Raw genomic sequence first — 57,671 nt, forward strand, 5'->3', positions numbered from 1 at the left:
CGACATCAACGCGGGCGAGTTTTTCGTGCTGCTCGGCCCGTCGGGCTGCGGCAAGACGACATTGCTGCGCATGATCGCCGGGTTCGAACTGCCGACCGAAGGCAAGATCCTGATCGACGGACAGGATATGGCGGGCATCCCGCCCAACAAGCGGCCGGTGAACATGGTGTTCCAGAGCTACGCAGTCTTCCCGCATATGAGCGTCGCCGACAATGTCGCCTATGGCCTCAAGATCGCGGGGGTGAAGGGCGGCGAGATCAAGGACCGCGTCGCCGAGGCGCTCGAACTGGTCAAGCTCGGCGGTTTCGAAACGCGCATGCCCGATCAGATGTCGGGCGGCCAGCGCCAGCGCGTCGCTCTTGCCCGCAGCCTCGTCATGCGCCCGAAGGTGTTGCTGCTCGACGAACCACTCTCGGCGCTCGATGCCAAGCTGCGCGCGCAAATGCAGTTCGAACTGAGCGAGCTTCAGGAAAAGGTCGGCATTACCTTCGTCACCGTCACTCACGATCAGGACGAGGCGCTGTCGATGGCGTGCCGCATCGGCGTGATCAACAAGGGCGAGGTCGCGCAGCTCGCGACGCCCTCGGACCTTTACGAATATCCCGCAAACCGCTTCGTCGCCGACTTTGTCGGATCGGTGAATATCTTCGAGGGCAAGCTGACCCTCGACGAGCCCGACAAGGCCGCGGTCGATTGCCCCGGTTTGGGCAAAGTCTATCTCAACCATGGCGTCACCGGCCCGCACGGCGCCGACGTCTGGGTCGCTCTCCGGCCCGAGAAGATCTATCTTCACGTCCCCGGCGCAGGCAAGGCTGTTACTGCCGCAGCGCAGGACGCCCCCGACGGTCACAATTTCGCCCGCGGCAAGATCAAGGGCATGTCCTATCTCGGCGACATTACCCTGTTCGAGATCGAGCTGGAAACCGGCGCCCGCATCCGTGTCTCGCGCCCCAATTTGTCGCGCCACGACCAGGAGGATTTCACCTGGGACGATAAGGTCAGCATGCACTGGCGCGCCGACAGCCCGGTGGTGTTGCTGGGGTAGTCATCGTCATTGCGAGGAGCCGGAGGCGACGCGGCAATCTCTAGCTATAAAAGTTATGCAAGGTCGATGGCTGGAGATTGCTTCGCTTCGCTCGCAATGACGATGTTTTAATGTGCCTTCTTTCCGGGGAGGAAGTGCAGCACGCCGACAATCACTCCGCCGAGCAGCAGCCCGAAAATTCCAGCGCCGCCCGCGTTGATCAGCCATTCCCACACGCCAGCACCAGGCAGGCCGCCCGCGACGCCATGCGCGAAATCATGCAGCCCATGCCCGATATTCCCGATGTGATATTCATCGAGGCCGTGCAGGAAAATCTGCCCGCCGACCCACAGCATCGCCGCCGTACCGATCAGCGCCAGCGCCGCCAGCAGCTTGGGCATGAACGCCACCAGCCCGCGCCCGATCGCCCGGCGCGCGCTGTTGCCCTCCTTCGCCATATGCAGCCCGATGTCGTCCATCTTCACGATCAGCCCGACGACCCCATATACCGCGATAGTGATCGCAATCGCGACGACTGCAAGCGTCGCGGCGCGCATCGCGAAATGCTCGTCGAGCACCTCGTTTAATGCGATGACCATGATTTCGGCCGACAGGATGAAGTCGGTGCGCACCGCGCCCTTCACCATCGCCTCTTCATGGTCCTTGTCGGCGACGATCTCGGCATCCTCGGCCAGACTCGTCTTGTCCTTCTGCAAAGCGTGGATGACCTTTTCCGCGCCCTCGAAGCAGAGATAGGCGCCCCCGACCATCAACAGCGGCGTGATGGCCCATTGCGCGACCGCCGACAGCAACAGCAGCGCGGGCAGGATCAGCACCAGCTTGTTGAAGATCGACCCCTTGGTGATACGCCAGATGATCGGCAGCTCGCGGTCAGGGGTGAAACCGGTGACGTACCGCGGCGTCACCGCGGTGTCGTCGACGACCACCCCCGCCGCCTTCACCCCGGCCTTCGACGCCGCGGCGCCGATATCGTCGATGCTCGCGGCGGCGACCTTGGCGATCGTCGCAATATCGTCGAGCAGGGCAAAAAGGCCGGAGGGCATAGGGACTTGGTCTTTCCTGTTTAGAGCGCGCGGAGTTTCGGCATCACCTCATCGAGAGATTTGCGGATGATGGCAACCATCTCGTCGATCTGTTCGGTGGTGATGATCAGCGGCGGGCACATCACCAGGCTGTCGCGGATGCCGCGCACCATCAGGCCGTTCGCAATGCAGGCATCGCGCGCCATCGGCCCCGCGGTTCCTTCGGCGCCGCCGAAGCGCGCCCGGGTTTCCTTGTCGGCAACGATCTCGACCGCGCCGAGCAGGCCGACCGAGCGTGCCTCGCCGACCAGCGGATGATCGTTCAGCGTCGCCAGCGCTTTCGCCAGATGCGGTCCGGTGACGCCGCCGGTGCGCTCGACAAGCCCTTCGCGCTCGATGATCTCGATATTCTTGAGCGCGACCGCCGCGGCGACCGGATGGCCCGAGTAAGTAAAGCCATGGACGAAATCGCCGCCGGTCTTGAGCACGTCGACGACATGGCTCGCGACCGCAGTGGCAGAGATTGGCAGATAGCCCGACGACAGTCCCTTCGCCATCGGCATCAGGTCGGGGGTGAACCCCATCGTCTCATGCCCCCACATCTTGCCGGTGCGTCCGAAACCGCAGATCACCTCGTCGGCAACGACGAGCAGGCCGTATTTGCGCGCGACGGCCTCGACCTTGGGCCAATATCCCTTGGGCGGAATGATGACGCCGCCGGCGCCCTGTACCGGTTCGCCGATGAAGGCCGCGCAATTCTCAGGCCCGACCTCGAGAATCTTGTCCTCGATCGCCTGCACGCACGCGTCGCAGAACTCTTCCTCAGTCATCCCCTGCGCTTCGTTGAAGCTATAGGGCTGACGGACATGCTCGACACCCGGGATCGGCAGGTCGCCCTGCGCGTGCATCGCCTTCATACCGCCCAGCGACACGCCCGCGACCGTCGAGCCATGATAGGCGTTCCAGCGGCTAATGAAGACAGTGCGCTTCGGCTCGCCCTTCAGCTTCCAATAATGGCGCACCATGCGGAAGACGGTGTCGTTCGCTTCGCTGCCCGAAGCGTTGAAGAAGATGTGCGGCAGGCGGTTGCCGGTCAGGCTCGCGATCTTGGCCGCGAGCGTCACCGTTGGCGGCGTCGCGGTCTTGAAGAAGGTGTTATAAAAGGGCAGTTCGCGCATCTGCGCAGCGGCGGCCTCGACCAGTTCTTCGCGGCCGTAGCCAACATTGACGCACCAAAGGCCCGCCATCCCGTCGAGGATGCGGTGGCCGTCGCCGTCATGGATATAGCAACCCTCGGCATGGGTGATGATGCGGCTGCCGCCGAGCCGTTCGATCTCGGCCCAATCGGCTTGGGCGGGCAAATGATGCGCGACGTCGAGGCGGCGCAGTTCGGCGATGTCGTGATTGCGGGGCATTTCAAAACTCCTGATTGTCTGGAAACCGAAGGAAAGGGTTCCGGAAAAATCAGGGCGAAAAGCTGATCCGCGCGAGATAGCGGTCGTAACGGGTCACACGCCGGTTCACAGCGCGCCCCGCAACGCCTGTCCGAGCAGGCGGAAATAGGTCTGGCTTTCGGAATTGCCGTCAACGGCCCATTCGGGATGCCATTGCACCGCCAGCAAGGGCGCACCATTCGGCCGCGCGCTGAACGCTTCGACCAGCCCATCTGGCGCCCGCGCCTCGACCGACAAACCATCGGCAAGCCGGCCTACGCCCTGATAGTGAACCGAGTTCACGTCGAGCGACGGCGCGCCATAGGCCGACGCGAGCATCCCACCCTCGACCAGATCGACATGATGGCGATGATCGAACATCGCGTCGAACAGCGTGCCGTCGGGCGTATGATGCCGCAGCAATTCGCCGTTCGTCGCGGTGTCACGCCGCAGCGTCCCGCCAAGCGCGACATTGATATCCTGAAACCCCCGGCAGATGCCGAACAGCGGCCGCTGTGCCGCGATCACCGCCTCGACGAGGTCGCGCATCATTCGGTCGCGGTCGGGGTCGAAGGGGCCTTCGCCCTCGCTATCCTCGCCATAGCGCGCCGGTTCAACATTCGACGGCGATCCGGTGAGCAGCACGCCATCGAGGCGCCCGACGATATCGTCGGCATGCATATAATCGGGAAGCGACGGGATCAGCAGCGCGGCGCAATCGGCATGTCGCATCGCCGCCTTGGCATAACGGTTCATCACCGCCTGCGCATATTCCGCCCCGACCTGCCGGTTGCAGGCGATGATGCCAAGTACGGGACGGGCGGACACTGGCGCAAGAATCCTTCGGAAAGCGAAGTATCCTTGCTGCCGATTTTCTCCGCCCGATGCCAGCGGAAATTATGTCAGACGTGCTGACGCGCAAAAGCGGCGGCGGCGCCGAACAGGCCGGGCTGCGGATGCGTGATCAGCTTGACCGGCAGCGCCGACATGAAGCCTTCGAAACGCCCCTTTTCGATAAAGCGTTCGGGAAAGCCCGAGCGGACGAGGCTGTCGCGGATGCGCAGCCCAAGGCCGCCTGCGATGACGACGCCGCTCGCCCCCTGCGCCAGCGCAAGGTCGCCCGCGACGCTGCCCAGCGACAGGCAGAAACGGTCGACCGCCGCTGCGGCGAGGCTGTCGCCGCCTTCCAGGGCGCTGGTCCAGATCGCCCTGTCGTCGAGCCGTGGGATCGCGCGCCCTTCGAGTGCGGCAAGCGTCTCGTAAATATCGACGATACCCGGCCCCGAGACGATCCGTTCGATCGATACGCGGCGGTGCCGCTTGCGCAGCCGCGCGAGGATCGCATCCTCGATGCTGTCGAGCGGCGCGAAGTCGATATGCCCGCCCTCGGTCGCCTGCACCCGGTAATTGTCGCCGTCGCGCCAGATATGCGCGACGCCAAGGCCCGTACCGGGGCCGATGATGGTGATCGTGCCGGTCGCTGGCAGCGGCTCGTCGGGGCCGGTCAGCCGTTCGAAATAGTTTTCGTCGGCCTGTGCCACCGCATGGCCGACCGCCTCGAAATCATTGACGAGGACATAACGGTCGACGTTCATCTTCTCGTTGATCAACGCCGGACGAATGATCCACGGATTATTGGTGAAGCGGATGATCTCGCCGCGCGTCGGTCCAGCGATCGCGATCGCTACGCCGCGCGGCAGCGTACCGCCCTGCTGGCGCTCGAAATCCTGCCACGCGGTCTGAAAGCTCGCATGGTCCTTCGTATGCAGCGTCGTCGCCTCGCCGAGCGAGAGCACGCGCCCGCCTTCGACTTCGGCGATCGCAAAGCGTGCGTGGGTGCCGCCGATATCGACCGTGACGATCCGTTCGCTCATGACTCTTCCTCGCCGGTCCCAACATCGCCGGTGCAGCTCGTGGAATGTCGCATGGCCGGGGGCGATGCAACAGGGCATAGCTATTCGTCGCCCCTTGCACTTTGCCGGAAACCATCCTATTTGCGAATCATTCGCAATAAAGGATCAAGCGCATGTCCGATGTCGAGACCGCCCCGACGCATGACTGGAACGGTGACAGCGGGACGCGCTGGGCGGCCAATCTGGCGCGACTGGATGTGATGCTCGAGGATTTCGGCAAGGCTGCGATCACAGCCGCCAACGTGCGCGCCGGTGAACTAGTCCTCGATATCGGCTGCGGATCGGGCACTTCGACCTTCCCGCTTGCCGAACAAGTCGGCCCCGGCGGACATGTCCTCGGCGTCGACATTTCGGAGCAACTAGTCGAGATTGCCCGCGCAGCCGCGCCCATTGGCGCGCCGGTGGAGTTTCGATGCGCCGACGCGGCGACTACCTCGTTACCGGCGGGAAGCTTCGATCTTCTCTTCTCGCGCTTTGGCGTGATGTTCTTTGACGACCCAGTGGCAGCCTTCACCCATATGCGCGGCGCGCTGAAGCCCGGCGGACGACTGGCCTTTGTCTGCTGGCGCGGCGCGCAGGAGAATGACTGGGTCCGCCTTCCGATGTCCGCGATCCGCGATATCGTCGAGCCCGTTCCCGCCGACCCGACCGCCCCCGGCCCCTTCGCTTTTGGTGACCGGCAGCGATTGGCCGACATTCTCGCGGCGGCCGGCTTCACAGCTATCGACATCGTCCCCTTCGATACGACGATTTCCTATGGCCGCGGCGCCACGCGCGCGGAGGCCGTCGACGACGCGCTCGACATGGCGTTTCAGGTCGGCCCCTTGTCGCGCGCGCTTGCCGACCAGCCCGAGGACATCCGCGCCCGCGCAGCGGACGCCGTTCGTGCAGCCTTCGCCAAACGCCCCGGCGAAACGTCGGTGCTGATCGACGGCGCGGGGTGGATCGTTACGGCCCGGAACTAACAGGTCTGGGCCTCCAAAAGGCCACCGCCCCGTTGCCATTATCTTCATCGAAGCCGCCGCGCGCGACTTCCGTACATTTTTTTCCAAGGCTGCGCCGACACCGTTCCGTCTTGTGATTGTCGCCGGGAAGACATTCCGGCCCCCGATCACAAGAGGAACCCGATGCGCAAGACTCTGCTGGCCTCCACCTGCCTGGCCACCCTTCTTTCGACCGCCGCTTATGCCGAAACGACGATCAGCACCGCCACGACGGCGCCGGTGCGAACGTCGACGATCAAGTCGGGCGCGGCCGACGACATCAAGATCGTTGCGGCCGGCTCGATCAAGCCGACGGTCACAGGCCCCGCGGTCACCATCGACAGCAACCACAAGGTGGTCAACGAAGGCACGATCGAGTTCAGCAACGTCGACGGCGCAACGGGCATTCTGGCGAACGCCGGCACATCGGGCGGCATCACCAACAGCGCGAGCGGCAAGATCACCATCGGCGAAACCTATGCACCGACCGACATCGACAATGACGGCGACCTCGACGGTGCTTTCGCGATCGGCAGCAACCGCGTCGGCATCGCCACCGCCGGAGCTTTCACCGGCAACATCGTCAACTCGGGCGCGATCTCGATCGAGGGCAATAATTCCGCCGGCATCCGGCTCGGCGGCCCGCTGACGGGGAATTTCACCAACGATGGCACCATCAACGTCATCGGCGACCGCGCACTGGGCGTCGGCCTGCAGGATGTCACCGGCAATGTCCGTCTGGCGGGCACGATCGGCGTGCAGGGCGTCGACGCGATCGGCGCACGGCTCACCGGGAACGTTACCGGATCGCTGGTCGTCCAGGGTAACCTTACCTCGACCGGCTATCGCTTCACGACGCCGCCCGCCGACCCGTCGAAGCTCGACGCCGACGACCTGCTCATCGGCGGCAACGCGCTGTCGGTCGAAGGCAATGTCACCGGCGGCATCATCCTCGCCGTCGCACCCAAGGACACCAAGCCCGACGACAAGGATGAGGACAAAGACGGCATCGACGACGACAAGGAAGGAAACGCCGTCGTGCGCTCCTTCGGTTCGGCAGCGGCAATCCGCATCGGCTCGGCCGACCGTGCCGTCACCATCGGCGCGGTACCCGGCACGGGCACGGGGCTCGGCGTCATCATCGACGGCGCGGTGCTCGGCAACGGCCTTTATGCGGGCAAGGATGGCAACGCGATCCAGATCGGTGGCCTCGGCGGCGCGGTCACGATTGCGGGCGGCATCGGCATCGGTTCTACCGGCAGCGTCACCGCGCTGTCGAAGGACACCGCCGCAACCGCGATCCGTATCGGTAGCGGCGCGACGACCCCTGAAATCCGCAACGCGGGCAAGATCGAAGCAACGACCGGCGGCAATGCCGCAGGTGCGGTCGCGACGGCCGTGCTGGTCGAAGCGGGCGGCGACGTCCCGCTGATCCGTAACAGCGGTTCGATCACGGCCAAAACCGGCGGCGACAACGGCACGGCACGCGCCATCGTCGATCTGTCGGGCAAGGTCGGCACGGTCGAAAACAGCGGCACGATCAGCGCAACCGGCGCGCTCGCCACGTCCGATCGCAACATCGCGATCGACCTGTCGGCGAACAACAATGGCGCGACAGTCAAGCAGACCGCGGTTGCCTCGGGCATCGCCGCGCCCAGCATCGTCGGCGACGTCCGCTTCGGCGGCGGCAACGACGTGTTCGACATCGCCGACGGTTCGGTGAAGGGCAACAGCTTCTTCGGCGCCGGCAACAACAAGCTCGCCCTGTCGGGCGATGCGACCTACGCAGGCAACGCCCGCTTCGGCGCCGGAAACGACACGATGACGCTCGCTGGAACCTCGAAGTTCACCGGCCTCGCCGACTTCGGCGGCGGCACGGATACGCTGAGCATCGGCGGCACGTCGATCTTCTCCGGCACGCTTGCCAATTCGCAGGGGCTGGCGGTTTCGGTCGCGGGCGGCACCTTCGACATCGGCGGCGCCGCGACGATTTCGTCGCTCGCCGTCACCGACAAAGGCACGCTCGGTGTGATGCTCGACACCGGCACGACCGGAACCAATCTTCAGGTTAGCGGCAACGCCAGCTTTGGCGCCGAATCGAAACTCGCGCTCAAGCTGTCGAGCATCGAAAAGGCCGAGGGCAAGCATATCGTGCTGACCGCCGGTTCGCTGAGCGGTGCGAGCAACCTGACCGCCTCGCAGACGCTGCTGCCCTTCCTCTACAAGGGTACGCTGACGTCGAACGCGACGCAGTTGATCGTCGACGTGTCGCGCAAGAGCACGACCGAACTCGGGCTCAACCGCTCCGAAGCCGGTGCGTTCGACGCGGTGCTCGACGCCGTGATCGCCGACCAGAAGGTCGAGAATGTCTTCCTTGGCATCACCGATGGCGATCAGTTCCGCAACCAGCTCGGCCAGATGCTCCCCGAACATGAAGGCGGCGTCTTCGAAACCGTCACCTCGGGTTCGCGCGCGCTGTCGCGCTACCTGCAAGACCCGAACGCGCCCTATCAGGACGAGGGCAAATGGGGTTATTGGGTCAACCAGGCCGTCTGGGGTACCTCGAAGGGCGTCGGCAACACCGCGAGCTATGACGTCAGCGGCTGGGGCATTTCGGCCGGCGCCGAAATCGAAAGCAACCTCGGTAACTTCGGTGGCTCGATCGCTTATCTCAGCGGCAAGGACGGCAACGGCAGCAACGCCAATGAAGTCAGCACCAGCCAGTTCGAAGGCGCGCTGCACTGGCGCCTGCGCTCCGATGGTTTCCTTGCGAACGCCCGCGTTTCGGGCGCGCCGATCAGCTTCAAGGGCACGCGTATCTTCCGCGCCGAAGCCGGCGCCGAGGACATCGAAAAGACGATGAAGGGCAAGTGGGACGGCACCTTGTGGTCGGCGTCGGGCTCGGTCGCCTATGACACGCGCGTCGGTGGCCTGAGCTTCCGCCCGATGGTGGCGGTCGACTACTTCAAGCTGAAGGAAGACGGCTATCAGGAAACCGGCGGCGGCGCCGCGCTCGACCTTAAGGTGCTGAGCCGCGACAGCGACGAACTCGCCGTGTCGGGCACGGTCGCCATCGGCCTCGATTTCGGCGGTGCCGACGAATATGACGGCTGGACGCGCTTCGAACTCGAAGGTGGCCGCCGCCAGATCGTCAGCGGCACGCTGGGCGCGACGACCGCGTCGTTCAAGGACGGCACGCCCTTCACTCTCACTCCTGATGATCGCACGAGCGGCTGGGTCGGCCGGTTCCGTGGCATCGCCGGCAATTCGGCCTTTCAGGTCGCCGGCGAAGTGTCCGCGGAAGAACAGCAAAGCCACATCGGCTGGGCGTTCCGTGCGAGTCTGCGGGTCGGCCTCTAGCCCCCCGGCCGGCCCCGCCCGCAAGGGGGAAGCGTAACCCCTACCCACGCTTCCCCCTTGCCTTGGGATAAAGAAACAAAGAAACAGATGCTTGTACAGTCCGCCCTCTCCATTCAGCGACCGCAGTTGCGCCGCAGATCGTGGGCGCTATATGACACCGTCATCAGGGGGACGTATGGCGCAAGGCAAAGTCGCGCTTACCGACAGAAGATGGCGTTCCAAAGCAAGCAATCCTTCATGACCGAGCCGCGTGACCAAAACGACGCCGTCCAGGGCATCGAAGGCGTATTGCTCGCCAACCGGGAACGGATCGTCCGCTTTCTGGAAGCACGCGGTGCCGGTGACGGCGCAGAGGATCTGTTCCAGGATCTGTGGATGCGGCTGACCGACCGAAAGACCGGTCCGATCGCCGAGCCCCTGCCCTATATCATGCGCGCGGCGAACAATCTGATGCTCGATCGGTACCGGTCGGCGCGCCAGAGCGAACTGCGTGACAAGGCGTGGGGCGAAGCCTCGGCAACGCAAAGCCCCTCGACCGAAACCTCGCTGATCTCGCGCGAACAGCTTGCGCTCGTCGAAACGGCGATCGCGGCGACCGGCGAGCGGCCCGCGCGCATCTTCCGCCGGTTCCGCGTCGACGGCCAGAACCAGCGCGATATAGCCAGCGAAATGGGGGTCAGCCTGAGCACCGTCGAAGCCGATCTGCGCAAGGTCTACGCAACGCTCGCCGCGATACGGAGGCAGTTCGATGCAAGCTGATATGGCGAACGCCGAAGCGCACGCAATCGACTGGCTGATCCGCCAGCGCGACCCCGCTTTCGACGACTGGGATGGTTTTGCCGACTGGCTGGCCGAGAATCCCGAACATAATGCGATCTATGATGCGGTTGCCAGCCTCGATCACGATCTGGACGCCCTGTCCGCTGGACCCAAGCCGTCGGTGGTGATCATAGCAGACACGCCGCGTCGCCCATCGCGGCGGGCATGGTTCGGCGGCGCGATGGCCGCAGCGCTGGTCGGCGCGATCAGCCTGTCGAGCCTCGGCCTGTTCGGAAACGACGGTCGGATCAGGACCGAGGCGGGCGAGCACCGCACGATCGCGCTCTCCGACGGTTCGAAGATCGAGATCAATGGTGCCTCGGTGATCGAGATCGACGAAGATCGCCCGCGCTTTGCCCGGCTGGAATCGGGCGAAGCGATGTTCCATGTCGTGCACCGCGACGATGCCCCGTTCGTGGTCGAGACGGGTGACGCAAAGATCGTCGACCTCGGCACCGCCTTCAACGTCGTGCGCCGCGACCGCCAGACGTCGGTTGCGGTGTCCGAAGGCATCGTCCTCTACAACCCCGATCGCGAAAAGGTTCGCCTCGTCGCCGGCAAGGGCATCGAAGTACGCGACGGCGATCGCAAACCACCGGTCGTTCAGGATGTCGACGTCGCTGGCGTCGGCGGGTGGCGCAGCGGCTTGCTCGTCTATAACGGCACCCCGCTCGCCATTGTGGCCGAAGATCTGAAACGGACAGCCGGTATGCAGGTCAGTATCGCGCCCCAGGCAAGCGATCTGTCGTTCCGCGGCGCGCTGATCATCGACAAGAACCGGAACCGCACGATCGCCGACCTCGCCGCCCTGTCGGGTACGCGCGCCGAGCGGCAGGGCGAAGGCTGGATATTGACCCGCTGACGATGCACCCGCGCCTTTCCTTTGCCACCGCAGCGATTGCGCTGTGCCTGCCCGCGCAGGCGCTGGCGGCGGAGGAACGCGCGTTCGATGTTCCCAGGGGAAGCCTGTCGACCGCCCTTCCGGTGATCAGCCGACAGGGCGGCGTCAGTATCAGCGTCGCCGATGCAAAGCTGTGGCAGGCCCGTATCAAACCGGTGCGCGGACGGATGAGCGTCGAAAAAGCGATCCAGCGCCTGCTCGACGGCTCCGACGCGCGCGCCGTCCGCGTCAGCGCAACGAGCTGGCGCATCGAACGTCGCCCGGTTCGCGTCGCTAGGGCCGCTCCCGCTCCGCGGCAAGCGCCGCAACCGCGCGCACGCGAACCTTCCCGGGACATGATCGCGGCGGCGGCGGACGAAATCATCGTCACCGCGTCGAAAGCCGACCTTCCCCTTACGCACTTCGCGGGCGTCGTCACCCAATTGGATGGCGGCGATTTGGCGTTTGGCGGCGAGCGCGGGATGGATTCGATCCTGTCGCGCACCGCGACCGTATCCTCGACTCATCTTGGGTCTGGGCGCAACAAGCTGTTCATTCGCGGTATCGCCGATTCGAGCTTCACCGGACCCACGCAATCGACCGTCGGGCAGCATCTCGGCGATATCCGGCTCAGCTATAACGCGCCCGATCCGGACCTCCGCCTCTATGATATCGACAATGTCGAAATCCTCGAAGGACCGCAGGGGACGCTTTACGGCGCCGGATCGCTCGGCGGGATCATCCGCGTCGTGCCGAAAGCCCCCGACCCGCGCGAAATGACGGTGCAGGCGATCGCCGGCCTGTCGGTCACCCAGCATGGCGACCCCGGCGGCGACATTGCCGCGATTGCGAATATCCCGGTCAGCGAGAAGGGCCATGCGCTGCGTCTCGTCGGCTATATGCTCACAGACGGCGGGTATATCGACAATCCGCTGCGCGGGCAGAACGATGTCAATCGCGTCCATGTGCGCGGGGGGCGGGGCACTTTCCGGTTCGATGCCGGCAACGACTGGACGATCGATCTGGGCGGCGTGTATCAGGCGATCACGTCCGATGACGCCCAATATGCCGACAAAAATGGTCCGCCGCTGACGCGCAATTCGATGGTCGAACAGAATGCGACCGCGCGCTACGGCATGGGCACGATTGTCGTGATGAAGGACTGGGACGACCTGCATTTCCAGTCGTCCAATGCCTATATCGACCACCGCCTGTTCGAACGCTTCGACGCCAGCCTGCCCGAAGCGCGCCAGGGAACCGATGTGTCCAATGGCGGCGTGCCCGCGCCTCCTTCGGTCGGCACGGTCGACGTCGAACGTCTGTTCGCACCGATTCAGGTTTTCCCGCTGAACAATGTTCCGCGCGTGCTCGACCAGCATAATGCGACGCGGATGTTCGTCAGCGAAAATCGTCTCTCGCGGCCCTACAACAACGGGCTGGGCTGGGTCATCGGCGCGAGCTTCATCGACAATCGGGCACGGCAGGACCGCGAATATGCCTATGGCCCGCTCCGCGCGGTCCTTCCCGGTGTCACCAACAAGGTCACCGAATTCACCGGCTATGCCGAGGCGACTATGGAAGTGCTGCCCGATCTGATCGCATCGGGCGGCGTCCGCCTGTCGCACGCCAGGCTCGGCGGCGCTGCAGAGGGTGTGTCCTTTGCGCTGGCGCAGGCGAACCGCGCGACGACCGCCTCGCGTAACGAAACCGACCTGCTGCCGTCCTTCTCGCTACTCGCGACGCCCTTGCGTAACGTCCGCCTCTATGCGCGCTATCAGGAGGGCTTCCGTCCGGGCGGCCTCGCCGTCGATGGCAATTTCGTCCGCCGCTTTCTCAACGACCAGGTTCGCACCTGGGAAGCGGGCATGCGCTTCGGCGACAAAGGCCAGAGCCTGCTCGACGCCAGCATTTCGATCTCGCACAGCCGATGGCGCAATATCCAGGCCGATTTCATCGACAGCACAGGATTTCCGACGACAGCGAATATCGGCGACGGACGCATCACCAGCCTGTCGGGCGCGGTCGCGATGCGTCCGACAAATGCACTGACCTTCGAACTCGGCGCGGTCTATAACCACAGCCGCGTCGACGATCTGTCACCACAAATACTGCCCGTATTCGATATGGCGCCCGCGCGTCTTGGCCGCATTCCCAACGTCGCGAGCCATGCGGTGCGTGGATCGGTCAATTATGCCACCGTAATCGGTGACGAGGATTTCCGCGTGAACGGCTGGGCAAATTATATCGGCCCGTCGCGGCTCGGCATCGGACCGGTATTGGGCGAAAGCCAGGGCGATTATATCGACACCGGCCTTGCGATGCGCGTCGGCAACGCACGCCGCGGCCTGTCGTTGACGCTCACCAACCTATTCGACTCTCGCGGCAACCGCTTTTCGCTCGGCACGCCCTTCGTCGAGGGGAACGAGGGCTTCCTCACGCCGCTGCGCCCCCGCACGATCCGGATCGCCGTCGACGTCGCCTATTGAGACGAGCGCCGACGGCGTTCGCGAAATCAATCGGCCAGCGCGATCCGCTCGTACCGGTCCATATGATGATCGACGCTGCCAAACTGGCCTTCGATCATCGTCGATCGCTTGAAATAATGACCGATCGCCAGTTCCTGCGTGATGCCGATGCCGCCGTGCGTCTGGATCGCATTCTGCCCGACGAAATTGGCGCCGCGCCCGACCTTTGCCTTCGCGGCCGACACCGCCGCCATGCGTTCGTTCGCAGGCAGGCCCAGCTTCAGCGTGCCCATGATCGTCATCGAGCGTGCCTGTTCGACTTCCATGAACATGTCGACCATCCGGTGCTGCAGCACCTGGAACTTCGCGATCGGCACGCCGAACTGTTTGCGCTGCTGCGTATATTCCAGCGTACCTTCGTGCAGCTTCTGCATCACGCCGGTCGCCTCGGCGCACACCGCGACGGTCGCTTCGTCGACGATCTGTTCGATCAGCGGCAGTGCAGCGCCCTCGCCTCCGAGCAGCGCATCGCCCGGAATCGCGACATTCTCGAAATAGATTTCCGATGCGCGGCTGCCGTCGACGGTCGGATAGTCGCGGCGGACGATGCCGGGCAGGTTTGCGTCGATCAGGAACAGCGACACGCCGTCGCGGTCGCGCTGGTTGCCGCCGGTCCGCGCGGTGACGAGCAGGTGCGTCGCCCACGGTGCGGCATAGACGACACCCTTGTGGCCGTTCAGAACATAGCCCGCGCCATCCTTCTTCGCGGTCGTGCGCAGGTTCGCAAGGTCGTAGCGGCCCTGCGGTTCGGCATAGGCGAAGGCGATGATCGCGTTGCCCGCGATGATCTCGGGGATCATCGCATCGGCCTGCGCGCCGCCGACGGCTTTGAGCGCACCGCCTGCAATGACGACGGTCGGAAGATAGGGCTCGATCCCGATGACCTTGCCAAGCTCTTCCATCACAATCGCATTTTCGAGCGCGCCGCCGCCGAGGCCGCCATGATCCTCGGCAAAGGCCGCGCCGAGCATGCCGAGTTCCTGCGCCAGTGCAGTCCAGATCGCCGGATCGCGGCCGCTGTCCGAATTGATGAACTTCTGGCGGGTTTCGAAATCATAGGTGTCGCCCAGAAAACGGGCGAGCGTGTCGCGGATCATGTCCTGCGTTTCGGTGTAGGTGAAATCCATTCTTCTATTCCCTAATTTCACCGTCACCCCGGCGAAGACCGGGGTCTCAAAGTCGATGCGTTGAGATTCCGGCCTGCGCTGGAATGACGTCAATTTTCAGAGGCCGAGCACCATCTTCGCGATGATGTTGCGCTGGATCTCGTTCGATCCGCCATAGATCGTCGTCTTGCGCGTGTTGAAATAGGTCGGCGCAGCGCGATGGGCGTAATCGGGCCCGATCGGATGCTCGTTGTCGCCCTCGCCGAAACCGCGGAAGTAAGGCGCGCCATAATGGCCGACGGCTTCGAGCGTCAGTTCGGTCAGCCGCTGCTGGATTTCGGACCCCTTGATCTTGAGCAGGCTCGATTCCGGCCCCGGTCCGCGTCCGGCGTTCGGACCCGCAAGGCTGCGCAGTTCGGTGAACTCCAGCGCGGTCAGGTCGATCTCGAGGTCAGCCAGCTTGCGCTTGAAGAAGGCGTTGGCGATCAGCGGCTTGTCGCCGTCGAGTTCGGTGCGCGCGATCGCCTTCACCTTCTCGATCCCGCGCTTGGACGAAGCGACCCCGGCAATGCCGGTGCGTTCGTGCGCAAGCAGGAACTTGGCGCAGGTCCAGCCCTTATTCTCTTCATAGACGCGCTGCGAGACGGGCACGCGCACATCCTCCAGCCACACTTCGTTGACCTCATGCTCGCCGCCGAGCGTGATGATCGGACGCACCGTAATACCGGGCGACTTCATATCGATGAGAAGGAAGCTGATCCCTTCCTGCTGCTTCGCATCCTTGTCGGTGCGGACGAGGAAGAAGCCCCAATCGGCATGCTGCGCCAGCGTCGTCCACGTCTTCTGGCCGTTGACGATATAATCGTCGCCATCACGGACGGCTGTGGTGCGGAGCGAAGCGAGATCCGAGCCCGAACCGGGTTCCGAATAGCCCTGACACCACCAATCCTCACCCGACAGGATGCGCGGGAGGAAATAGGCCTTCTGCTCGGGCGTACCGAAGGTGTAGATGACGGGGCCGACCATCGCGAGCCCGAAGGGCATCAGGCGGATGCAGTCGGCGCGCGCGGTCTCTTCCGACCAGATGAAACGCTGCGTCGGGGTCCAGCCGGTGCCGCCATATTCGACCGGCCATGCGGGCGCGATCCAGCCCTTTTTGTGCAGGATCTTATGCCAGACGAGGAAATCCTCCTTGGACATCTCCTCGCCCTCATCCTGCTTGTCGCGCAGCTCGGCGGGGTAATTTTCGGCGATGAAGTCGCGCACTTCCTGCTGGAAGGCGAGATCTTCGGGGCTGAATTCCATGTCCATCACGAATCTCCCATTGGGCAATGGCGCACTTATACTGAGCGCTCACCTTTACGTAAACGGCAAGTTGCTGCTTGCAACCTTCCTTGCCGATGAATGCGCGCATCGACACAGCTTGTCCAGCGGGAGTGGAAAGGGAGTGAAAGGCCGCTTCTAGCCGCTGCGGGGCGTAACGAGCACGACCGCGCCGTCGCTCGCATAGGGCCCCCGCACCTCGGCAATCGAGAGGGTGACATCGAGCGCCACGCCCTCGCGGGTCACGATCTGCGAGGCGATGCACGCCGGCTCCCCGCTGCGGAAAACCGTTTCGAGCGCATCCGAAAATGCAGCACGCTGGCTGGCGACTAGCAACGCGGTAAAGCGAACACGCCGGATCGCGGCGGCGTCGACACCGACCATCTTCGTCAGGCCGTCGTTTGCCGCTTCGATCGCCTCGCGTACCGACAGTTGGGCATGCGCTATACTACCGTGGGCGTCGATCGCGGTCGCGAGCGCCTGCTTCGTCTCGCTTGCCGCCATTTCCTCCATCATGCCGCTGACGTCGCGCAACAGGATCGCGCCGCCGACCGGCAAGGGAATGAGGTCGATATGGAGCCATTGCCGCGGGCGCAGGATGCCCGGGACATCGCCCGAAAAACGCTCGCGGTGATCGATCAGGCGGACGATCCGCGGCAAGAGGAGACTGTCGCCGAGCTGCGATACCGCCGAGATGAGATGTTCACCGATCAATCCGGCCGCGGATCGTTCGAGCATGTCGGCAGCGGCGGGGTTGACGGACAGGATGCCCCATTGCCGGTCGATGACGATGATGCCGTCCGGCACCCACTGGACGAGTTGCGCCAGCGAATGCTCCAACCTGTCCGCCGGTGCTATCGCGCTCCGTTCTCCGTCCAGGCGACGATAATCGTCGAGCGAGATCAGCACATGGGCATCCTTGCCATGATGCGTGACGAAAACGGGCTTGCGGGCCGATTGCATCCGCCAATTGGCAAAGCCGCGGATGAAATCGGCCGCCGATACGCGCTGCGGCTCCTGTGTTCTCGCCATCATCTTCCCCCGAACCGGTCAACTCCCCGTCCCTCATAGCGCGGCATCGGCCGGCTTTCGGTCTGGAAGGGACCAATCGGCGGCGGATCCTGTCCGGAACGGCGCCACTCCGCGAGCGGTCAGACCAGTCGCGCCTTCCCGCAGCGCAGCGCATTGACCCGCGTATCGGCCTGCCCGACGTGGAGCCCGAGCAGGCCCGTCAGATCCGACAGCACCGTGTCGAGGACCGGCGCGGCGAGCGCCACGGTGTCGCCGACGACCGTCGTCAGCGCTTTCAGGTTGAGGACAAGCCCGAGGACATGCGCGTCGAGTTCCATACGATCCGACAGCGATTTCGCCGCCCCCGCAACAAGCCCTGTGCTCGATACCGTCTTTACCTGCCCCGCATCGATATCGCCGCGCGAAAAGGCGACTTGCCTTTCGTTAAGGTCGGACAGGACGAGTTCGGCCTGCGCGTCGATCCCGACGAGCGGTAATTTCAGGACGCGCGCGGGCTTCGGATCGAGCCGACGCTTCATATCCTGAAAATCGCTGTCGGGGACCGTCCCGATCGCGACCATCGCGGGCGATGTGACGACGCCAAGCGACACCGCCGCCCCGCTGTGGGGCCGACAATCGATGTCGGTTATCCGGGCCGACGCGGACCCGAGTTCGGCCAGCAAGGGAATCTGTACGCTGGCAAGCGGCGTCGTCACCCGTGTATCGATTTTCAGCCGCACCTGCGCGGTACGGACAATGACGTCATTGGTATCGGTCAGCGCGATGAGAGGGGAATCCACCGGTGGTTCGCCAACCAGCAACGCGATATTGATCCCCGACCCGCCGGGCAGGCTGCTGGCGAGCGACAGATCGACCTGCCGGTTCGCATTGCCGAGCAGCAGCATCGCGCGCAGCAGGCTGAGCGCGTTGACCTTTACCGGGTTGGCGGCATCGACGCGAATGCTCGACGATCGCGGCCCAAGGTCGATAGCGCGCGACGGAAAAAGCGTCCGCGGAAGCGCGCGATCGGCGATATGGTCGAGCGCATTGGCCGCCTGCCCGTCGGACGCGGCCGCCAGCGCGGAAATCACCTGCGGCAACGTCGCCTGCGCATCGAGCGTCTGGCCAAAGGTCAGCACATCGGCGTCGAGTTCGGTTCGCAGCGCGTCCGAAAAGGCGAGCAGGTCGATATCGGTGCTGGCGAGCGCATTATAGTCCATCACCGAAAGATTGACCTGGCTGCCTGTCAGCCCCGACAGCAAGGCGTTGGGCAGGCCGCCGTTCAGCGCCGCGACGCGCGATCCGAGCGAGAAAGCGGCATAGCCGCGCCGCGCGCCGGTTGCGGTCGCCCGAATGATGCTGTCCTGCCGCCCCGTCAGAAAGCTGCCGAAGAACAAGGGCCGGTCGCGTGTCAGCGTGATGCGGACCGCATTGGGCGACGCACCGCCGCCCGCAAAGCGCTGCTCGGCCTGAACCGCCGCATCGGCCGTGTAGGTGCCGGGCGTGATCGCCGCGATATGGATATCGCAGTCGCAATTGGCGGCAATGATGCGCGCAGCCGCCGCCTGCTCCTCGCCGGGCCGCCCCGCCGCGGCGAGCGCCGCCGCATCGGCGATACCCTGCAACTTCCGGCGGTCGAGGTAGAGCGATCCGAGGTCAACCGCGAAGGCCGCCGAACCGATCAGCATCGTCATCGCGAACGCCGCCGTGATGCTGACGCCCGCACCCCGATGACGGGCCAGACGGCGAAGGGCGGACAGGATCGCCATCTTCAATCCACCGGCAATTCGAACGTCGCGCGGGCGCGGATTACGCTATCCGGCGAAGGCACGAGACTCGATTGCAGGAGACTGCCCTGCGGCGCCGTGAAGGTGACCGCAACGGTAATAGCCTCGGCCGTTTCGGACACAGCGACGCTATGCGTGCCCCGCACGGCCTGCAGGCTGCGTCCCACCGCGCGCGAAGCGACCGCGCTGCGGTCGGCGGCGTCGAGGCCGATGATCGATGCGCGGGCGCCGTCATTCGCGGCCTGCTGTACGCTGTGCGCCAGCATGAAATATTGGCCATAAACGAGAACGCCCATCAGCAACGCGAGGAGCAGCGGCAGCACCGGCGCCATTTCGACGATGGCGGCGCCGCGCTCCTCGCGCGCCAGGGTAAGTGCCAGCCCTTGCAAACGCCGCAAGAGCAGATGCCGCGAGAAATGGATGAAGCCTGTCATGCCGGCGAGGATGCCGGCCGCAAATGAAAACGGCGTCGAGAATGCCCGACGCCGTTTTTCTGTATTTTGCAGCAATTCCTTGCAGGCCCGTTATCCCGCCCGCCCGCAATCCGGTTATGATTGCGAAATCGCTAAGGCCGCGCCATCGCGCGGCTCTGCAAATTTCGTATCATTCCGCGTCCTGCAGCTTGTCCTGCGTGCGCAATTCGAAGTCCGAGGCGTCGTGCCGTTCGCGCAGCTGACTCGCCGGATCGCCGGTCACGCGGTTGACCATTCGCCCCCGCTTGACCGCGGGACGCGTCGCGATCTGGTCGGTCCAGCGCTGGACATTCTTATACTCATCGACCTGCAGGAATTCGCCGGCATCATAGACTAGTCCCTTGGCAAGCGCGCCATACCAAGGCCAGATCGCCATATCGGCGATCGTGTAATCGGCGCCGGCGATATATTCGCTCTCCGCAAGGCGACGGTCCAGAACGTCCATCTGGCGCTTCACCTCCATCGCATAGCGATTGATCGGATATTCCTGCTTCGTCGGGGCATAGGCATAGAAGTGGCCAAACCCCCCGCCGAGGAAGGGTGCGCTACCCATCTGCCACATCAGCCACGACAGCGCCTCGGCGCGCTTCGCGGTTTCGGTCGGCAGGAAGGCGCCGAATTTCTCCGCGAGATGGATCAGTATCGCCCCCGATTCGAAGATACGGATCGGCTGAGCACCGCTGCGATCGACGAGCACGGGAATCTTGCTGTTCGGATTGGCCGCGACATATCCGCTCGAAAACTGGTCGCCTTCGCCGATATTGATCAACCAGGCATCATATTCGGCGCCGCTGTGGCCCGCCGCGAGCAGTTCCTCGAGCATCACCGTGACCTTCACCCCATTGGGCGTGCCGAGCGAATAGAGCTGGAGCGGATGTTTGCCGATCGGCAGATCCTTGTCGTGCGTCGGTCCCGCGATCGGGCGGTTGATATTGGCGAAACGACCGCCGCTTTCCTTGTCCCAGGTCCAGATTTTCGGCGGCACATATTCGCTGTTGTCGGTCATGGAGAACTCCTGGGCTGATTTTTGTACTGACCGGTAATTTAATTGCCGATGGCCGTTTGTCCACCCTTCCGGGATCAAATAATATTTGCGGCGCGCAAAGCCGAAATGGCTTCGGCGTCATATCCGATCTCGGCAAGAATCGCGTCGCCATGTTCGCCGACCTGCGGGGCGCGCTGCGGGTCGACCTTGGCGCTGCCGGACAGGCGGATCGGGGCGCGGATCACAGGAACCGCAGCATTGGCGCCCGGATAATCGACCGGCTCGACCAGCCCCATCGCCGCGACTTGCGGCTGCGCCAGCGCCTCGCCGGCCGACAGCACCGGCGCGGCGGGAACGCGCGCCTCCCCCATCGCGGCGATCACCTCGGCGCTCGTCCGTTCGACACACCAGCGCTGCATGATCGCACTCAGCTCGGCGCCATTGTCGCCGCGCAAGATGTCGCTCGCGTAGAGCGGATCGTCGACGAGGTCGGGACGGCCGACGAGTTCGGCCCAGCGCGCGAAGATCCCGGACCCGACGATCTGGGTGACAATCCATCCGTCGCGCGTGCGGAACAGGTCTGTCGGTCCGGAACTGAAGCTGCGGTTGCCGATCGGCTGGCGGTCGATACCGTTCAGCGCATGATCGATCGTCAGCGCGTTCGACATGGCAAGCGCCGTGCCGAGCAGCGACCCCGACACGCATTGCCCCTTCCCCGTCGTCTCGCGCTCGCGCAGCGCGAGCATCACGCCGAAGGCGCAATGGAGTGCGGTCCCGAAATCGACATAATTGACCTGCGCACGATGCGGCTGGTCGGGCATCCCGGTCAGGTGAACCGTCCCCGACATCGCCTGCCCCACCGCATCGAATCCGACATCGCTCGCGAGCGGCCCTTCGCTGCCGAACGCCGACGCGGTCGCGAGGATGATCCGCGGGTTGATCGCGGAAAGGCTATCGTAATCGAGCCCGAGTTTGACCAGCGCGTCGTGCGGCAGGTTGGCGATCACCACATCGGCGGTCTCGACCAAACGCCGGACGATCTCGCGCCCCTCCGCGCTTCCGGGTTTCAGCGTCAGGCAGCGCTTCGCACGGTTCATCTGCATGAACATCGCACCCGAACCATCCTCGGCAACGGGCACCGTATAGCGGTCGTCATTGCCCCCGGGTGCCTCGATGCGAATGACGTCGGCGCCATAATCGGCGAGCAGGGCCGCACAATAGGGGCCGGCAATATAGCGGCCGAAGTCGAGTACCCTGATCCCTGTTAGCGGCACGCCTTGCTCTCCCTTTTATCTCTTTCGACCTGGCTAGCAGCCGCTCGTCGACGCTGCCAGTTCTTCGTCGAAACCTGTCGCTTGCATGTTCGCGTCGGCGCCATATGGTATACGAAATTGCAACAGGGGAAATTTCATGACGCGCTTCGCTCTCGCTCTCGCGGCGACTTTGGCTTGTTCGACCTCGGTTTGGGCGCAAACCGCGCCGTCGGCTCCCGCAGCCGACGCCAAGGCCGATAAATGGGACGTCAATGCCCCCCCGGGACTGACGACCCGCAAGGCCCGGATTGCGGTGGAAGAAGGCAGCTGGATGAATGTCGACGTCGCGCCCGATGGCCGTACGATCGCTTTCGACCTGCTCGGTGACATCTACACGATGCCGATCGAGGGCGGGACGCCGACGCGGATCGCCGAGGGCCTCGCCTATGAGCATCAGCCGCGCTTCTCGCCCGACGGCAAGCGCATCGCCTTTGTCTCGGACCGCGCGGGCGGCGACAATATCTGGCTGATGAACCGCGACGGCAGCGACAAGCGCCAGATCTCGAAGGAAGATTTCCGCCTGCTCAACCAGCCTAGCTGGTCGCCCGACGGGCAGTTCATCGTCGCCAAAAAGCATTTCACGACCGGTCGCTCGCTCGGCACCGGCGAAGTCTGGATGTACCATGTGTCGGGCGGCGCCGGCGTTCTGCTGGTCAAGAAGCCCAATGAACGGCATCAAAAGGAACTTGGCGAACCGACCTTCGCGCCCGACGGCAAGGGCGTCTATTACACGCGCAACGTCACGCCGGGCCCGATCTTCGAATATGCGCAGGACAGCAATACCGACCTGTTCCACATCGAACGCTATGACCTCGACAATGGCGAGGTCACGACCATCGCCGGCGGCGCGGGCGGTGCGGTGCGCCCGTCCCCCTCACCCGACGGCAAGCGCCTCGCCTTCGTCCGCCGCGAGGGCGCGCAATCGAAACTCTATGTGAAGGATCTGGCCTCGGGGGCCGAGCGCAAAATCTATGATGCGCTCGACCAGGATGTGCAGGAAACCTGGGCGGTGACCGGCGTCTATCCCAACATGGACTGGACCCCCGACAGCAAGGATGTCGTGTTCTGGGCCGGGGGCAAGCTGCGCCGCGTCAGCGCCGATGGCGGCGACGCGCGCGTGATCCCGTTCAGCATCGACGACGACCGCGTCATCGTCGATTCAGTGCATCCGACAATCGACGTCGCGCCCGACAGCTTCACGACGAAAATGCCGCGCTGGGCCGAAGTGTCGCCCGACGGCCGCACCGTCGTGTTCGAAACGCTCGGGAAACTCTGGGTGAAACCCGCGACGGGCGGCACAGCCCGCCGCCTGACGACCGCGAAGGACGACGCCTTTGAACTCTGGCCGAGCTGGTCGCGCGACGGCCGTTCGCTCACCTTCGTTCGCTGGACCGACGCCAACCTCGGCGAAGTCCATGTCATCGGCGCGGGCGGCGGCGGCTCGCGCAAGGTGACGACTACGCCCGGCCATTATGCCGAGCCGCGCTTCTCGCCCGACGGCAAGACGATCGCGTTCGAACGGCGCGCCGGCGGCGGACTGCGTTCGGAACGCTGGGGCGAAAACCCGGGCATTTACCGCGTCGCCGCGACCGGCGGGGCGCCCGAACGCGTGGCGGAGAATGGCGCAAAGCCGCAATTCGGGGTCGACAACGATCGTATCTTCATGGTCACGGCCGCCGACGGCAAGAGCCAGCTCGTCAGCACCGACCTCCACGGACAGGACAAGCGCGTTCATGCAAATGGCGAACTCGTCAGCGATTACGAGATTTCGCCCGATGGCCGCACGCTGGCGTTCCGGCAGAATTACGATGCCTATGTCACCCCGCTGATGCCCGGCGGTCAGGATGTGACGCTCGGTACGAAGAGCGGCGCGCTTCCGGTGACGCGCGCCAGCAACGGCGGCGCCGACTTCATTCATTGGTCGAATGGCGGCAGCCGCCTGCACTGGAGCCGCGGCCCGACGCTGTTCAGCGCCGATCTCGGCAGCTTCTTCGCGAACGCGCCGACCGACGACAAGGCGCCCAAATTCACGCCGCCGACCGAGGGCGTGTCGCTGGCGATGACGCAGACCGCATCGAAGCATAAGGGCATTGTCGTCCTTACCGGCGCGAAGATCGTGACGATGGCCGACAAGGACGGCGGCATCATCGAAAATGGTGCGATCGTGATCGACGGCGACCGGATCACCGCGGTTGGCCCCGCCGGAGCGATCACCGTTCCCGCTGGCGCGGTCACGGTCGATACGACGGGCAAGACCATCGTCCCCGGCTTCATCGACGGCCATGCGCACGGCCCGCACGGCGACGACGAACTGGTCCCGCAGCAGAACTGGTCCGAAATGGCCAACCTCGCGATGGGTACGACGACCAGCCACAACCCCTCGTCGCGCTCTTCCGAAATCTTCGTCTCGTCCGAAATGCAACGTGCCGGCGTGATCCTCGCGCCGCGCATATTCTCGACGGGTGAAGTCATCTATGGCGCGAAGGCCGCAGGCGTCTATGCCGAGATCAACAGTTACGAGGATGCACTCGCGCATGTCCGCCGCCTGAAGGCGCAGGGGGCGTACAGCGTCAAGAATTACAACCAGCCGCGCCGCGAACAGCGCCAGATGGTCGTAAAGGCGGCGCAGGCCGAAGGGATGGAGGTCGTGCCCGAGGGCGGCTCGCTCTTCACCCAGGACGTCACGCTGATCCAGGACGGCAATTCGACCGTCGAGCACAATGTGCCCCTGCACATCTTCTACAAGGATCTGGTCCAGCTCTGGGGCCAGACGACGGTCGATTATACCCCGACGTTGGTCGTCACTTTCGGCGGGCTTGCGGGCGACCCCTATTGGCGCGCGCATACCAATGTCTGGGAGCATCCGATCCTGTCGCGGCACGCGCCGCCGGCGGAACTGGTTGCCAACAACAAGCGCCGCGTGATCGCGCCCGAGGGCGATTATGTCGACGACGATGCTGCACGTGAGGCCGGAAAGATCGCGGCGGCCGGACGCAACGTCTCGATCGGTGCCCACGGACAGCAGGCCGGGCTCGGCGCGCATTGGGAAATATGGTCCTTCGTTCGCGGCGGCTGGAGCAATATCGACGCGCTGCGCGCCGCGACGATCATGCCCGCGCAATCGCTCGGCTATGCAAAGGATGTCGGCTCGCTCGAAGCCGGCAAGCTCGCCGATCTTTTGATCCTCGACGCCGATCCCACCGAAAACATCCGCAATACCGAGCAAATTCACCGCGTGATGCTTGGCGGCCGACTCTATGATCCGCTGACGCTCAACGAGGTCGGGACAGGCTCGCGCAAGCGCACCCCTTATTGGTGGGAAGCCGACAAGCCCTGAACCCGGGCCAAAATCCCGTGGCGGTCCGTAATTTTGTGACGAGAGGGTTGCAAGACGTGCGGACCGCCGCTAGGGGCGTCCACTCTCAGCGAGGAGAGTTGGCTGAGTGGTCGAAAGCGTCGCACTCGAAATGCGAAGTGCCGGCAACGGTACCGAGGGTTCGAATCCCTCACTCTCCTCCATTTTCTTATTTCCACACACCACGACCACCTACTGAGAGCCGAGGAAAACCCGGGCTCTCCGGGACGATTCGGATCTCAACATATCCCCACGCGTCCAGACTGATCTATTTGTCAGTGTGGCAAGGAAAGTAGGAAAAATCGGCGTGACCTGCTGCCCCGTTCGACTACGGCGCACACGAGGCCGATAGCGGTCAAGCCGCTTTCAGGAGCGGCTCCAGGAAAGCAAACCCGTTACGGCGCATCCGGAACCAAGTCTCCCGCCGCTATCGTGCGATCGGCGCCTTCGGGGATGACAAGCTCAAACTGCGTCCGATCGGCGTCGCTCAGCGTAATGCGCCAACGGCCGGGCGCTAGTCCCATTGCACCGAAACGGCCGGCCGCATTGGTAAACAGCGGCACGGGTTCGCGCTCGGGATGTGCCGCCTCGACGGCGCTGCCAGCGACAAGCGCGATCGGTTCACCGTTCGTCGCCAAAAGACGTCCAACCACGCTGACCATATAATCCGATCCAACTGTCAGGCGGTACCCGCTGCGATAGGCAGGGAGCAACCGAAACGATCCTTCGCCAAGGTCGGTACCGATCTCTGCGTCGGGCGCAGTGACCAGCAGGTTGCGCTCGCTATAACTGCTGAGGCTCGGCTGCACAGCCGTGCCTAGCGCGCCGCTGTTCGCGGTCGAGAAGCGGCCATTGGCGTCGATGAAAAGATCGGTGCCCTTGAGGGACGGGTGCGCACGAACGATCGCGAAGCTGTCCTGGATCGGCCGCCCGATCGAGAAACTGCCGTCGGCGACCGCCAGCGAGGTGCCGAAGCGCAAAGAACTTCGCTGCCCGGTCGATCCGCCAAGATCGCGATCGAAGGTACCGAAATGACTGAAGCCCAGCTCGGCCCGGTTGCTGTAGTAGATGCCGTTCGCCGTCGTCGCGACGCCTAGGTCGCTATGCTCGACATCGGCGCTGAAGTTATACGCGCCCGTGCCCGCGCCATGATAGGTCTGATAGGTCAGGCGCTTGCGGTTGTTACGGCTGTCATAATCCGAACGCAGACTCGACGCGCGGTCGAGACGGAAGACGAGTGAGACGAAGACGCCCACACGGTCCTGCCGGCCGGCACGTTCGTAACTGACGTCGCCAGTCAGGTTGAGCCGCGGCGAGATACGCCAGCCGCCGGTCGCACGCAGGCTCGCGACATTGGGCTCGTTATCGCGCCCGCGCGAGTAACGCGCGTCGAGCCCGGCATAGAGCGCATCGTTGATCGCGCCATTATAGCTCGCGCCCGCGACATAGCGGTACGGATTGGAGGGCAGCCCGACGCCGATCGGCGCGAAGTTTCGGCTGCGCGTCTCGAACGACAGCGACAGTGCGTCGGCGCCGCCGCTGCGGCGCGTGATTGTGCGTTGAAAGGTCAGGATCGACGCCCAGCCCTTTCCGACGCCGTCGACCTGCGAGGCCGAAGCGAAGCCGCCAAACGAGCCGATGGGCGTCGCGATCACCGCCTCCGCACCGCCCATCCAGCCGTTGCGATCCGCCTGCGCATTCGCACCGACGGTCAGATTGTCGCTCAATCCGCGGCGATAAAAGCCGCTGAACGCCATGTCGTCGCTATATACCGGGCCGCGCCGGCCGAGCGGCGCGAGAACGCCGGCATATAGGCCGAACTCGCTGAGCCCCGCGGCAAGCTGCGCCTGATCGAGGAAGATGTCGAAATTGAACGATTCGGTGCGCCCGGCATCGTCGGTGATCGTCAGCCTGACGTCGTTCGAACCCTGGGTGAACGGAAAATCCTTGAGGTCAAAGGTTCCGGGATCGAGTTCGAGCCGCCGTACCAGCTGGCCATTGACGCGCACCTCGACGACCGACCGGCGTTCGATGCGGAAGCTCCGGTTGCCACGCGGGCGGATGATCCGCTGCGGGTCGAGCAAGGAATAAAAGCGCGAGATCGACAGGCCGCTGATCTCGGGCGCCGCCTGAAAACCCCGCGCCAGCGTCTGCAAATCGCCGCCGGCCCAGCGGACAAGATTGTTCCGGTCGTCGTAGATGAAGCGCGTGCCGCGGCGCTGGAAATCGGCACCGCGCGCGCCTGCCTGCCAGTTCGCCTCGCTTTCGAGCACCACCCCGCCCGCCCGCACCGCACTGTCGAGGAAGGTGATCGGCGCCGCCAGCCCCTCGTCGCTGCCCTGCTGCACCCAGTCCATCGACCCACGAATATTGAGGTAGGCGCTGAAGTCGGCGGGTGCGATATAGTTGACCGCGCCGCGCGCCGCATCCTCGCCGAGCGTAACCGAACGGACGGCGCGGCTCGCAGGCGCGATCTCCATGACCAGTTGCAGCGTCAGCGGATCGTAACGGATGCCGACGCCGACGCCCTCCAGGTCGGCGCGGGCGATCGTACCACGCTCGGCAAGGCGCGCGCGCAAGCGCTCGATAAGCGGTGGCGACAGCCGCGGCGTGAGCAGCGCGAGCAGTCGCTCGGCCGAAAAGCTCGCCTGCCCGCCGGGTTCGAGCGTCAGCGTCGTGTCGCCAAGATAGGCCTGCCCGTCGAGCAGCGGCGCGGTCAGTACCACCGTGCGCCCGGTCGGGTTGATCGCCGCCCCGTCGGCGCCCGGATCGATGACCACGCGCGTGCCGGCATCCGCCGCACCTTGCGCATGGCCCGCAACCGGGATCGCCGAGGCGGCGAGCAAAAATCCTGCGACAAAGAGAGGGTTCATGCGAACCGCCGGAGCCTTCAAACGTCGGGCGTGAACTGCGCCTCGATCCGCCCGCCGGGCTGCGGAAGGCGAATGGGCAATGTCATCCGGCGCGTCTGGCCGCCCCCGATCAGGCCATAGCCGAGCGTCTGCTGCAGCTCGGGTCCGGAAATTTCCTTGCGAAAGATTTCCTTGCCGTCGGGGGCGAACTGGATGACGCGGACGCGGCCGCGCGACAGATAGCCGTGTGCTGCCGAAGCGTTCGCGACTACGATCACCGGCGCCGGATGGCCCTCGGCGTCCTTGCCGATTTCTGCCGAGGCGATCGACAGCGTGGGTTTCACGCCGTCGGGCGACACGCTGACGAGAACCTGGAAGTTATAGAGCAGTTGGACGTTCGATTGCGTGTCGTTCGTCTGCACGGGCAGTTGCGCCGCGGTAACGAAATAATGCTTGCTGCGCGCGAGCCCGGGATCGCCCACATATTGCACGCGAAAGCTCTGGCGCTGGCCGGGCTGGATCAGCGTCTGCGGCGGAAAGACCGACAGCTCGCCCGGATCCTTGCCGGTCGCATTGACACCGTCGGGGGTGAGTTCGAGCCCCTCGATGCGCATTTCGACCGGCAGCGGCTTGTCGAAGGTGTTTTCGACCGTGATGACCTGGCTCATCGTGCGACCCGAAGTCGTGAGGTCGATGACCACCGGCTGCACGACCATCGCATAGGCCGCAACCGACACAGCGGCGGCGATCGCCACGGCGACCAGTGCGCCGCCGAAACTCTTGAGCAACTGCAATGATCTACTCCTCACGCGTCACCCCACCCTTATTTGTCACGATGACCTGAAGCCCCTCACCCGCCAAGAAGAAATGCGGTAAATGGAGCATTATATATAAAGGCGACCGGCTTTTGGCCGGCCGCCTTCATTTGGGGAGAGGGACCCCCAACCAATCGGGTCGGCCGCCAAACGCGGGCACATCGGCCATTCGATCATATTCTGCTGCAAGAAAAAGCAGCTCGGCCCGTTCCTGCGGTTCGGCATCGAGCGCACGGAGGCGAAGTTCTGCCGCAAGAGCTTTGGGATTACGCATGACCATATCCTTTAAAGGCTAATCCCGGCAGGCTCGTGGACGTGAGCCTGCCGGGAACACCCCCCCAGGTGTCAGGCGGTCGGTGCGATCGTGATTTCGACCTTGCCGGCATAGGTGCCGGCGTCGAGGATCGCCGCCGAATCTGTTGTGGCGCCGCTGCCAACGGTCAGCGTGATGTTGTTCGCGGTCGCGGCCAGGCGGTCGCCGACCTGCGCCGAGGTCGCACCGCTGCTCAGCGACTGGTCGGCAACCGGCGTGGTGCCGCCCTTGGCGCCCGTCGCGACCAGCGTCGCGGTGTAGTGGACGGTGTTGGTGTAACCGTTCGGCGAGTTGGTCGCGGCGGCGTTCACCAGCGGCTTGGCTTCGACCGAGATCTTCGGGTTCGAACCGTTGCACTTCACGGTGAAGTTGCGGCTGAGGCCACCGGTGTTGCCGGTGAAAGCTGCGTCGACGGTGCCGTCGCTCTTCGCAAGTTCGCCGAGCGTGATGCTGCCGGTGATCGCGGTGACGGCCGAGCAGCGGGCGGCGACGGTGCCCGTCACATCGACCGAGCCCGCGGCGGACTGGGCGAAAGCGGGAGCAGCGGCGAAGGTCGAACCGATGATCAGGGCCGAGAGAACAAGCTTTTTCATTTCCATCTCCAATCGAAAATCCGGGGGAGCTCTTCGCTCCGATGAGTTGGAGATAGGCCGGATCAGACACCGCCAACATTTAGCGTCCGGCAAAAACGAAGCTAACTTCGGGAATCATTTCCTATACCCGACGATATAGATCCGGGGATTGGGCGACAGTTTTCCGGAGAAAAGATAGCAAAGCCCCGCCCATCGGCCTCTATCTGGTCAGAGTCGTCAACGAGGAAAACGGTCCGGGAGAATCCCGTCCTAAAGCCCCGCGCAGCTGGTCGCCGAACTCGCGGTGACGATCGGCGTAAAGGTGATGCTGATGATGTCGCTATAGTTGGTCGCGGGCGTCTTCGCCGAGCCACCTTCCTTCAGCGTCGCGCGCAGCGGCAGCACCCCGGCACTGCCGTCCATGCCCGCGCGCGCGCAGGTGCGCGTGCCGAAACCGCTGTTCGACGTGATGTCCTGTCCCAGGAAACGCGCGCTGTACCGGATCGTCTGCGCGGCGTTGGACAGGCTGCCGCCCGGATAGGTCAGCTTGAAGTCGTTCTGCGAGCGCATCCTGACCTCGAACGGACCCGAGCTGCGCACGCGGAGCGAGTTCGATGCCGAGGTCGTGTAGCGATCGGGCGCCGCGAGCACCGCCGCGGTCGTAGCCTCGCCGATCTCGCCGAAATCGAGCGGCGACCCGGCATAATAGGCCTGCAGCGCGCTCACCGTGTTGACGTTGATACGGATCGAGCCGGTGTCGCGCGTCGGGACCGACACACTCGCCATGCCATTCTCGCCCGAACAGATATAGAGGAGGTCTAGTATGATCGGTTCGCCCGCCGACAGGTCGGTCCCCGGCGGCACAGTCACGCGCAAATTGAGCGGCGTCGACGTGTCGGATGCGAGGAGGCTACCGAAATCATAGCGGATCTCACCCGCCGCGCCTGCGCCATTGTCCTTCGAATTGAGCGAACGCGGGCGGCCGGCGGTCGAACCCTCGGGATAAATGACGCGATAGCCATTGTAAGTGACATCGAGCGCGGGCGAGCCCGACGGCGAGACGATCACCAGGCTGACCTCGCGCGTGCGGCCGAGAATCAGCCCGCGGTTGCGCCGCAGGATCAGCGGGACGGTCGCTTCGGACAGGCCGCCGGGCGAAAATGGGTCATAAGTGATGCTGGCGGGCGCCGTCGCGGCGCCGGTCACGCCGCAGACCGAGGATATCTGCGATTGGGCGGCTGCGGGCTGCGCGAGCGCGAGTCCGCACGACAAACTCAGCGCTGATAAACCGGCCGTCCAAACCCTCATAGCTGAGGTGTTACGACGATCTCTAACGCGGTGCGAGTGGAGAGTGACGTTGCCTGATCGGCGGCCGCGGGCACGCGCCTGATCAACGCGCCGTCCGAATCGATCATCCGCACTTCGGTCAGCAGAACCGGACGCGCCTGATTGCAGATCGCGCGTGCGGGCATCACCTGCACCGTCGCATTGGTCGCGGTGACCTTCATCGGATGAGCAACCCAGCAGCGCGGCGCCACTTCGCCATAAATGGCGATCTGGTTCACCTCGTCCGCCATCGCCGGCGCCGCACATGTCATGCCGGCAAGAACGAACGCCGCGCGGGCGATCCGGTTCGAAATCGATATCGTAGGTGTCATCATATCGAACCCCGAAATAGGATCCGATAGTTAATAAGCGCGGATTCGAATTGTTCAACATGGCGTTAAGGACTGACACTGACGGTGATCGAGAGGGTATCGGTATAGCGACCCGCGGCAAGCGTATCGGTTCCCGCATAAGCAGGCGCGCTGACACGCAGATATGACCCGTTCGCCTTCGTCGACGCGCCGCCGAGGCGAAGCCCGGTCGCCGTGCCCGCCGTGCCGGCAAAAGTGCAACTTCCGCCCGCGGCGAGCGTCGCGGCGGCGCAGGTGGCCGAGGCATTGGTGCCGTTGTCGGCGGCAACATAGAGCGCGACATTGTATGGCGCCTTGGTCTGATATCCCGTACCGCCCGCCACCGCATTGGCCATCCCGCCGTTCGCCGAAGACACCGCGATCCGCGACGCGCCGGTGCAGTTGAGCTGGATCGCGAAGTCGCGGGTAAAACCGCTCTGGTCGAAATCGGCCTGATCGATCGTGCCCGAGGGTGCGCCGCTGGTCGCAAAGCCGCAGCGGCCGAGCACCGACGCGCGCACTTCGACCCCGACCTCGACGCTGTTCACGGCGCCCTGCCCCGCCGCATAGGCCGTGACCTGCGCGCCAGCGTGCTGGCTGGCGATCACACTGATCACCGCCAAGGCCAGCAAGAAGAGGGTGCGAAGAAGGCCCATGAATCGCCTGTCGTCGGTGACGGCCCGATGCCGCCAACTTGATCGACAGATGCGCTAACTCTCGTGCGGGCGATATTCACCGGGCGGCGACAAAGGCGCTCACCAACGGCTAAAACAGCTTATAACTTTGGATATAGTTTCAGGCGCCGCGGTCCTGCCCCAACAGGATCAATTCGGTGCGGCCGCGGATGTTAAGCTTATCAAATACCTTGTGAAGATGGACTTTCACCGTCCCTTCGGTCAGCCCCAGTTCGTCGGCAATCTCCTTGTTGCGGAGCCCGCGCTTCGCCAGCGATGCGACCGCGCGCTCGCGGCCGCTCAGCACATCGAACGGATCGCGTGGCGCGCCCGGTGACATCGCCTGATCCATCACACGCTGCATCACATCCTGATCGAGCCAGCGCCGACCCTGCACCACGCTTTCGAGACAGGTGAGCAGGTCGCGCGGTGCGGTCGCCTTGATCACAATGCCGTTGATCGACAGCTGGATCGCCTCACGCGCCAGCTCGTCGTTTAGACCGCCGGTGAGCAGCACGACGGGACGCGTGTCGCCGCGGCTGCGCAGCGTGCGCAGCACGTCGAGACCGCTGCGTTCGGGCATGCCATTGTCGAGGATGAGGAGGTCGGGCCGTGCGCTGGCCAGCGTGTCGAGCACCGCCGCGCCCGTATTCACCGTCGCCACCACATCGAAATTCGTCTGGTCGAGAAGCGCCGTAATCCCCGCCATGGTCAGCGGGTCATCGTCCGCCACGAGCACTTTCGTCATTTCAATCCACCACGATGCTGTTGCGTTTATACATTATCACCGGACGCGGGCCATGGTCCACCCTGCACCATTAATCATAACAACCGGTCAGGCGCGATTTAGCTTCGCCATCTGCGCCAGCAAATCCTGTGTCAGGCCCACAATCTTTTCACTCGAAAGACCGGCGTCGACCGCTTCCTCGACCGCCCGCGCCGCGTCGCCTATCGCGCCATAGCCGAACATTCCTGCACGGCCCGCGAGGCTGTGCCCCAGCCGTGCCAGTTCGGCCCAGTCTTCGCGATCGAGCGCGGCCGCGATCTCTGCCGCCGCCTCCCCTGCCTGCGCGGCGAAGCGTTCGGCAATCGCGGCCAGGCGCGCGTCGATCTCAGCCATCGAGCAACGCATTCACCTGCCCCGCCAAAGCCATCGCGTCGAAAGGTTTGGCGAGCACGCCGCGCGCGCCGAGCTCGCGCAGCCGCTCGACCTCGTGCGCCTGTGTCCGCGCGGTGATGAACACCACCGGGATCGCCGCGGTCGCGGCATCCTGACGAAGGATTTCGAGTACGCCCGGCCCGTCGAGTTCGGGCATCATCACGTCGAGCAGGATCAGATCGGGCGCCCATTCGCGCGCCGCAGCCAGCCCTTCGCGGCCCGATCCGCATGTACGCACGACGAACGACGGGTCGAGTTCGAGCGCCATTTCGGCGACTTCGCGAATGTCATCCTCGTCATCGATATAGAGAATCCGACTGCTCATTTGCCGCCTCCGCCACTCACCCGCTTCGCCCCGATCCGGTCGGTCACTTCACGCACCAGCGTGTCGAGGCTGGCGCGCGATTTGACGAGGACAAGGTCGATACCCTCTTTCGGCGCACCGTCGATCTCCTGCGCGGTGAACAGGACGATTGGCAGGGTGGCCGATCGCTTGCGCAGCGGGGCGACAAGATCGGTCCCGCATCCGTCGAGCATCCCGATGTCGAGGATCGCGGCATCATAGCGCGTCCGCCGGATCGCGGCGCGCGCCTCGGCCACGCTCGGGGTCGAGTGGATCGCCGCCTTGCCATCGAACGCACTTGCCACGACCGCGAGCATGTCGGGATCGTCATCGACGTGAAGCACCACCGGCAGCGCGCTATCGCCGGGCAACGGCGCCGCGATCCCGGTCGGCGCCAGCACCGCCCCTGGCAATTCAGCCGCCGGCAGGTCGACGTGAAAGATGCTGCCCGCGCCTTCGACACTCTCGAAATCGACCGATCCGCCAAGCCGGACGACGATTTCGCGCACGATGCTGAGCCCGAGCCCCGTACCGCCCTTTTGCCGCGAGTCCGACGCATCGGCCTGTGCGAATTTGCCGAAGATGCGGTCGCGGAACGATTCGGGAATCCCCTCGCCCCGATCGATGACGCTGATCCGGTAACGCCGGTCGAGCGGCGTAACCCGGACGGTCACCGCTTCGCCGCGCCGTGAAAATTTGATCGCGTTCGACAGAAGATTTGTGACGACCTGCATCAAGCGATCCTCGTCGGCAAGGACGGCGACTCCGGCCGCAACCGGCTCGATATGGACCGGCACGCCATATTCGCCGGCGAACCCCGCAGTCTGGTGCTCGGCCGCCTCGAGCAGCGGGCCGAGCGCAAGCGGGCGGAGATCGAACTGCATACGCCCCGCCTCGATCTTCTCGATATCGAGGATGTCGTTGATCAACCGCACGAGACGCGCCGCATTGCTGTGCGCGATCTCGACCAGCCGGGCCGCTTTCGGCGGAATTTCGCCCGCCGCGCCGCCGCTGATCAGCCCAAGCGACCCCGCAATCGAGGTGAGCGGCGTGCGCAATTCATGGCTGACCGTCGCGACGAATTCGCCCTTCATCTGCTCGACTTCGCGGCGGTCGCTGATGTCGCGGATCACTGCGACGAACAGCGTGCCGTCGGCAAGGTGGACCGGGCTGACCGACACTTCGAGCGGAAAGGTCGCGCCATTCTGGCGGCGGCCGACGAACTCCTGGATCTGGCCGTAATTTTCCTTCCGGTTGGCCTTCAGCCGGCGCAGGAAGGTCTCGACCTGCCCGCGATCGGGCGCGATTTCAAAGAGCGAACCGATATCGCGCCGGAGCAGCGATTCAGACCGCAAGCCGAACATTTTTGCCGCAGACGGATTAAGGCTCTCGATGCTACCGCTCGGGTTCAGGACGATCATCCCGTCCTTGGCGCTGTCGAAAATCGCCTCCTGCCGCGCGGCGAGATCGCGCGCACGGCGATGCGCTTTTTTACGTGCCCATTGGCTGCGGGCGATCAGGACCGCCGATAGTGCAAGCAACAGGATCAGCCCGATCTGCAGCGTGAAGGTGCGATCGCGCAATCGTTCGCGGGCGGCATTGACCGCGATCGTCCGCTCTTCCAGCTTTCGCCGCTCAGCCTCCGATATCTCGCTGATAAGCAAGCGGATATGGTCCATCGACCGCTTGCCCTCGCCGCCTGCGATCATATCCACCGCAGCTTCACGCTGACCGCTTTCCACGAGGCCTATCGTCCGCGCCACGAATTGGCGCTTCTGCAACGACGTCCGGCGAAGCTCGTCGATCAATTGGCCCTGCCCATCGTTCCCCGCCAGCTTTTCAAACAGGTCGAAATTGGCATCGATGCGCGCCTCGGCGGCGCGATAGGGGGTCAAGAATGTCGGATCGCCGGTGATGACATAGCCGCGCTGACCGAGTTCGATGTCCTGATGCCGGGTCAACACGCCCTGCAAGGCGGCTCTTGCATCATAAGAGTTCGATACCTGCTGGCGTAACCGGGCATTTTGTTCGAACCCGCGGTCGGTCGCGAGCGAAAGGAAGAACAATATCAAAAGGGCGCCCGCACCGGTGACGATGAGCACCCAATTGTCCCTCAGCGCCCGCTGCCAACTTGCTGCCTTCCGCATGCCAGATAATCCTCCATGACGCGCCGACACGCCGCACAGGTTGGATCGATAGCAGAAGATGGTGACACACTCACGGAAACGAGTGGTTAATCAGCGGCATCCCCGCTGAGATGGGCCTTCAAGGACGCGATAGAAAATCGCGGAAGAGATCGACGTCGGGTGCTGGCACGATTGGCCGGCAATCGTCGGATCACCTCGCCTACAGGAAAGCCTATTCGACGGGCTCCGCTTCCACGAAGCCCGGCCAGCGCCGCATATAGTGGATGAAGAGATCGCTGAGCCCTTCCTCCCGCAAATGCTGGACCGAGACCGGAAGCTCCGGCGACCGATAGGCTGGATCGCGGCTGACTCGTTCGGGAAAGTCGTGGCGCAATATGGCCGCGCGGCCGATCATCACAAAATCGCACCCGGCGTCGAGCACCCACGCCGCATCCTCGGCATCCATCACCTTCCCCGCCGCACCCAGCCGGACGTTGCCGCGAGGCAAATCGGTAAAAAGGCTCATCAGCGAGCGGCCCTTGAACCGGTCATCCTCCGGCTCCTTGCGGACATCCCACAACGACATATCAAGATAGTCGATCTTTTCCTGTCGCAGCACCTCGGCCGCGACATCGCGAATTTCACTCAGTTCGAGGCCGAAACGTTCGGGCGAGAGCCGCAGGCCGAGCTGGAAATCGGGGCGGGTCGCGGCGCGGATGCCGTCGATGATCTCGAAGATGATCCGCGCACGATTCTCGATGCTGCCGCCATAGCGGTCGGTCCGCCGATTGCTCGCCGCCGACAGGAATTCGGCGAGAATATAGCCGTGCGCACCATGGATCTCGACGCCGTCGAACCCCGCCTGTTCGGCGCGCCGCGCACCCGCGATGAAATCGTCGCGCAGCGCCTCGACCTCGGCTTCGGACAGCGCGCGCACATTGCGTTCGGGCACCTCGGAAGGCGCCACCGGTTCGCCAATCAGTTCGGGTTCGGCGCGGCTGCCCGCATGATGCAGTTGCAACGACGAGAGCGAGCCGCGCGCCTCGATTCCCTCGGCAAGCGCTGCGAGCCCTTCGACATGATCGTCGGCAAAGGCGCCGAGTTGCCCCGTAAATCCCTGCCCTACCGGCTGGACATGCGCGGCGGCGGTCATCGTCAGCGCGAATCCGCCCGCCGCGCGCATCTCCAGCCAGTTGCGCTCGGCATCCGACAGCGTGCCGTCGGCATGGCTCTGCCGGTTGGTCAGCGGCGCAAGCATCAGCCGGTTCTTCATCGGCGCACCGCGCGCAAGAGCCAACGGCTCGAACAGCTTTTCGGACGACATACCGCTCACTCCATATCGGGACGCGCGCGCCGGACCTATCGCAGCGTGAAGCCGCGATATCCATCCGCCGCCGCGTCGGAACAGATTTCGCGGTAGCGGCCAAGCCCGCCGATGTAGACCGGAAAAGTTCGCGGTTTCCCCGGCACGTTGGCGCCGGTGTACCAGGTATTGGCCGTCGGATAGAGCGACAGCGAGCCCAGCGTCGTCACCTTCTTCATCCAGCCCTCTTCGGCGTCGGCATTCGCTTCGATCGAACGCAGACCATCGGCGCGCATATGGGTGATACAATCGCACACCCAATCGACATTCTGCTCGTTCAGCAGGATGAAGTTGGCGAGCGCCGACGGACCGTTCGGCCCCGCGATGACGAAGAGGTTCGGGAAACCCTCTATCATCAGCCCGAGGTGCGAGCGACCGCCGTCGGCCCATTTGTCCTTGAGCTTGCGCCCGTCCCTGCCTTCGATATCGATCGACAGCATCGCGCCCGTCAGCGCGTCATAGCCGATGGCGGCGATGATGATATCGACCTCGACCTCACCCTCGGCGGTGCGGATGCCCTTTTCGGTGATCTCGACGATCGGATGATCGAGGCAATCCTTCAGCGTCACATTGTCGCGGTTATAGGCTTCATAATAGCCGGTATCGAGGCAGGGGCGCCGCGCGAAGATCGGATAGCCGCGCGGCGTCAACCGGCGTGCCGTGTCGGGATCTTTCACCGTCTCGGCGATCTTGCCGCGCACGAATTCGGCGACCACCTCGTTGGCGTCGCGGTTGGTGAGCAGGTCCGAAAACAGGCCGAGGAAGGACAAGCCGCTATGCGCCCACGCATCCTCCATCAGCTTTTCGCTTTCAGCCGGCGTCACGCTGAATACCGGCCGATGCGTGATCGGACGCACGCCGCCGGTCAGCGAGTGGCGCGCAGCGGCACGCAGCCCCGGATAATGCGCCTTGATGTGCGCAACATAATCCGCGTCGAGCTTGCGGTTGCGCATCGGCAGCGTGAAGCTGGGCGTGCGCTGATAGACATAGAGATGTTCGGCCTGCTCGGCGACGACGGGGACGATCTGGATGCCCGACGATCCGGTACCGATCACCGCGACGCGCTTGCCTTTGAGGTCAACGTCATGGTGCGGCCATTTGCCCGACAGATAGAGCTCGCCCTTGAACGTGTCGGCGCCGGGAATGTCGACCTGCTTCGGCACCGAGAGCGGGCCGGTCGCCATCAGGCAATAGCTCGCCTCATAGACGTCGCCGCGATCGGTCTCGATCCGCCATAGCGCGGCTTCCTCGTCATAATGAACCGCAGTCGCGCGCGTTTCGAAACTGATGTCGCGCTTCAGGTCGAGCTTGTCGGCGACGAAGCGCGCGTAGGAGAGGATTTCGGGCTGCGCCGCGAACTGCTCGCTCCACGTCCATTCCTGCTGGATTTCGTCGGAGAAGGAATAGCTGTAATCGATGCTCATCACGTCGCAGCGCGCGCCGGGATAGCGGTTCCAGTACCAGGTGCCGCCAACATCGTCGCCCGCCTCGATCAGATGGACGTCGAGCCCCATGCCGCGCGTGCGGTGGAGGGCATACATGCCGCCGAAACCGGCGCCGATGATCAGCGCGTCGAGGCGGCGGGGGGTCGTGTCGGGGAAGGAATTGGCCTGTTGCATCGGAAATCCTTGGGAGAGTCTTTGATCGGTCGTCGGGCGGCGAAGTCCCCGGCCCGCGCGTCCGCCCCGGACGCTGCGGGCCGGAGACGATCAGCCAGTGGACGTCCGGGCTGAAATTTCGGCACGCGCGAGGCCCATCCCGCTGCGATAGTCGCTCTTCCCGCTCGCATGGCGCGGCAGGACGGCGACGCGGATGATCGTGCGCGGCTGCTTGTAGGCGGCAAGGTCGAGCGACAGCGCGGCGCGCAGCGCCTCGTCGTCCGGTGCATCGCCTGCCTCGATCAGCGCGGTAACGACACTGCCCCATTTGGGATCGGGCAGGCCGAACACCATCGCATCGGCGACGCCGTCGACGCGTTTCAGCGCCTCCTCCACCTCTTCGACGAAGACCTTTTCGCCGCCGGTGTTGATGCACATGCTGCCGCGCCCGAGCAGGCGAAAGCGCCCATCGGGCAGGCGTTCGGCCATGTCGCCGGGGACGGCATAGGCCTGCCCGTCGATCGTGCGATAGACGCTCGCGGTCTTTTCGGGATCGCCATGATAGCCGGCGCCGAACGGCGGTCGGCGGGCGAGCCAGCCCGAGCCGACTTCGTCGTCGGCGAGCACCCGGCCGCTATCCTGATCGACGATAACCGTCTGCGGCCCCGGTTCGAATAGCCCGGTCGGGGTCGCACGATCCTTGTTGGTGATCGCATAGCCAAAGCCCGACGCTTCGGACGCGCCGAGGATGTCGAGCAGGGTGAGCTGCGGCAAAGCCTCAAGCAAAGCCGCCTTCACCTGCTCCGACCACATCAGCCCTGCCGACGAGATCAGCCGCAGCGCCGACAGATCCCAGCGACCCGGATTGGCGAGCAAAGTGTCGGCCATCGGCCGCGCGAACGCATCACCGACGATCAGGATACGCGTAACCTTGTGCCGCTCGGCCTCGCTCCACAATTCCTCGGCGCTGAAACGGTCCGACGGCAGCAGCACCGCCGTGCCGCCGACGAGCAGTTCGGCGAGCGAGCTGTTGAGCCCCGCACCGTGCATCAACGGACAGGCGGGCATGACGCGCCCCGCCGCGCCCTTCAACACCTGCGCGATGTGGTCGTCCATGCTCGCGGGAGTCGAAACGGCGACCGGCGATTCGAGCTGCGACCGCCGCGCATCGGCCGAGCGCCACATCACGCCCTTCGGCCGCCCCGTGGTGCCGCCCGTATAAAGAAGATAACCGTCGTCGGGCGAACGCCGGATATCCAGCGGCGACGCGTCACCCTCCAACACGATTTCATCATAGGCGCCGTCGCTGCCGATCTGCACCGCATAGGTCAGATGGTCGATCGCTCCGCCGAGCAACGACGCAACGACGGGACCGAACTCGTCCTGATAGAACAGCCCCGCCGCCTGACAGTCGCGCAGCACATATTCGATCTCGGACGTGGTGTAGCGATAGTTCAGATTGACGTGCGTCAGCCGCGCCTTGAACGCCGCTGCTGCAATCTCGATGAACTCGGGGATATTGCGAGCGAGGATCGCGATACGCGCACCGGCGGGCAACCCCGCCATGAGCATCGCGCGCGCCAGCCGGTTGGTTCGGGTGTCGAAATCCGCCCAGCTCGTGACATGATCGCCGCGAATGATCGCCGGCCGATCGCCCGGCACGTGCGCTGCGGTCGCGTCCAGCAGGTCGCCGAAATTCCAGTCCATGACGGCTTGCCCTCAGCGGCCCTGGAAAACCGGCGCGCGCTTTTCGACGAACGCCGCGACAGCTTCCTGCGCGTCATAGGACGTCGACAGCTTCGCCGTGTTCCCCTGTTCGTAGATATAGCCGTCGCGCAGCGTCATATTCTCGATCGTGCGCATGCTGTCCTTGGCATAGCGCGTCGCAAGCGGGCTCTTCGACGCGATGACTTTCGCCATGTCCATGCAGTAAGGCAGCAGTTCATCGGCAGGCAGGCAGGCCTCGATGATACCGCGACGATACATTTCGGCGGCGGGCGCGCGATAGCCGGTGAGCATCATGCGGCGCGTCAGCGAGTGCGGGACGATGCGAGAGGTGTGCTTGCCGCCGCCCATCAGACCGACGTCGATCTCGGGCAGGCCGAACACAGCATTTTCAGAGGCGACGATGATGTCGCAGCTCGCGGCAAGGCCGAAACCTGCGCCGAGCGCGGGGCCGTTTACCGCGGCGATGACGGGCTTGGCGCAATCGGCGATCGAATATGCGACTTCGCGGACGACGCGGTTGCGGTTCCAGCGCTTGCCGGGGATCGAGAGGTCGGGCCGGTTCTTGAGGTCGGCGCCGGCGCTGAAGCATTTGCCCGCACCGGTCAGCACGGCGACGCGAACATCGTCGCGGTCGTTGAAGCTGTCGAAGACGTCGGTGAGTTCCTGGAGCATGTCCAGCGCGGCGGCGTTGACCGGCGCATTATCCAATGTGACGAGCGCGACATAATTATCGATTTCGGTGCGAATGCTGCTCATTGATTTGTCTCCCATTTGCCGGGGGTCATTGCACCGCACCGGTTCGATGGGGTCGCGAAAGCCGCAAGACCCGCCAAAAATCTCATTCTGGATTGAAAGCCGTCGTGCGGAATCGCGATTGTGATTATCGGCGCCCTTCCGGCCGCACACATTGCTCTTCACGCCGCAAAGCAAGAACGGGGGCCGGTCGCCCTTCACGGGGCGGCGACACGATTTAAAGCCAGCGCACCCCCTTCGAGGCGAATCGCCACCGAAAGGAAGAACGGAAGCGCGATTCACCAGGGAGTGGACAATGAACACACACAGCAAGCGTCTTTTGGCGGGAGTCGGTTTTGCAGCCATGATGATGGCAGCGCCCGCATTCGCGCAGGACGACACCGCTCAGGACGACAGCGCGCAGGAAGAAGCGCAGTCGAACGGCGGCGGCCTCGGCGACATCATCGTGACCGCGACCAAGCGCGGATCGGCGCAGAATGTGCAGGACGTTCCCATCGCGATTACCGCGTTCGGCTCGAACGAACTCGACAGCATCCACGCGCGCTCGATCTCCAGCGTCAGCTACGCGGTTCCCAACGCCTCGCTCGAAAGCGTCGGCACGACGCCGGGCTATGCGAATTTCTCGATCCGCGGCCTCGGCATCAACAGCTCGATCCCCTCGATCGACCCGACCGTCGGCGTCTTCGTCGACGGCGTCTATCTGGGCGTCAGCGCCGGCGTGCTCTTCGACACCTTCGACCTTGAAGGCGTCGAAATCCTCCGCGGACCGCAGGGCCTGCTGTTCGGGCGTAACGTGACCGGCGGCGCTGTGCTCCTGCGCACCACCACCCCGTCGAACCGCTTCCGCCTCGATGCGAAGGCGGGCCTGTCGACCGGCCTCGAAAAGCGCGCGAGCATCTCGGTCTCGGGTCCGATCGCGGGCGACGTGCTCAGCGGCAAGGTGGCCGTCTATTACAACGACGACGATGGCTGGTTCAAAAACGATTTCGACGGGAAGAAGATCGGCGGCAGCGAAACGCTGATCATGCGCTCGGCGCTTCGCCTTCAGCCCAACGATACATTCGACCTCGTGCTGCGCTACGAACATGGCCGCATCCGCGGCGACGGTCCGGCGGTCACCAACCACGGCCTCTACCCGCGCGACAGCTTCCGTGTGAACCAGAACTACGCCGGCTTCGTCAAAACCGACTGGGATCAGGGCATCGCCGAACTCAACATCGACACCGCGTTCGGCGACGGCAAGATCACCAACATCGCCGCCGTCCGCGCGCTCAGCAATGACTCGGGCGCCGACGTCGACGGTTCGCCCGCTACAAACCTGCACTCGCGCAACAATATCCACCAGTGGCAGTTCAGCAACGAGCTGCGCTACGCGGGCACTTTCGGCGCGTTCGACGTCACCACGGGGCTCTTCTATTTCAACCAGGACATCAACTACGCCGAACAGCGCCTGTTGTCGGGCGGTGCGCTGACCGTTTCGGGCGGCGGCCGCCAGAAGCAGCGCACCGGCGGCGTCTTCGCCACTGTCGACTGGCACGCCACCGAGCAGCTGACCTTCAGCCTCGGCGCACGCTATTCGGCCGAGGAAAAGGACGTGCAGGTCCGCTCGATCGGCGTCGGCGGCTGCAACCTCGACACGCTCCGCTGCAGCTATGACTTCACCGACAAGGACAGCTGGGACGGCTTCACGCCGCGCATCGGGGTCCAGTTCAAGCCGACCGAAGACACGTTGCTCTATGCCTCGTTCGCCAAGGGCTTCCGCAGCGGCGGCTATAATTTCCGCAACCTCAACCCCAATGTCGATCCCGGTCCGTTCGATCAGGAAAAGCAGGATGCCTATGAAATCGGCCTGAAGCAGGATTTCGGCGGTTTTGCGCGCGTCAATATCGCGGGCTTCTACAGCCGCATCAACGGCACGCAGCGCGAATTCCAGGCGCCCTTCGCGCCCTTCGGCAACTTCCAGATCATTACCAACGCCGCCGATGTGTCAATCAAGGGGATCGAAGGCGAAGTTCTGTTCAAGCCCGCGCGCGGCCTGACGATCGCCGGCCAGTTCGGCTACACCAAGGGCAAATATGAAGACATCCTGTTCGACCTCAACGCCGACGGGGTGATCAACGACACCGACTATGCGCTGAAGCTGCCGCGCCTGTCGCCGTGGAGCTATGGCGGCTCGATCACCTATGCGACGAACGTCGGCGGCGATTTCGATGTCGAGGGCCGCGTTGGCGCCAACTACCGCGATGCCGCTTTCTACAACGACCAGAACACCGGCCTGCTCCGCGCCGCGACGATGGTCGATGCCAGCCTGGCGGTCACGCACGGCCGGGTGAAGGTGTCGGTTTACGGCAACAACCTCCTGAACGAAGCGACGTTCGGGACCGAGGCGCCCCTGCCCTTCTTTGCTGGTTCGACCTTCTCCCCGCTCAACAAGGGCCGGGTCTACGGCGTCGAAGTCGGATATAAATTCTAACCCTCTCTCCCCTTGGAGCCCGCCAAAAGCGGGCTCCTTTTTTATGGGCACGATCAAAATGACGAAATCACTCGAAGGGCGCGTCGCGCTCGTCACCGGCGCGTCGCGCGGCCTGGGCCGCGACATCGCGCTGAAACTCGCCGGAAACGGCGCATCGATCGCTTTGCTCGACCGCAAGGCACATTGGGCCGACGATCTGGTCGAGCAGATCGCAGCCGGTGGCGGCAAGGCGATCGCACTCGGCTGCGACGTGTCCGATGGCGCCGCGCTGCATGAAGCGTTCGATACCGCGGCCGCCGAACTCGGCGGGATAGATATCGTCGTCAATAACGCGATGTGGACCAAATATTCGCCGATCGAAGGCATCGACGCGGAAAGCCTCGATCGCATGCTCGGCGTCGGCATCGCCGGTATCATATGGGGCACACAGGCGGCAGCGAAGCATATGCGCGCGCGCGGCGCCGGATCGATCGTCAACATCGCTTCGGTGTCGGCGCACCTCGGACTGCCGAACGCGATGGTCTATTGCGGGATCAAGGCAGCGGTCGAGGGCATGACGCGCTCGTCGGCGATCGAACTCGCGCCCTCGGCGATCCGTGTCAACGCCGTCGCCCCGTCGACCGTCGCGACCGAGGGTGTCCGCGCGATGCTCGACGATGCCACATTCGAAGCCCGCGTCGCGAGCACCCCGCTCGGCCGGCTCGGCGAGACGTCGGATATTGCGGAGGCGGTGCTCTTCTTCGCCGACGGCGACCGTTCGGGCTTCGTCACCGGCCAGTCGCTCCTCGTCGACGGCGGCATCTCGATCGCGCTCCGCTAAGCGCGGTCAGCGATAGACACCTTCCGCGATTCCGGGGACGTCGAGTCCCCGGATCGCGGTGATCCGGCCGGCCTTGGGATGATCGGCGACCAGCCGGTGCCCCGAATTGGCGATGCTCGTCAGATAGAGAATGTCGAGATTCGGTCCGCCAAAGGCGGGGCAGGACGGATAAGGCAGCGGCACCGGGATCGACCGCAACAATTTGCCTTCGGACGAATAGCAACCGACAGCTTGCGCCAGCACCAGCGCGACCCAGATCCGTCCTCCCGCATCGACTGTCGCGCCATCCGCGCCCGACCCGCCATGCACCTGGCAGTCGACCAGATCCTGCCGCTTGCCGACCCCGCCGGTCGCCTGGTCATAGGCATAGCGGCGCAGCTTGCCGTCGAGGCTGTCGGCGAAATAGAGTGTGTCGCCGTCGGGCGAGAAACAGATGGCATTGCCGATCCCGATCCCGCTCTCGATCTGCTCGGTGGCGCCGTCGGCGTCGAGCCGGAACAGCGCCCCGGCGCCCAAGGCATCGCCCGTCCGCATCGACGCACAAAGAAAGCGCCCCGCGCGGTCCGCCTTGCCGTCGTTGAGCCGCGTCCCCGCCGCCATCGCGGGACGCGCGACCGGCGACAATTCGCCGTTGCCCGTATCGAACCGGTAAAATCCGTCGGACAGCGCGACAATCAATCCGCCTTCGGCCAGCCCGATGCTGCCGACCGGCTGGTCCAGCGTCCATTCGGACTGCTCGCGGCCTTCGGCATCGCTCGAGTGGAGGCGCCCCGCCGTGGAATCGACCCACCAAAGCCGTTCGCTGCGATGGTCCCACAGCGGACTTTCGCCGAGACCGGCAACACCGGCGTCCAGCAAATCGATATCGACGGGCATAAAATCTCCTCTTCGCCGCGACGATAGGGCTCGACGCGGCGCGGGTATCATTTGCCGGACCGGGGCCCGGATTTATTTCAGATGAAATGCTTATTCGGCGGCGACGTCATATTCGTCGAGATCCTCCTCACCGGTAGGACGCTGGTCCTGCGGGTAACGCTCGTGAAACTCCGCGATCGTCTCGCGCATGATTTCGACGAACTCCGCACGCCGCGGCGACAGCCGTTCGGTCGTGCCGCCGATCCCGATGACGAGCGGAATCCCGTGGCTGCTCTCGCCCAGCGGCATCGCGATCGATGCGATCCCCGGCACCGGATGTTCGGGCCAGTAACAATAGCCGGTGTGACGGATCCAGCGGATCCGGCTCATCACATCTTCCAGGGTGATCGCCTTGTCGGGATTGAGCTCATAATAGTTCGAATAGCGATAGATCTTGTCGATCTCGCGATCGCGCATCCGGCTCATCAGGGCCATTCCCGCCGTCGCGTCGAGCATCAAACGCATCTCGCCCGGGCTGGGCGGGCGCTTGTGCGGGTGGTCGGGTGTACGCATCATCACATATTGGATGAACAGGTCGTTCTGCGTGACGAGGACGACCGTTTCCTCGGTCTTGCGGAACAGCTCGTCGATCAGCCAGTTGTAGCCGTTACCGAAAGCGACATGGCCGTAAAGCCAGCTACCGAGCGATGCGACCTGCAAGGTCGGCAGATAGGTGCGCGTGTTGCGATTGTAGTTGAGATAGCCCTCGATCACCATGCTCTTCAGCAGGTTTGTCGTGCTCGACTGCGGATAACCGAGCGCCGAGTAGATTTCGTTGAGCCGCAACGGGGCACGGCGGTCGCGAAACAGTTCGAGCACTTCGAAGGTGCGCGAGGCCGATTTGACAGGTTTTCTCTTCATCTCTCCATCCCAACAACGAGAAGGCGTTGGCGCCTTGAGCGGTGGGTCCAATCGCCGTCCTGCGACGGTCTCTGATGAAGGCATGATAACTTCAAAGACCGCCCCGCGGCCAAAACCGCGGGTTTCACGGCCCATATCACATATGTGATTTCTCTTCGAGCCTCAGATGCGTGCCATGGCTGCAGTCAAATGCGCCGAAATACGCTCGCCCCACGCCTGCCGAAGCCGCGGCGGACCGTCATGTCCCATCGTCTCGTCGATCTCGATCGCCGCGCCGGAGATCGCTTCCGCTGTCTCCACCGCACGGGCCAGCGGGATCACCCTGTCATGGCGGCCGTGCAGGATCAGCGTCGGAACGCGAACCGCGCCGAGCGGCGCGCGCAGGTCGGGGGCCGCAAGGCTCGCGGCGAAGTGGCGCGCAGTGCCGCCAGCGTGGATGCCGTGTCGCCAAGCGATCCGCGCTTCCTCGGCGATGCGCTCCGCATCGAAATCTTCCGCCATGCCGTTCGCCTGCGCGACCGCAAGCTGGCGCGACGCATAGGCGTCTTCGTCGGGAATATTTTCGGCCATCAACCGATCGAGCGCCGCGTCGGGAACCGCATCGGCCATCGACCGGCTCATCGCCATCACGAGCGCGAGGCTCAACACCCGATCGGGATGCCGAACCGCAAGCTGCTGCGCGACGAGGCCGCCGATCGAGCGCCCGATAAAATGCGCCGCCGCGACGCCTTCGGCATCCATCACCGCCAGCACATCCGCGGCCATGTCTCCGATATCATAGGGTGGCTGCGCAGCGCCCTCGCCCAGCGCCGCGGCCTTGATCGCATGCAGATCGGGCATCGCGCCGGTCATTGGGGTCGAACGACCGGTATCGCGACTGTCGATACGGATCGGTACGAACCCCGCCGCCACAATCGGCGCGCAAAAGCCATAGTCGAAATCGGTCGACGGGCGCCCGGCCCCTGCGAGCAGGATCACGACCGGGCCGTTCCCCGCCGCCATGCGCTGATAATGGATGCGAACGGCGCCGTTCGTCGCAAAGGCCATGCGGCTTTCTCCTCAACGCTCGTCTGCTCGGTGCGCGCGGCCGGCGCGAGCGCGACACGCCGGACGCGCGACATATCAGCATGGGGATAATCGCCGCGTCGCACCGCACCTCCCCTGCGTCCGCCGAACTCGCGCCTAAGATGCGACAACGAAAGACGGGCGACGTGCCCGCCACGGAGAGGCAAATGACCGGCGACACCATCCCCCATACCGACGACACCCGGCCGACGCGCATGCCCTATGGCGCGCTGTCGCTGCTGATGATCGTCTATGCCTTCAACATGCTCGACCGGCAGATCGTGACGATCCTCGTCGAGCCGATGAAGACCGACCTGAACCTTGCCGACTGGCAGATCGGGATGATCAGCGGCCTCGCGTTCGCGCTCTTCTATACCTTGCTCGGCATCCCGCTCGCGCGCATCGCCGACCGCGGCAATCGCGTCGGAATGATCGCCATCGCGCTGTTCGTCTGGAGCGGCTTCACCGCGCTTTGCGGCCTCGCGCGCAACTTCACCGAATTGCTGCTCGCACGCATCGGCGTCGGTGTCGGCGAAGCTGGCTGCACCCCCGCAGCGCACAGCCTGATCACCGATTATGTTCCGCGCGAACAACGCGGCCGTGCGCTCGCGCTTTATTCGCTCGGCGTTCCGGTCGGCTCGCTCGCGGGCCTCGTCCTCGGCGGCATCTTGCTCGCCAGCCTCGGCTGGCGCGCGGCGTTCCTGATCGCCGGCGTCCCGGGCATCCTGCTCGCGGTGATCGTCTGGTTCACGCTCGACGAACCGCGCAAGCGCACCCTCACCACACAGACTGCCGTCCCGCATATGCCGCTGGGTCAGGTGCTCGCGACGCTGCGCCGTCTCCCCAGCTTCTGGCTGATCTCCTTCGGCACCGCGATGGGCGCCTTCGGCTATTATGGCCAGGCCTCCTTCTTCGGCTCGCTCTACATGCGCACCCATGCGACCGGAATCGACACGATGGCGGCCGGCTGGGGCGTCCCGCCGACCGTCTTCCTCGGGCTGAGCCTCGGGCTGATCGTGGGGCTCGTCGGCATGGTTGGTACGTTCGTGGGCGGCCAGCTCGCCGACCGCGCCGCGCGCCGCGGGATTCGGGGCTATACGCTCGTCCCCTCAACCTCGCTCGTGATCGCCGCTCCGCTGTTCGCGGGCGCCGCGCTCGCTCCTACCGTCGCCTTGTCCTTCACCTTCCTGAGCTGCGCGATCTTTGTACATGCACTCAACTATGGATCGGTCTTCGCGTCGGTACAGACGCTCGTCCCCGCCCGCGTGCGCGCGATGGCAGCGGCGGTGCAATTGTTCGTGACCAACGCGATCGGCCTCGCATTGGGGCCGCTGTTCGTCGGCATCGCCAGCGACCTGCTGGCACCGTCGCTCGGCAGCGAGCAAGGGCTGCGCGCGGCGATGGCGCTTGTCGCGCTGCCGCTCGCGATCGGGTCTTTGCTGTTCTGGCTGGCGGGTCGCCGGATCGAAGCCGACGAAGCAAAGCAGGGCGCCTGAGGCGCCCTGCAAAATCGCTTAGCGGGTCAGTTCCGCAAACCGCGCCTTGTGATGGTCGCGGTCGCCGTGCGCGAGGTCGAGCATCATCTGGCGGCGGAGGTGATGGCTGACGATCAGTTCCTCGCTTGTGCCGACGCCGCCATGAAGCTGCACCGCCTGCTGCGCAACCGCGATACCGCATTGCGCGACGCGGACCTTGGCCGCCGCGATCAGCGAGGATGCCTCGCCCCCGCTCGCGAGCTGCGAGGCAGCGACCATCATCAGCGCGCGCGCTTCCTCGCACGCGACGCTCATGTCGACGACCTTGTGCTGCACGACCTGGAAGCTGCCGATCGGCGCGCCGAATTGCTGGCGCGTGCGGACATATTCGAGTGTCGCTTCGACCGCCGCCTCCATCGACCCGACCGCCTCGGCCAGATGCGCGACGATCGCGCGGTCGAGCGCAGCGTCAATGCGGCCGGCGGCCTTGCCCACCGCGCCGACCGGAATGCCCGCGACGCCAGTCAGGTCGAGGCTGCAATGGCGGTGGCTGTCGACCGAACGGAAGCGCTGGATGGTCAAGCCTTCGGCGCTCGCCGGGACGAGGAACAGGCTGACGCCATCGCGCTCGCCCGAAACGCCCGACGTGCGCGCCGACACCAGATACCAGTCGGCATCCGCGCCATCCTCGACATGCGCCTTGGCGCCCGTCAGCCTGAAGCCATCGCCGTCGGCCGCTGCAGTCGTTGCAATCGAAGCGACATCGAACCCCTCATCCTCGATCAGCGCCGCGGCGATCCGGACCTGCCCGGCCCCGACCTGCTCCAGCAGCGCACGGCAATGGTCGCCGCCCCCCGCCATCAGCGCAGGCGCCAGCACGCAGTAGGAGACATAGGCGTCGGTCATCAGGTGACGTCCAACGCCTTCCATGATCGCCATGATCTCGACCGGGCCGCCGCCCAGCCCGCCTTCGTCCTCGGCGATCGGCAGCATCAGCCAGCCTAGTTCGGCCATCTGCGCCCAGCGGCGCGCGCTTCCCTCTGTTCCTTCGGCAAGGCGCTTGAGCCGGTCGGCCGCGTTCCACTCGTCGGAGCCGAAGCGCAGGGCGCTGTCGTGCAGCATCTGCTGCTCGTCATTATAGGCGAACTGCATGGATCTTCTCCCTCAAAGGCCGAGCGCGCGGCGCGCGATGATGTTGCGCTGGATCTCGCTCGACCCGCCATAGATAGTGGTGACGCGCGCATAGAGCGCGCCCTTCAGCGCAAAGGGCATGTCCTCCGGCAGCACGCTGTCGTCGTCGAGGGCCGCGAAATGCTGCGCTTTCGGTCCCAGCGCCTCGACCCACAAAGCGGTCGCCTGCTGCGTCAATTCGGACCAGCGCAGCTTGACCATCGACCCGCGTGGGCCGGAGTCGGCGCCCGCCGCGGCGTCGGCCATCAGGCGCAACACCATCGCCTGCACCGCCATCGCCTCGATCTCGACCTGTGCCAGCTTCGCCTTGAATTCGGGCTTGTCGATCAACAGGCCGTTCGCGGTCCGGCGGCGCGTCGCGGCCGCGCGCACCGCGCGCAGCGTCTGCGGCAGGAACATCGCGGTCGCCGCAGCGACCATCCGTTCGCGATCAAGCAGCACCTTGCCGTAATTCCAGCCCATGCCCTCCTCGCCGACGACATTGGCGGCGGGAATACGGACATCGTCGAGGAACACCTCGTTCGTGTGATGCTTTTCATCCAGCGTGTGGATCGGGCTGATGCGGATGCCCGGCGTGTCCATGTCGACGAGCATCAGCGAAATGCCCTGCTGCCGCCGCCCCTCGTTCGAGGTGCGGGCGAGAATGAACATGCGATCGGCGACATGGGCATAACTGGTCCACATCTTGTGCCCGTTGACGATATAATGATCGCCATCGCGGTCGGCGCGGGTGCGCAGCGCCGCAAGGTCCGATCCGGCGCCGGGCTCCGAATAGCCCTGACACCACCAATCCTCGCCGCTGATGATACGCGGCAGGTAGAAATCCTTCTGCGCCTGGCTGCCATAGGTGAAGATGATCGGGCCGATCAGTTCGAGCCCCTGATGAAATTGCGCGGGTGCATCGGCCGCCGACGCTTCGGACCAGAAGATATGCAGTTGCTGCGGAGTCCAGCCGGTGCCGCCATATTCCTTGGGCCAGGTGGGCGCGCCCCAGCCGCGCTCGGCCAGACGGCGCTGATAGGCGACGAGATTCTCGGGCGACAGGCGCAGCCCGGCACGAACGGTCTTTTTCCAGTCTTCGGGAATCGAGTTCGCGAAAAATTCGCGTACCTCTTGCTGAAACTCCCGGTCTTCGGGCGCCAGGTCCAGATTCATCGTCGCTTCTCCCAATCGATTGGATCGGGCTTAGCTCCTGCACGGTCCCGCTGGCTCGCCGGCAGCAAGCGACCGCGCCAATTTCGCAAATGTGATTGTCGGCACCTCTGCCCTGCGACGCTTCGCACCCACGCGCGGCTGGGCAATCGTCGCCGTCAATCAAGTCACTAAAGGAGAGGTTTCATGCACGGCCTGATGCAGGCGCAGCCCCTAACGACCGCGATGCTGATCCGGCACGCGGCGACCAACCACCCGCGCCGCGAGATCGTGTCGCGCCGCGCCGACGGGTCGCTCGAGCGGTCGGACTGGCAGACGGTGGAACGCCACGCGCGCCATATTGCAGCGGGACTTGTCGATCTCGGCCTGAAACCCGGCGACCGCGTCGCGACGCTGGCGTGGAACCGCCTGCCGCACCTCGAACTTTATTATGGCGTCAGCGGTGCCGGCATGGTGCTCCACACCGTCAATCCGCGCCTGTTCCCCGAACAGATCCGTTTCATCATCGATCATGGCGGCGCGCGCATATTGTGCGTTGACCCCGACCTGTTGCCAGTCGTCGAACCGCTTCTCGCCGACCTGCCGAAAATCGAGCGCGTGATCGTCCTCGCCGATCAGGCCGCCATGCCCGAAACCGCGGTCGCCGATCCGATCTCCTACCAGAGCCTGACCGACGGCCCGCGCGCGATCGCGAAGTGGCCCGACCTCGACGAGAACAGCGCCAGCGCGCTTTGCTACACCAGCGGGACGACGGGCAATCCGAAGGGTGTACTCTACAGCCACCGCTCGACCGTGCTGCATGCGATGAGCGCGCTCGCAAATGATTCGATGTCGCTCGGCGCGGCGGACTCGATCCTCGTCGTCACCCCGCTCTTTCACGTCAACGCGTGGGGTATCCCCTATTCCGCGGCGATGGCAGGCTCGAAGCTCGTCCTGCCCGGTTCTGCCCTCGACCCCGTATCGCTCTACGAATTGATGCGCGACGAAGGCGTGACCTTCTCGCTCGGCGTCCCGACGATCTGGTTCGCCTTCCTCGACCATCTCGAACGCGAGCGCTCGCCCGAAGACCGGACCGCGCTGAAACTGAACCGCATCTTCACCGGCGGCGCCGCCACCCCGCGCTCGCTGATCGAGCGATTCCGCGGCCTGCTGGGTGTCGACACGATGCAGGCGTGGGGCATGACCGAAACCAGCCCGGTGGCGACCGTCTGCCGCCCGCTTGCGCATCATGCCGACCTGTCGGAACCGCAGCAGATCGATCTCCGCGCGCTGCAAGGCCGCTCGGTGTTCGGCATCGAACTGCGCATCGAGGATGAGGACGGCAACGAACTGCCGCGCGACGGCGAGGCGGCCGGGCTGCTCAAGGTGCGCGGTCCGTGGGTACTCAGCGCCTATCACGGCCACCCCGCGGGCAGCGCACTGGACGCCGACGGCTGGTTCGATACCGGCGACGTCGCAAAAATCGATCCCGACGGCTTTCTCCAGATCACCGACCGCGCAAAGGACGTCATCAAATCGGGCGGCGAATGGATCTCGTCGATCGATCTCGAAAACGCCGCCGTCGCGCATTCGAAGGTCGCCGAGGCCGCAGTGATCGGCGTCGCCCATCCGAAATGGCAGGAACGCCCGCTCCTGCTCGTCCAGCTTCACCGCGGCGAAGACTGCGCGAAGGACGAAATCATGGCGCATCTTGCCGACAAGGTCGCGCGCTGGTGGCTTCCCGACGACATCATCTTTGTCGACGAACTGCCGCACACGGCGACGGGCAAGCTGCTCAAGACCGAACTGCGCAAACGCCACGGCGACCATTTCGCCGCCGTGGAGGACAGCGTCACCTGATCGCGAAGACGTGATACATCGGGCCGTCGTCGGTGCGCATCCCATTGGCGACGGCAATGATGCGGTTCATCCAGTCATAATCGGGGTGCGACGTCACGAAGCGCGGCGTCGTGCGCAGATACAGATCCTCATACGGCCCCGGCTCACGCCGTTTGAAACGCTCGGCCGCCTCGGGCGATGTCGGTGCGGTCAGCCCCGTATAATGCATCGCGATCCGCGCACCGTCATCGGTTTCGAGCGAAGTGCGGACGTCGATGATCATCGTCCCGTCACCGCGCCAGGTCACCCAGTCGGCGCCGTCGGGCAGGACGCGGCCGCGCAGCCGCGGTCCCTCGAATGTCCCGCCATGCACGGGAAAAATCCCGAGCCGGCTTTCGCCGCCGATCGGCTGCGCCTGATCATAGGCGACGTTCAGCCGCATCACGAACAGCGGTTCCCACGCCAGCGTCTCGATTCCCATCAGCCCTCTCCCTGCTTTCCAGCCCCGAATAGCGCATAAACCGGATCGTCGGGCCAGGGGCGCCCAACCGATTTGCGATGCGCAAAGCGTTCGGCCTCGCTCTTATCCGGCGCCGGGCGCTCGTCGACCCAGTCGAAAACGACGACCCGGGCGGCCACCCGCCATTCGTCGCCACGCTTTTCGAACCGGTCGACATAGCGCCCTGCCATAGTGAGTTCGACCAGCCCGCCTTCGCGTCCGGGCTGACGTTGCAAGGCGGTGAAATAGCTTTCGACCGCCGCCTCGTCGCCGCGCAGTTCGATCAGGATATTGTGGATCTGGTGAATGCCGCGCTCGATCAGCGGCAGCGTCTGCATCGCCCAGTCGATGAAGCCGTCGGTCGTCCCGTTATAGGCGCCATGATCGTCGGTGCCGCCGGGCCAGCAGGCCGACCGCAACATCGCCTCGTCGCACCGGTCGATGCCGCGACAATAACGATAGAGGCAATCGCGGATCATCTCGCGATCCCACAATTTGCCGACGTCCGATTCCATGATGCTCTCCCGCAATTATGCGGGGACAGTGCCGCAGCGACACGCGCCGGCGAAATCGCGCAGCGTCCGGATCGCCATTATCCTGTGGGCGATGAAACCCGCGCGCGGGTCAGGCGCGCTCGAAGATCGCGGCGATGCCCTGGCCGCCGCCGATGCACATCGTCTCCAGCCCGTAACGGCCATCGCGGCGCACCAGTTCGCGCGTCAGATTGGCAAGGATGCGCCCACCCGTCGCGCCGATCGGATGGCCGAGCGAGATGCCCGAGCCGTTGACGTTGAGGATTTTGTTCCGGCTGTCGTCCTCCGACCAGCCCCATCCCTTGAGCACCGCGAGCACTTGCGGCGCGAAGGCCTCGTTCAGTTCGACGAGGTCGATGTCGCCCCAGCCAAGCCCATTGCGCGCAAACAGCCGCTCCACCGCCGGCACCGGCCCGATGCCCATCCTGCTGGGGTCGCAGCCCGCCGCTGCCGAGCTGTGATACCAGGCGATGGGTTCGAGACCGAGTTCGTCGAGCTTGTCTTCGGCAACCACGAGGCAGGCCGCCGCGGCGTCATTCTGCTGGCTGGCATTGCCCGCGGTGACGACGCCACCTTCGAGCGGGCGGAGCTTGCCGAGCGTCTCCAGCGTCGCGTCGGCGCGATACCCCTCATCGTGCGCAAAGACGATCGGATCGCCCTTTTTCTGCGGCACCGACACCGGCACCAGTTCGTCGTCGAACAGCCCGTTCGCCCACGCCGCCGCCGCACGCTGGTGGCTGCCCGCGGCATAAGCGTCGCACGCCTCGCGGCTGATGCCATAATCCTTCGCCAGATTTTCGGCGGTTTCGATCATGCCGGTGATGACGCCGAAGCGCTCGACCGGCTGCGACATCAACCGCCCGCGGGTCAGCCGGTCATGAAGCGTCAGATTGCCCGCGCGCACGCCCTTTCGAATGTCGGTGCTGTAATGTTCGACATTCGACATCGATTCGACCCCGCCCGCGACGACGACGTCGGACATCCCGGTCTGGACCATCATCGCGGCGTTGACGACCGCCTGCAGCCCCGACCCGCAGCGGCGGTCGAGCTGATATCCCGGCACTTCGAGCGGCAGCCCCGCCGCGAGCCACGACCAGTGGCCGATGGCGGGCGCCTCGCCATTGCCATAGCCTTGCGAAAAGACGACGTCGTCGACACGCGACGGGTCGATCTTCGTCCGCTCGATCAGCGCCTTCAGGATGACCGCGCCCAGATCGCCCGCCGTCATCGACGACAGCGACCCGCCGAACTTGCCGACGGCGGTGCGGATCGGGGCGACAATGGCGGCGCGGCGAAGGGTCATGTCAGGGTCTCCGGTCGAATGGGAAAGACGGTAAATGTCGGGCGTCAGTTTGCTGCGGCAAATTCGCGCAGCATATGCTTCGCGATCTGAAGCTGCAGGATCTGCGTCGTGCCTTCGTAGATGCGATAGATGCGCGCATCGCGGAAGAAACGCTCGGCGTCATATTCGGCAAGGTAGCCCGCGCCGCCATAGACCTGCACGCAGGCATCGACGACGCGGCCGCACATTTCGGATGCGAAGACCTTGAACGCCGCGGCCTTGCGCAGGACATTCTCGCCCGCATCGGCGCGGCGCGTGACATCCTCCATCGTGCATTCGGCGGCATAGATATCGATCTCGCTCTGCGCGAGCATCTGCTGGATCAGCTGGAAGTTCGCGATCGGTTCACCAAAAGCCTTACGTTCGGTCGCGTAGCGCACCGCGCTGTCGAGCGCGCGGCGGGCATAGGCGGTCGCCGCCGCGCCGACCGACATGCGACCATTGTCGAGGCTCATCATCGCATAGGCAAAGCCCTTGCCGAGCTCGCCGCCAAGCAAGGCTTCGCCGCCAACGCGAACGTCGTCCATCACGACGTCGGCGATATGGCTGCCCGACTGGCCCATCTTCTTGTCCGACTTGCCGATCGTGATGCCGGGGGCGTCGAAGGGGACGACGAAGGCCGACACATGCGCGTTCTTCGGCAGATTCTCCTTGCTCGTCCGCGCCATGATCAGTCCGACCTTCGCGAAGGGCGAATTGGTGATGTAGCGCTTGGTGCCGTTCAAGATCCAGCCATTGTCGGTCTGCGTCGCTGTGGTCTGAAGCCCCGCCGAGTCCGATCCCGATCCGGGCTCGGTCAGGCCGAAGCAGGCGATCTCGCCGGATGCAACACGCGGCAGCCATTCGGCCTTCTGCGCCTCGGTCCCACCATTCTTCAGCGCTGAAGCGAACATGCCGATGTTGATCGATATGATCGAACGGAACGCCGGCATCGCATAGCTCAGCGTGTGGATCGTCTTGATATATTGGCTGACGTTCATCCCCGCGCCGCCATGCTCCTCGGGGATCGTCAGGCCGAACAGGCCCATGTCGCGCATTTCGGACAGGATTTCGGCCGGGATCGCGTCGCTTTCGATAATCTCCCGTTCGGCGGGGAGAAGCCGATCGCGCACATAGCGTTCGAGCTGCTCGATAAATTGTTCGAAGACGTCGGCGTCCATACCGGGGTTGCTCATGGCCTGTTTCCTCAAATCGGATCGTAAGGGAAGACGTGCGCCGACACCTCATCGGCGCGCGCGAAATCGGGACGGAAGGCGGGGATCAGTTCGCTGGCGATCGCCTCTGCGGTCCAACCCTCGAGCTTCGCCATCGAGCGAACGGGACGCGGTTTCGAGAAGAGCAATATCTCGTTCTTGCGCACGCTGAAAATCTGGTTCGTGACATCCTTCGACAGGTCGGACGCCAGATAGGCGACGAGCGGCGCGATCTTGTCGGCCGACATCGACTGGAGCCGGTTGACGCGCTCCTGCTCCGCCGGGGTTGTCGCCGGGATCGACGAGGTCATGCGGCTCCATGCGAAGGGTGCGATGCAGTTCGAGCGGACACCGACGCGCGCCATGTCGAGCGCGATCGACTGCGACAGCGCGACGACGCCAAGCTTGGCGGCCGAATAATTGGCCTGCCCGATGTTCCCAATGAGGCCGCTGGTCGAGGTGAAGTGGATGAAGCTGCCCGACTGTTGCTCGCGAAAATAGGGCGTCGCAGCCTTCGAGACGTTGAAGACGCCGGTGAGGTTGACCTCGATGACGCTCTTCCAATCCTCATAACTCATCTTGTGCCAGATCGTGTCGCGGAGGATGCCGGCGTTGTTCACAACCGCATCGATGCGGCCGAAACGGGCCACCGCGTCCTCGATGATCGAAGCGGCTTCCTTGGGATCGGCGACATTGCCGAAATTGGCCGCAGCCTTCCCGCCCGCCGCCAATATGTCGTCTACGGTCTGCTGCGCCGGAGCCGCATCGCCGCCCTCGCCGGCTTGCGCCACGCCCGGATCGTTGACGACGACCGCCGCACCCAACGCGGCGCAGTGGAGCGCCAGCTCCCGCCCGATCCCGCGTCCCGCGCCGGTGATCGCGACGACCTTGCCATCCAGAATCCCGCCCATGCGATTCTCCAGTCATATCTCGTTGCATCGGCGATAAGCCCTCGCGCTCGATATTTCAATATTTCGAATTGAAACTTCATATATATGAAATATGATCTAGCCCATGACCGGCCCGGTA

General features: G+C 64.6%; 47 protein-coding genes and 1 tRNA gene (2 of these 48 cut by a window edge). 13 read left to right on the plus strand and 35 right to left on the minus strand.

Annotated features, from left to right (window positions below; all coding sequences use genetic code 11):
- Window positions 1–1,045: the 3' portion of an ABC transporter ATP-binding protein gene (locus BLW56_RS15040; protein ID WP_093511468.1), read on the plus strand. 86 nt of this gene lie to the left of the window's left edge; 1,045 of the gene's 1,131 nt are visible here — the last part of the coding sequence; its start codon lies beyond the left edge, outside the window; its stop codon occupies window positions 1,043–1,045.
- Between the two features lie 107 nt (window positions 1,046–1,152).
- On the opposite strand, the gene BLW56_RS15045 is transcribed toward BLW56_RS15040, so the two are convergent.
- The 4 genes from BLW56_RS15045 to BLW56_RS15060 form a co-directional block, all read right to left on the minus strand.
- Window positions 1,153–2,088, minus strand: coding sequence for a DUF808 domain-containing protein (locus tag BLW56_RS15045; protein WP_093511469.1), 936 nt, complete (start codon window positions 2,086–2,088; stop codon window positions 1,153–1,155).
- 20 nt (window positions 2,089–2,108) lie between these two features.
- Window positions 2,109–3,482, minus strand: coding sequence for an aspartate aminotransferase family protein (locus BLW56_RS15050; protein ID WP_093511470.1), 1,374 nt, complete (start codon window positions 3,480–3,482; stop codon window positions 2,109–2,111).
- Between the two features lie 105 nt (window positions 3,483–3,587).
- On the minus strand, window positions 3,588–4,328 hold the full coding sequence (locus BLW56_RS15055) for a gamma-glutamyl-gamma-aminobutyrate hydrolase family protein (RefSeq protein ID WP_093511471.1): 741 nt from the start codon (window positions 4,326–4,328) through the stop codon (window positions 3,588–3,590).
- A gap of 74 nt (window positions 4,329–4,402) precedes the next feature.
- Window positions 4,403–5,374, minus strand: a complete 972-nt coding sequence (locus BLW56_RS15060; protein WP_093511472.1) for a glucokinase — start codon at window positions 5,372–5,374, stop codon at window positions 4,403–4,405.
- A gap of 152 nt (window positions 5,375–5,526) precedes the next feature.
- Here BLW56_RS15060 and BLW56_RS15065 point away from each other — a divergent pair, with 152 nt between their 5' ends.
- From BLW56_RS15065 to BLW56_RS15085, 5 genes are all read left to right on the plus strand, one after another.
- A complete protein-coding gene (locus tag BLW56_RS15065) occupies window positions 5,527–6,378 on the plus strand; it encodes a class I SAM-dependent methyltransferase (RefSeq protein WP_093511473.1) in 852 nt (283 codons plus the stop codon).
- 162 nt (window positions 6,379–6,540) lie between these two features.
- Window positions 6,541–9,756, plus strand: a complete 3,216-nt coding sequence (locus BLW56_RS15070; RefSeq protein WP_093511474.1) for an autotransporter outer membrane beta-barrel domain-containing protein — start codon at window positions 6,541–6,543, stop codon at window positions 9,754–9,756.
- A gap of 237 nt (window positions 9,757–9,993) precedes the next feature.
- A complete protein-coding gene (locus BLW56_RS15075) occupies window positions 9,994–10,515 on the plus strand; it encodes an RNA polymerase sigma factor (protein WP_093511635.1) in 522 nt (173 codons plus the stop codon).
- Complete coding sequence (locus BLW56_RS15080; RefSeq protein ID WP_093511475.1) at window positions 10,505–11,437, plus strand: FecR family protein; 933 nt, start codon at window positions 10,505–10,507, stop codon at window positions 11,435–11,437. The genes BLW56_RS15075 and BLW56_RS15080 overlap by 11 nt, the downstream gene beginning before the upstream one ends.
- A gap of 2 nt (window positions 11,438–11,439) precedes the next feature.
- Window positions 11,440–13,941 (plus strand): TonB-dependent receptor domain-containing protein, encoded by a 2,502-nt coding sequence (locus BLW56_RS15085; RefSeq protein WP_093511476.1) that lies wholly within the window; start codon window positions 11,440–11,442, stop codon window positions 13,939–13,941.
- Between the two features lie 26 nt (window positions 13,942–13,967).
- On the opposite strand, the gene BLW56_RS15090 is transcribed toward BLW56_RS15085, so the two are convergent.
- The 7 genes from BLW56_RS15090 to BLW56_RS15120 all read right to left on the minus strand — a co-directional run bounded on the left by BLW56_RS15090 (window position 13,968) and on the right by BLW56_RS15120 (window position 21,939).
- Window positions 13,968–15,107: an acyl-CoA dehydrogenase family protein gene (locus BLW56_RS15090; protein ID WP_093511477.1), complete on the minus strand. Its 1,140-nt coding sequence runs from the start codon at window positions 15,105–15,107 to the stop codon at window positions 13,968–13,970.
- A 96-nt stretch (window positions 15,108–15,203) separates the two neighbouring features.
- On the minus strand, window positions 15,204–16,397 hold the full coding sequence (locus BLW56_RS15095; RefSeq protein ID WP_093511478.1) for an acyl-CoA dehydrogenase family protein: 1,194 nt from the start codon (window positions 16,395–16,397) through the stop codon (window positions 15,204–15,206).
- Window positions 16,398–16,547: 150 nt separating this feature from the next.
- Window positions 16,548–17,441, minus strand: a complete 894-nt coding sequence (locus tag BLW56_RS15100; RefSeq protein ID WP_093511636.1) for a PAS domain-containing protein — start codon at window positions 17,439–17,441, stop codon at window positions 16,548–16,550.
- Between the two features lie 119 nt (window positions 17,442–17,560).
- Window positions 17,561–19,189, minus strand: a complete 1,629-nt coding sequence (locus BLW56_RS15105) for a TadG family pilus assembly protein (RefSeq protein ID WP_093511479.1) — start codon at window positions 19,187–19,189, stop codon at window positions 17,561–17,563.
- A gap of 2 nt (window positions 19,190–19,191) precedes the next feature.
- Window positions 19,192–19,641, minus strand: coding sequence for a TadE/TadG family type IV pilus assembly protein (locus BLW56_RS15110; protein WP_093511637.1), 450 nt, complete (start codon window positions 19,639–19,641; stop codon window positions 19,192–19,194).
- A 169-nt stretch (window positions 19,642–19,810) separates the two neighbouring features.
- On the minus strand, window positions 19,811–20,686 hold the full coding sequence (yghU, locus tag BLW56_RS15115; protein WP_093511480.1) for a glutathione-dependent disulfide-bond oxidoreductase: 876 nt from the start codon (window positions 20,684–20,686) through the stop codon (window positions 19,811–19,813).
- A gap of 74 nt (window positions 20,687–20,760) precedes the next feature.
- A complete protein-coding gene (locus tag BLW56_RS15120) occupies window positions 20,761–21,939 on the minus strand; it encodes a CaiB/BaiF CoA transferase family protein (RefSeq protein ID WP_093511481.1) in 1,179 nt (392 codons plus the stop codon).
- 136 nt (window positions 21,940–22,075) lie between these two features.
- Between BLW56_RS15120 and BLW56_RS15125 the strand changes: the two genes are divergently transcribed.
- Complete coding sequence (locus BLW56_RS15125) at window positions 22,076–25,315, plus strand: amidohydrolase family protein (RefSeq protein WP_093511482.1); 3,240 nt, start codon at window positions 22,076–22,078, stop codon at window positions 25,313–25,315.
- Window positions 25,316–25,407: 92 nt separating this feature from the next.
- A tRNA-Ser gene (locus tag BLW56_RS15130) sits at window positions 25,408–25,497 on the plus strand.
- Between the two features lie 231 nt (window positions 25,498–25,728).
- Here BLW56_RS15130 and BLW56_RS15135 read toward each other — a convergent pair.
- From BLW56_RS15135 to BLW56_RS15200, 14 genes are all read right to left on the minus strand, one after another.
- Window positions 25,729–28,206, minus strand: a complete 2,478-nt coding sequence (locus tag BLW56_RS15135; RefSeq protein ID WP_093511483.1) for a hypothetical protein — start codon at window positions 28,204–28,206, stop codon at window positions 25,729–25,731.
- Between the two features lie 17 nt (window positions 28,207–28,223).
- Complete coding sequence (locus BLW56_RS15140; RefSeq protein ID WP_256203490.1) at window positions 28,224–28,979, minus strand: fimbria/pilus periplasmic chaperone; 756 nt, start codon at window positions 28,977–28,979, stop codon at window positions 28,224–28,226.
- A gap of 366 nt (window positions 28,980–29,345) precedes the next feature.
- On the minus strand, window positions 29,346–29,906 hold the full coding sequence (locus BLW56_RS15145; protein ID WP_143043474.1) for a hypothetical protein: 561 nt from the start codon (window positions 29,904–29,906) through the stop codon (window positions 29,346–29,348).
- A gap of 249 nt (window positions 29,907–30,155) precedes the next feature.
- A complete protein-coding gene (locus tag BLW56_RS15150) occupies window positions 30,156–31,091 on the minus strand; it encodes a hypothetical protein (protein ID WP_143043475.1) in 936 nt (311 codons plus the stop codon).
- 98 nt (window positions 31,092–31,189) lie between these two features.
- The gene (locus BLW56_RS15155) at window positions 31,190–31,546 is read right to left on the minus strand and encodes a hypothetical protein (RefSeq protein WP_093511486.1); all 357 of its coding nucleotides are present in this window, start codon (window positions 31,544–31,546) and stop codon (window positions 31,190–31,192) included.
- A 62-nt stretch (window positions 31,547–31,608) separates the two neighbouring features.
- A complete protein-coding gene (locus BLW56_RS15160; protein WP_093511487.1) occupies window positions 31,609–32,217 on the minus strand; it encodes a hypothetical protein in 609 nt (202 codons plus the stop codon).
- Window positions 32,218–32,356: 139 nt separating this feature from the next.
- A complete protein-coding gene (locus BLW56_RS15165; RefSeq protein ID WP_093511488.1) occupies window positions 32,357–32,983 on the minus strand; it encodes a response regulator transcription factor in 627 nt (208 codons plus the stop codon).
- An 87-nt stretch (window positions 32,984–33,070) separates the two neighbouring features.
- Window positions 33,071–33,355 carry an Hpt domain-containing protein gene (locus BLW56_RS15170; protein ID WP_177175977.1) on the minus strand — a complete coding sequence of 95 codons (285 nt, stop codon included), beginning with the start codon at window positions 33,353–33,355 and terminating at the stop codon, window positions 33,071–33,073.
- Window positions 33,348–33,719, minus strand: coding sequence for a response regulator (locus tag BLW56_RS15175; protein ID WP_093511490.1), 372 nt, complete (start codon window positions 33,717–33,719; stop codon window positions 33,348–33,350). Before BLW56_RS15175 ends, BLW56_RS15170 begins: the two co-directional genes overlap by 8 nt.
- On the minus strand, window positions 33,716–35,884 hold the full coding sequence (locus BLW56_RS15180; protein WP_093511491.1) for a CHASE3 domain-containing protein: 2,169 nt from the start codon (window positions 35,882–35,884) through the stop codon (window positions 33,716–33,718). Before BLW56_RS15180 ends, BLW56_RS15175 begins: the two co-directional genes overlap by 4 nt.
- 211 nt (window positions 35,885–36,095) lie before the next feature.
- Window positions 36,096–37,187 carry an NADH:flavin oxidoreductase gene (locus BLW56_RS15185; protein WP_093511492.1) on the minus strand — a complete coding sequence of 364 codons (1,092 nt, stop codon included), beginning with the start codon at window positions 37,185–37,187 and terminating at the stop codon, window positions 36,096–36,098.
- Between the two features lie 35 nt (window positions 37,188–37,222).
- Window positions 37,223–38,845: a flavin-containing monooxygenase gene (locus tag BLW56_RS15190; RefSeq protein ID WP_093511493.1), complete on the minus strand. Its 1,623-nt coding sequence runs from the start codon at window positions 38,843–38,845 to the stop codon at window positions 37,223–37,225.
- 90 nt (window positions 38,846–38,935) lie between these two features.
- Entirely contained in the window at window positions 38,936–40,531 is a 1,596-nt protein-coding gene (locus BLW56_RS15195; RefSeq protein WP_093511494.1) for an AMP-binding protein, read from the minus strand.
- A 12-nt stretch (window positions 40,532–40,543) separates the two neighbouring features.
- Window positions 40,544–41,308: an enoyl-CoA hydratase/isomerase family protein gene (locus BLW56_RS15200; protein ID WP_093511495.1), complete on the minus strand. Its 765-nt coding sequence runs from the start codon at window positions 41,306–41,308 to the stop codon at window positions 40,544–40,546.
- Between the two features lie 292 nt (window positions 41,309–41,600).
- On the opposite strand from BLW56_RS15200, the gene BLW56_RS15205 reads away from it, so the two are divergent.
- Together BLW56_RS15205 and BLW56_RS15210 are read left to right on the plus strand one after the other, a co-directional pair.
- Window positions 41,601–43,778 (plus strand): TonB-dependent receptor, encoded by a 2,178-nt coding sequence (locus tag BLW56_RS15205; protein ID WP_093511496.1) that lies wholly within the window; start codon window positions 41,601–41,603, stop codon window positions 43,776–43,778.
- 58 nt (window positions 43,779–43,836) lie between these two features.
- Window positions 43,837–44,598: an SDR family NAD(P)-dependent oxidoreductase gene (locus BLW56_RS15210; protein ID WP_093511639.1), complete on the plus strand. Its 762-nt coding sequence runs from the start codon at window positions 43,837–43,839 to the stop codon at window positions 44,596–44,598.
- Between the two features lie 6 nt (window positions 44,599–44,604).
- Here BLW56_RS15210 and BLW56_RS15215 read toward each other — a convergent pair whose 3' ends face one another.
- The 3 genes from BLW56_RS15215 to BLW56_RS15225 form a co-directional block, all read right to left on the minus strand.
- Window positions 44,605–45,474 carry an SMP-30/gluconolactonase/LRE family protein gene (locus BLW56_RS15215; RefSeq protein ID WP_093511497.1) on the minus strand — a complete coding sequence of 290 codons (870 nt, stop codon included), beginning with the start codon at window positions 45,472–45,474 and terminating at the stop codon, window positions 44,605–44,607.
- A gap of 90 nt (window positions 45,475–45,564) precedes the next feature.
- Window positions 45,565–46,374: an IclR family transcriptional regulator gene (locus BLW56_RS15220; protein ID WP_093511498.1), complete on the minus strand. Its 810-nt coding sequence runs from the start codon at window positions 46,372–46,374 to the stop codon at window positions 45,565–45,567.
- A 162-nt stretch (window positions 46,375–46,536) separates the two neighbouring features.
- A complete protein-coding gene (locus tag BLW56_RS15225; protein ID WP_093511499.1) occupies window positions 46,537–47,421 on the minus strand; it encodes an alpha/beta fold hydrolase in 885 nt (294 codons plus the stop codon).
- Between the two features lie 185 nt (window positions 47,422–47,606).
- Between BLW56_RS15225 and BLW56_RS15230 the strand changes: the two genes are divergently transcribed.
- On the plus strand, window positions 47,607–48,935 hold the full coding sequence (locus BLW56_RS15230) for a spinster family MFS transporter (protein ID WP_093511500.1): 1,329 nt from the start codon (window positions 47,607–47,609) through the stop codon (window positions 48,933–48,935).
- An 18-nt stretch (window positions 48,936–48,953) separates the two neighbouring features.
- On the opposite strand, the gene BLW56_RS15235 is transcribed toward BLW56_RS15230, so the two are convergent.
- Together BLW56_RS15235 and BLW56_RS15240 are read right to left on the minus strand one after the other, a co-directional pair.
- The gene (locus BLW56_RS15235) at window positions 48,954–50,066 is read right to left on the minus strand and encodes an acyl-CoA dehydrogenase family protein (protein ID WP_093511501.1); all 1,113 of its coding nucleotides are present in this window, start codon (window positions 50,064–50,066) and stop codon (window positions 48,954–48,956) included.
- A gap of 12 nt (window positions 50,067–50,078) precedes the next feature.
- Window positions 50,079–51,260: an acyl-CoA dehydrogenase family protein gene (locus BLW56_RS15240; protein WP_093511502.1), complete on the minus strand. Its 1,182-nt coding sequence runs from the start codon at window positions 51,258–51,260 to the stop codon at window positions 50,079–50,081.
- A 183-nt stretch (window positions 51,261–51,443) separates the two neighbouring features.
- Here BLW56_RS15240 and BLW56_RS15245 point away from each other — a divergent pair, with 183 nt between their 5' ends.
- Complete coding sequence (locus tag BLW56_RS15245; protein ID WP_093511503.1) at window positions 51,444–53,096, plus strand: long-chain fatty acid--CoA ligase; 1,653 nt, start codon at window positions 51,444–51,446, stop codon at window positions 53,094–53,096.
- Here BLW56_RS15245 and BLW56_RS15250 read toward each other — a convergent pair.
- The 5 genes from BLW56_RS15250 to BLW56_RS15270 all read right to left on the minus strand — a co-directional run bounded on the left by BLW56_RS15250 (window position 53,089) and on the right by BLW56_RS15270 (window position 57,553).
- On the minus strand, window positions 53,089–53,556 hold the full coding sequence (locus BLW56_RS15250; protein ID WP_093511504.1) for a DUF3237 domain-containing protein: 468 nt from the start codon (window positions 53,554–53,556) through the stop codon (window positions 53,089–53,091). The genes BLW56_RS15245 and BLW56_RS15250 overlap by 8 nt on opposite strands.
- Window positions 53,556–54,089, minus strand: a complete 534-nt coding sequence (locus tag BLW56_RS15255; protein WP_093511505.1) for a nuclear transport factor 2 family protein — start codon at window positions 54,087–54,089, stop codon at window positions 53,556–53,558. The genes BLW56_RS15250 and BLW56_RS15255 overlap by 1 nt, the downstream gene beginning before the upstream one ends.
- A gap of 109 nt (window positions 54,090–54,198) precedes the next feature.
- Window positions 54,199–55,410: an acetyl-CoA C-acetyltransferase gene (locus BLW56_RS15260; protein WP_093511506.1), complete on the minus strand. Its 1,212-nt coding sequence runs from the start codon at window positions 55,408–55,410 to the stop codon at window positions 54,199–54,201.
- A gap of 44 nt (window positions 55,411–55,454) precedes the next feature.
- Window positions 55,455–56,624 (minus strand): acyl-CoA dehydrogenase family protein, encoded by a 1,170-nt coding sequence (locus BLW56_RS15265; protein WP_093511507.1) that lies wholly within the window; start codon window positions 56,622–56,624, stop codon window positions 55,455–55,457.
- A gap of 11 nt (window positions 56,625–56,635) precedes the next feature.
- Window positions 56,636–57,553: an SDR family NAD(P)-dependent oxidoreductase gene (locus BLW56_RS15270; RefSeq protein ID WP_093511508.1), complete on the minus strand. Its 918-nt coding sequence runs from the start codon at window positions 57,551–57,553 to the stop codon at window positions 56,636–56,638.
- Between the two features lie 103 nt (window positions 57,554–57,656).
- On the opposite strand from BLW56_RS15270, the gene BLW56_RS15275 reads away from it, so the two are divergent.
- Window positions 57,657–57,671, plus strand: the 5' portion of a protein-coding gene (locus BLW56_RS15275) for a helix-turn-helix domain-containing protein (RefSeq protein WP_093511509.1). It continues 726 nt past the right edge of the window; the window shows 15 of its 741 coding nt (coding positions 1–15); it begins with the start codon at window positions 57,657–57,659; its stop codon lies off the right edge, out of view.

Origin of the sequence: Sphingopyxis sp. YR583, assembly GCF_900108295.1 — a bacterium.
In the GTDB taxonomy this organism is placed as follows: Bacteria; Pseudomonadota; Alphaproteobacteria; order Sphingomonadales; family Sphingomonadaceae; genus Sphingopyxis.

What these genes read in the sequence shown, in the direction of transcription:
- BLW56_RS15145 (WP_143043474.1), bottom strand. Translation starts at nt 29,906, where the DNA reads ATGAAAAAGCTTGTTCTCTCGGCCCTGATCATCGGTTCGACCTTCGCC.
- BLW56_RS15190 (WP_093511493.1), bottom strand. Translation starts at nt 38,845, where the DNA reads ATGCAACAGGCCAATTCCTTCCCCGACACGACCCCCCGCCGCCTCGAC.
- BLW56_RS15075 (WP_093511635.1), top strand. Translation starts at nt 9,994, where the DNA reads ATGACCGAGCCGCGTGACCAAAACGACGCCGTCCAGGGCATCGAAGGC.
- BLW56_RS15135 (WP_093511483.1), bottom strand. Translation starts at nt 28,206, where the DNA reads ATGAACCCTCTCTTTGTCGCAGGATTTTTGCTCGCCGCCTCGGCGATC.
- BLW56_RS15250 (WP_093511504.1), bottom strand. Translation starts at nt 53,556, where the DNA reads ATGGGAATCGAGACGCTGGCGTGGGAACCGCTGTTCGTGATGCGGCTG.
- BLW56_RS15180 (WP_093511491.1), bottom strand. Translation starts at nt 35,884, where the DNA reads ATGCGGAAGGCAGCAAGTTGGCAGCGGGCGCTGAGGGACAATTGGGTG.
- BLW56_RS15095 (WP_093511478.1), bottom strand. Translation starts at nt 16,397, where the DNA reads ATGGACATGGAATTCAGCCCCGAAGATCTCGCCTTCCAGCAGGAAGTG.
- BLW56_RS15220 (WP_093511498.1), bottom strand. Translation starts at nt 46,374, where the DNA reads ATGAAGAGAAAACCTGTCAAATCGGCCTCGCGCACCTTCGAAGTGCTC.
- BLW56_RS15255 (WP_093511505.1), bottom strand. Translation starts at nt 54,089, where the DNA reads ATGGAATCGGACGTCGGCAAATTGTGGGATCGCGAGATGATCCGCGAT.
- BLW56_RS15170 (WP_177175977.1), bottom strand. Translation starts at nt 33,355, where the DNA reads ATGGCTGAGATCGACGCGCGCCTGGCCGCGATTGCCGAACGCTTCGCC.
- yghU (WP_093511480.1), bottom strand. Translation starts at nt 20,686, where the DNA reads ATGACCGACAACAGCGAATATGTGCCGCCGAAAATCTGGACCTGGGAC.
- BLW56_RS15245 (WP_093511503.1), top strand. Translation starts at nt 51,444, where the DNA reads ATGCACGGCCTGATGCAGGCGCAGCCCCTAACGACCGCGATGCTGATC.
- BLW56_RS15200 (WP_093511495.1), bottom strand. Translation starts at nt 41,308, where the DNA reads ATGAGCAGCATTCGCACCGAAATCGATAATTATGTCGCGCTCGTCACA.
- BLW56_RS15230 (WP_093511500.1), top strand. Translation starts at nt 47,607, where the DNA reads ATGACCGGCGACACCATCCCCCATACCGACGACACCCGGCCGACGCGC.
- BLW56_RS15205 (WP_093511496.1), top strand. Translation starts at nt 41,601, where the DNA reads ATGAACACACACAGCAAGCGTCTTTTGGCGGGAGTCGGTTTTGCAGCC.
- BLW56_RS15060 (WP_093511472.1), bottom strand. Translation starts at nt 5,374, where the DNA reads ATGAGCGAACGGATCGTCACGGTCGATATCGGCGGCACCCACGCACGC.
- BLW56_RS15240 (WP_093511502.1), bottom strand. Translation starts at nt 51,260, where the DNA reads ATGAATCTGGACCTGGCGCCCGAAGACCGGGAGTTTCAGCAAGAGGTA.
- BLW56_RS15065 (WP_093511473.1), top strand. Translation starts at nt 5,527, where the DNA reads ATGTCCGATGTCGAGACCGCCCCGACGCATGACTGGAACGGTGACAGC.
- BLW56_RS15105 (WP_093511479.1), bottom strand. Translation starts at nt 19,189, where the DNA reads ATGGCGATCCTGTCCGCCCTTCGCCGTCTGGCCCGTCATCGGGGTGCG.
- BLW56_RS15185 (WP_093511492.1), bottom strand. Translation starts at nt 37,187, where the DNA reads ATGTCGTCCGAAAAGCTGTTCGAGCCGTTGGCTCTTGCGCGCGGTGCG.
- BLW56_RS15165 (WP_093511488.1), bottom strand. Translation starts at nt 32,983, where the DNA reads ATGACGAAAGTGCTCGTGGCGGACGATGACCCGCTGACCATGGCGGGG.
- BLW56_RS15090 (WP_093511477.1), bottom strand. Translation starts at nt 15,107, where the DNA reads ATGGATTTCACCTACACCGAAACGCAGGACATGATCCGCGACACGCTC.
- BLW56_RS15215 (WP_093511497.1), bottom strand. Translation starts at nt 45,474, where the DNA reads ATGCCCGTCGATATCGATTTGCTGGACGCCGGTGTTGCCGGTCTCGGC.
- BLW56_RS15155 (WP_093511486.1), bottom strand. Translation starts at nt 31,546, where the DNA reads ATGATGACACCTACGATATCGATTTCGAACCGGATCGCCCGCGCGGCG.
- BLW56_RS15235 (WP_093511501.1), bottom strand. Translation starts at nt 50,066, where the DNA reads ATGCAGTTCGCCTATAATGACGAGCAGCAGATGCTGCACGACAGCGCC.
- BLW56_RS15175 (WP_093511490.1), bottom strand. Translation starts at nt 33,719, where the DNA reads ATGAGCAGTCGGATTCTCTATATCGATGACGAGGATGACATTCGCGAA.
- BLW56_RS15110 (WP_093511637.1), bottom strand. Translation starts at nt 19,641, where the DNA reads ATGACAGGCTTCATCCATTTCTCGCGGCATCTGCTCTTGCGGCGTTTG.
- BLW56_RS15160 (WP_093511487.1), bottom strand. Translation starts at nt 32,217, where the DNA reads ATGGGCCTTCTTCGCACCCTCTTCTTGCTGGCCTTGGCGGTGATCAGT.
- BLW56_RS15225 (WP_093511499.1), bottom strand. Translation starts at nt 47,421, where the DNA reads ATGGCCTTTGCGACGAACGGCGCCGTTCGCATCCATTATCAGCGCATG.
- BLW56_RS15270 (WP_093511508.1), bottom strand. Translation starts at nt 57,553, where the DNA reads ATGGGCGGGATTCTGGATGGCAAGGTCGTCGCGATCACCGGCGCGGGA.
- BLW56_RS15260 (WP_093511506.1), bottom strand. Translation starts at nt 55,410, where the DNA reads ATGACCCTTCGCCGCGCCGCCATTGTCGCCCCGATCCGCACCGCCGTC.
- BLW56_RS15265 (WP_093511507.1), bottom strand. Translation starts at nt 56,624, where the DNA reads ATGAGCAACCCCGGTATGGACGCCGACGTCTTCGAACAATTTATCGAG.
- BLW56_RS15100 (WP_093511636.1), bottom strand. Translation starts at nt 17,441, where the DNA reads ATGGCGAGAACACAGGAGCCGCAGCGCGTATCGGCGGCCGATTTCATC.
- BLW56_RS15085 (WP_093511476.1), top strand. Translation starts at nt 11,440, where the DNA reads ATGCACCCGCGCCTTTCCTTTGCCACCGCAGCGATTGCGCTGTGCCTG.
- BLW56_RS15050 (WP_093511470.1), bottom strand. Translation starts at nt 3,482, where the DNA reads ATGCCCCGCAATCACGACATCGCCGAACTGCGCCGCCTCGACGTCGCG.
- BLW56_RS15070 (WP_093511474.1), top strand. Translation starts at nt 6,541, where the DNA reads ATGCGCAAGACTCTGCTGGCCTCCACCTGCCTGGCCACCCTTCTTTCG.
- BLW56_RS15080 (WP_093511475.1), top strand. Translation starts at nt 10,505, where the DNA reads ATGCAAGCTGATATGGCGAACGCCGAAGCGCACGCAATCGACTGGCTG.
- BLW56_RS15045 (WP_093511469.1), bottom strand. Translation starts at nt 2,088, where the DNA reads ATGCCCTCCGGCCTTTTTGCCCTGCTCGACGATATTGCGACGATCGCC.
- BLW56_RS15195 (WP_093511494.1), bottom strand. Translation starts at nt 40,531, where the DNA reads ATGGACTGGAATTTCGGCGACCTGCTGGACGCGACCGCAGCGCACGTG.
- BLW56_RS15125 (WP_093511482.1), top strand. Translation starts at nt 22,076, where the DNA reads ATGACGCGCTTCGCTCTCGCTCTCGCGGCGACTTTGGCTTGTTCGACC.
- BLW56_RS15210 (WP_093511639.1), top strand. Translation starts at nt 43,837, where the DNA reads ATGACGAAATCACTCGAAGGGCGCGTCGCGCTCGTCACCGGCGCGTCG.